Annotated in this window: 24 protein-coding genes and 3 pseudogenes (2 of these 27 only partly in view); 8 read left to right on the top strand and 19 right to left on the bottom strand. The window is 76.1% G+C overall.

The window, feature by feature from the left end; translation table 11 throughout:
* The 15 genes and pseudogenes from ACZ52R_RS33820 to asnB form a co-directional block, all read right to left on the bottom strand.
* Window positions 1-1,985 carry the 5' portion of a penicillin acylase family protein gene (locus ACZ52R_RS33820; protein WP_465754731.1) on the bottom strand. It extends 553 nt beyond the left edge of the window, so only the first 1,985 of its 2,538 coding nucleotides appear in the window; the start codon lies at window positions 1,983-1,985; its stop codon lies beyond the left edge, outside the window.
* A gap of 107 nt (window positions 1,986-2,092) precedes the next feature.
* The gene (locus ACZ52R_RS33815; protein WP_465754730.1) at window positions 2,093-3,382 is read right to left on the bottom strand and encodes an ATP-grasp domain-containing protein; all 1,290 of its coding nucleotides are present in this window, start codon (window positions 3,380-3,382) and stop codon (window positions 2,093-2,095) included.
* A 2-nt stretch (window positions 3,383-3,384) separates the two neighbouring features.
* Window positions 3,385-4,587 carry an argininosuccinate synthase-related protein gene (locus ACZ52R_RS33810; RefSeq protein ID WP_465754729.1) on the bottom strand — a complete coding sequence of 401 codons (1,203 nt, stop codon included), beginning with the start codon at window positions 4,585-4,587 and terminating at the stop codon, window positions 3,385-3,387.
* Window positions 4,584-6,413, bottom strand: a complete 1,830-nt coding sequence (locus tag ACZ52R_RS33805) for a non-ribosomal peptide synthetase (protein WP_465754728.1) — start codon at window positions 6,411-6,413, stop codon at window positions 4,584-4,586. Before ACZ52R_RS33805 ends, ACZ52R_RS33810 begins: the two co-directional genes overlap by 4 nt.
* A 72-nt stretch (window positions 6,414-6,485) precedes the next feature.
* Window positions 6,486-9,602 (bottom strand): non-ribosomal peptide synthetase, encoded by a 3,117-nt coding sequence (locus ACZ52R_RS33800; protein ID WP_465754727.1) that lies wholly within the window; start codon window positions 9,600-9,602, stop codon window positions 6,486-6,488.
* Window positions 9,599-15,133 carry a type I polyketide synthase gene (locus ACZ52R_RS33795; protein ID WP_465754726.1) on the bottom strand — a complete coding sequence of 1,845 codons (5,535 nt, stop codon included), beginning with the start codon at window positions 15,131-15,133 and terminating at the stop codon, window positions 9,599-9,601. Before ACZ52R_RS33795 ends, ACZ52R_RS33800 begins: the two co-directional genes overlap by 4 nt.
* A gap of 95 nt (window positions 15,134-15,228) precedes the next feature.
* Window positions 15,229-15,585, bottom strand: a pseudogene (locus ACZ52R_RS33790) (acyl carrier protein); the annotation flags it as partial.
* A gap of 1,136 nt (window positions 15,586-16,721) precedes the next feature.
* Window positions 16,722-17,976 (bottom strand): annotated as a pseudogene (locus ACZ52R_RS33785) (amino acid adenylation domain-containing protein); the annotation flags it as partial.
* 108 nt (window positions 17,977-18,084) lie between these two features.
* A pseudogene (locus tag ACZ52R_RS33780) lies at window positions 18,085-23,742 on the bottom strand (MupA/Atu3671 family FMN-dependent luciferase-like monooxygenase); the annotation flags it as partial.
* 206 nt (window positions 23,743-23,948) lie between these two features.
* A complete protein-coding gene (locus ACZ52R_RS33775; RefSeq protein ID WP_465754725.1) occupies window positions 23,949-28,430 on the bottom strand; it encodes a type I polyketide synthase in 4,482 nt (1,493 codons plus the stop codon).
* A gap of 76 nt (window positions 28,431-28,506) precedes the next feature.
* The gene (locus ACZ52R_RS33770; RefSeq protein WP_360504450.1) at window positions 28,507-29,244 is read right to left on the bottom strand and encodes an aspartyl/asparaginyl beta-hydroxylase domain-containing protein; all 738 of its coding nucleotides are present in this window, start codon (window positions 29,242-29,244) and stop codon (window positions 28,507-28,509) included.
* Window positions 29,245-29,248: 4 nt separating this feature from the next.
* On the bottom strand, window positions 29,249-35,758 hold the full coding sequence (locus ACZ52R_RS33765) for an amino acid adenylation domain-containing protein (protein ID WP_465754724.1): 6,510 nt from the start codon (window positions 35,756-35,758) through the stop codon (window positions 29,249-29,251).
* The gene (locus ACZ52R_RS33760) at window positions 35,755-37,500 is read right to left on the bottom strand and encodes a non-ribosomal peptide synthetase (protein WP_465754723.1); all 1,746 of its coding nucleotides are present in this window, start codon (window positions 37,498-37,500) and stop codon (window positions 35,755-35,757) included. The genes ACZ52R_RS33765 and ACZ52R_RS33760 overlap by 4 nt, the downstream gene beginning before the upstream one ends.
* Window positions 37,497-38,240: an aspartate/glutamate racemase family protein gene (locus ACZ52R_RS33755; RefSeq protein ID WP_465622593.1), complete on the bottom strand. Its 744-nt coding sequence runs from the start codon at window positions 38,238-38,240 to the stop codon at window positions 37,497-37,499. The genes ACZ52R_RS33760 and ACZ52R_RS33755 overlap by 4 nt, the downstream gene beginning before the upstream one ends.
* On the bottom strand, window positions 38,237-40,120 hold the full coding sequence (gene asnB, locus ACZ52R_RS33750; RefSeq protein ID WP_465754722.1) for an asparagine synthase (glutamine-hydrolyzing): 1,884 nt from the start codon (window positions 40,118-40,120) through the stop codon (window positions 38,237-38,239). The genes ACZ52R_RS33755 and asnB overlap by 4 nt, the downstream gene beginning before the upstream one ends.
* Before the next feature lie 329 nt (window positions 40,121-40,449).
* Between asnB and ACZ52R_RS33745 the strand changes: the two genes are divergently transcribed.
* Window positions 40,450-41,223 (top strand): thioesterase II family protein, encoded by a 774-nt coding sequence (locus ACZ52R_RS33745; RefSeq protein ID WP_465754721.1) that lies wholly within the window; start codon window positions 40,450-40,452, stop codon window positions 41,221-41,223.
* Between the two features lie 74 nt (window positions 41,224-41,297).
* On the opposite strand, the gene ACZ52R_RS33740 is transcribed toward ACZ52R_RS33745, so the two are convergent.
* Both ACZ52R_RS33740 and ACZ52R_RS33735 read right to left on the bottom strand, forming a co-directional pair.
* On the bottom strand, window positions 41,298-48,248 hold the full coding sequence (locus ACZ52R_RS33740) for an amino acid adenylation domain-containing protein (protein WP_465754720.1): 6,951 nt from the start codon (window positions 48,246-48,248) through the stop codon (window positions 41,298-41,300).
* A gap of 136 nt (window positions 48,249-48,384) precedes the next feature.
* The gene (locus ACZ52R_RS33735; RefSeq protein WP_465622550.1) at window positions 48,385-48,861 is read right to left on the bottom strand and encodes a GNAT family N-acetyltransferase; all 477 of its coding nucleotides are present in this window, start codon (window positions 48,859-48,861) and stop codon (window positions 48,385-48,387) included.
* A 456-nt stretch (window positions 48,862-49,317) separates the two neighbouring features.
* Here ACZ52R_RS33735 and ACZ52R_RS33730 point away from each other — a divergent pair, with 456 nt between their 5' ends.
* From ACZ52R_RS33730 to ACZ52R_RS33705, 6 genes are all read left to right on the top strand, one after another.
* Complete coding sequence (locus ACZ52R_RS33730; RefSeq protein WP_360504436.1) at window positions 49,318-50,229, top strand: ABC transporter ATP-binding protein; 912 nt, start codon at window positions 49,318-49,320, stop codon at window positions 50,227-50,229.
* Between the two features lie 118 nt (window positions 50,230-50,347).
* Window positions 50,348-51,178, top strand: coding sequence for an ABC transporter permease (locus ACZ52R_RS33725; RefSeq protein ID WP_360504434.1), 831 nt, complete (start codon window positions 50,348-50,350; stop codon window positions 51,176-51,178).
* Window positions 51,179-51,251: 73 nt separating this feature from the next.
* Window positions 51,252-52,103 (top strand): dimethylargininase, encoded by an 852-nt coding sequence (ddaH, locus tag ACZ52R_RS33720; protein WP_360504432.1) that lies wholly within the window; start codon window positions 51,252-51,254, stop codon window positions 52,101-52,103.
* Window positions 52,104-52,138: 35 nt separating this feature from the next.
* Window positions 52,139-52,339 (top strand): MbtH family protein, encoded by a 201-nt coding sequence (locus ACZ52R_RS33715; protein ID WP_360504430.1) that lies wholly within the window; start codon window positions 52,139-52,141, stop codon window positions 52,337-52,339.
* Between the two features lie 130 nt (window positions 52,340-52,469).
* Window positions 52,470-53,561, top strand: coding sequence for a polyprenyl synthetase family protein (locus tag ACZ52R_RS33710; RefSeq protein WP_465754719.1), 1,092 nt, complete (start codon window positions 52,470-52,472; stop codon window positions 53,559-53,561).
* A gap of 42 nt (window positions 53,562-53,603) precedes the next feature.
* Entirely contained in the window at window positions 53,604-54,152 is a 549-nt protein-coding gene (locus ACZ52R_RS33705) for a YciI family protein (RefSeq protein WP_465622544.1), read from the top strand.
* A 55-nt stretch (window positions 54,153-54,207) separates the two neighbouring features.
* Here ACZ52R_RS33705 and ACZ52R_RS33700 read toward each other — a convergent pair whose 3' ends face one another.
* Complete coding sequence (locus tag ACZ52R_RS33700; RefSeq protein ID WP_465622542.1) at window positions 54,208-55,062, bottom strand: hypothetical protein; 855 nt, start codon at window positions 55,060-55,062, stop codon at window positions 54,208-54,210.
* A gap of 107 nt (window positions 55,063-55,169) precedes the next feature.
* Window positions 55,170-57,059 (bottom strand): serine/threonine-protein kinase, encoded by a 1,890-nt coding sequence (locus ACZ52R_RS33695; protein WP_465622541.1) that lies wholly within the window; start codon window positions 57,057-57,059, stop codon window positions 55,170-55,172.
* Between the two features lie 440 nt (window positions 57,060-57,499).
* On the opposite strand from ACZ52R_RS33695, the gene ACZ52R_RS33690 reads away from it, so the two are divergent.
* On the top strand, window positions 57,500-57,671 hold the 5' portion of the coding sequence (locus ACZ52R_RS33690) for a MarR family winged helix-turn-helix transcriptional regulator (protein WP_465622540.1). The gene runs 284 nt beyond the window's last position; the window shows 172 of its 456 coding nt (coding positions 1-172); the start codon lies at window positions 57,500-57,502; the stop codon falls past the right edge of the window.

The raw sequence follows: 57,671 nt of genomic DNA, 5'->3' as shown, positions 1-57,671 counted from the left end.
GGCACCTTGGCCTGGTCCCACCAGGGCTGGAAGGTGGTCTGCAGGTAGTCGTTCCAGAAGGTCCACCAGATCGGCCCGCCGGCGACGGAGGGCCGCATGGTGGTGTCCCAGTGGTCGAGGACGTCGAGCGCGGCCTGCTGGCGGGTGTCGAGCTCGGTGCCGGCCAGCGCCTCCTTGAGGTGCGGCAGGATGACGGTCGCGAGGTAGTCGGTCGTGTCGTTCTGCAGCGTGGTGAAGTCGGCGGCGGTCATCGCCGGGTGGCTCTCCAGGAACTGGTAGATCCGGTTGGCCCGGTAGCCGTTGTCGAAGGCGTTGAAGGAGGTGCCGATGTAGTACGGGTAGTCGGCCGACACCGGGCGCTGGTTGGCCGTCGCGATCACGTGGTTCGGCGGGTTGTGGGCCTGCGGGGTGGCGTCGAAGGGGATGGCGCCGACCACGTCGTACTCGCCGGTGCCGGGCAGCGGGAACCAGGGGTTGCCGCCCTTGGTGAGCGGGAAGTAGCCAGCCGCGACCACGCCGATGTCGCCGCCGCCGTCGGCGTAGGCGAAGTTCAGCGTGGGGGCGTGCCAGTCGGCCAGCGCGGTGCGGAACTCCCGGTAGTCGCGGGCCTTGTCGATGGCGAGCAGCACCGCCAGGTCGGGGGAGGGGACGTTGCCCATCCAGCTGACCGAGGTGGTCTGCCCGGCCCGGGTGATCACCGGCCCGTGCACCGTCAGGTCCACGGCGAGCTGCTCGGTGTCCCCGCCCCGGACCGGGATGGTGTACTCCACCCGCTGCATCGGGTGCCAGGCGTTGTTCCAGAAGTACTGGCCGGGGTGGTCGGCGCTGGTCTGCTCGCTGTAGAAGACGGTCGACTGGTTCTGGGCGTCCGTCAGGGACCAGGAGATGTCGGCGTTGCGGCCGATCAGCACCCCGGGCAGGCCGGCCATGCTGGCGCCGGTGGCGTTGGTCTCCGGAGAGGAGAGCGCGATCTGGTACCAGTACGAGGGCAGGGTCATCGGCAGGTGCGGGTCCCCGGCCAGCATCGCGTTGCCGCCGGCCGTCGCCGGGCCGTTCGCCACCCAGGCGTTGCTGTCCGGGAAGGTGTGCATCTGGGTGGCGGGCAGCGCGCGGATGGTGTCGAGCAGGGTCCGGGCCGCGGTGGCCTCCCCGGCGGGGTCGGGCGTGCCGGTGGGCGCGACGGGTGCGGTTCGCGGCTGCGAGCGGTTCGCGGCGGCCGGGGCCTCGGGCCCGGCGGCGTTGACGTTGGCGGGCAGCGGCGCGACGCCGAGGTCGCGGTACGGCCCGGGGTCGTACGGGCGCTGGTCGTTGGGCGCGTGGACCGGGAACCAGTCCATGGTGCGCTGCTCGCCGAGGGAGTCCCGGAAGATCGCGTAGTCCAGCGGGGTGCTGGTGAAGTCCATGCTCTGGGTGAGGACCTCCTGGATCACCAGGCTGTCCACCGGGGTCCAGTCGGCGGGGTAGACGCCGGTGAGGGAGAAGAGCGTCGGCCACTGCCCGTTGTGGCGCAGCTCGGAGATCCAGGCGTTGACGCCCCGGGTGTAGCTGGTGAGGGCGCGGCCCGCCGGGCTGTCCGGCGGGGTGGCGGCCCATTCGGCCTCCGCGGTGCGCAGCAGCCCCATCCGGAGTTCGAAGCGGTCGGATTCGAGGCCGGCCGGCCCGTTCAGCTCGGCCAGTCGGCCGCGGCCCGCGCGCCGTTCCAGGTCGAGCTGGGCGAGCCGGAACCGGGCGTGCAGGTAGCCCTGGGCCTGGAACAGGTCGTCGTCGGAGCCGGCCTTGACGGTGGGGACGCCGTTGTCGTCGAAGGCGACCGTGACGGGCGCCCTGAGTCCGGCCAGGTCGAGGGTCTCGGTGTGCGGGAGTTCGGCGCCCGCGGCGGAGTCCCACACTCCGGCCCCGGGGACGAGGGCGGTTCCGAGGGCGGGGACCGGCCCGATGCCCAGCGCGAGCAGCGCGAGGACCAGGCCGGAGACGACGGCTGCCACCGCCGCGTGGGTGGCTGTGCGTATTCGCCGCGGCACGTTGACTCCAGGGGTGCGAGGTCGGTCGGATGGTGCGGTGGGGGTGGGGCGGTTTCCGGGGCGGTGCGGCCTCAGGACCAGAAGGCGTCCATCCGGCGGTGGATGCCCTCGACGGTGGTCCGCAGTGCGGCGTGCCCGGCCGCGGAGCCGTAGACCGTCCCGATCAGCCACTCGGTGCCGGCTCGCCAGTCGGCTCGCCAGGCCGGGTCGATCCGGGTGTCCACCAGGTCCACGCCGGGGACGGCATGGAGGTCGTCGACCAGCTTGCGGTCGCCGGGGGCGAGCCCGTCGGCGGGCGGGGAGAGGAGGTACTGGAAGGCGACGGCCGGGCAGTCGGTGCTCGGGCCGAGCATCGGCGCGGGCGGGGTGAGGTCGCCCAGGGCCAGCCGCAGGGCGAGGACCAGCAGGTCCGTGCCGGCCGAGCGCTTGAGGACGTCCGGGACGTGCCCGCCCAGGCGTCCGTTGACCTCGATCAGCCGCGGCCCGTCGGGGGTGAACTTGATCTCGGTGTGGGTGACGCCCTCGCGGATGCCGAGGGCCCGCAGCGCGCTGCGCTCCAGGGCCACCACCTCCTCGGCCAGGCTGGCCGGGAGCAGCGCGGGCGCGAAGTAGCCGGTCTCCCGGAAGGGGTGGGCCGGCGGCAGTCTGCCGGTGACCGCGACGGTGTGGATCTCGCCGTCCCTGCTCGCGGACTCGATCGAGACGTAGTCCCCCCAGAACTCCCCCACCACGGTGGGGTCGCCGGGCAGGTACTCCTCCAGCACGAACACCGCCGGGGTGGCCGTGCCGTCGGTGAACTCGGCGTACCGCTCAGCCAGTTCGGCGGCGCTGCGGACCAGGCAGGTGTCCACGCTGCCGGCACCCGAGCGGGGCTTGAGGACGGCGGGCAGGCCGGTCGCGGCGAGCGCCGGGGCGAGGTCGGCGGCGGAGCGGACCGTCCGGCAGGCGGTGGACTGCACCCCGGCCGCGGCGAGCGCCGCGCGCTGCCGGAACTTGTCGACCAGCACCTCGACGGTGGCGCGGTCGTGGAACGGCACACCGCACCGCTCGGCCAGCGCGGCGGCCGTGCGGAGCAGGTGGTCGCTGAAGGTGATCACTCCGGAGACGCCGAACTCGGCTGCCCGGTCGCCCAGTTGCCCCTCGGTCAGGCCGGCGGTGTCCACCACGGTGGCCGACTTCGGCAGCTGGGCCAGGTCCGCGGCCGCCTTCGGGTCGCCGAGGTCGCCGAAGAAGACCACGGTGCAGACCCGCCGGGCGGCGGTGAGGACGCCGCGCGGGGTGGCCGAGCCGCGGCCGTAGACCACCAGCAGCACCGGCAGGGCCGAGGCCGAGGACTGGGGCTTGGTGTCGGAAGGTGCCACGGTCAGTGCTCCTGAGGCCGGATCGGGGTGAACGCCGCCCGCTCGGCGGCGACGGAGCGGTGCTCCCAGGCCTCCCGGTCGCGCAGGTAACGGGGCCGGTCGGCGACGATGGCCCGGGTCTCGGCCGAGCCGGCCGCGAGCCGCCAGCGCACCGAACCGGTGACCCGCGCCGAGCAGACGTCGATGAACGCCTCGGCGGCTTCGCGCAGTTCGCCGAACCAGCGGCCCTCCAGCGCCTCGCGCACCCACAGCTGCTCCTGGTGGATCTTCTCCCGCAGCAGCTCGGCCGAGAGGGTCGCGGTCTCCAGGTGGCGGCGGGTGCGCAGCAGCAGCCAGGCGGCGGGCATCTCGCGGATCTCCAGCACCTTCGGCCCGTGGTCGAGGTGTTCGAGTCCGCTGTAGCGGCCCAGCCCGTGGGCGCCGACCAGGTGGTTGAGGGTGTCGATCAGTTCGGTCAGCGGCAGGGTCCGGCCGTCGACGGCGACGGGCCGGCCGGCCTCGAAGGCGACCTCGACCGACTCCGGGGCCTCGGCGGGGCGCAGCGCGCTCCAGCGGTAGAGCTCCTCGGGCACGGCGTGGTCCTCGGGGTCGTCGAGGACCCCCGCCTCGAACTCCCGGCACCACAGGTTGGAGTCGCCGCTGACGAGCCGCCCGCTGAGCTGCTCCAGGCCGGCTTCCTTGAGTTCGCGCATCTTCTGCTCCCGGTCGACCGGGTCCAGGTCGTACGGGCTGCCGTAGCGGCCGGCGAAGCCGAGCAGGCCGATGGCTCCGTTGAGCCGGCGCAGGGTGTTCTGCGAGCGGTTGGCGGTGTGCAGCACCGTGGCGGCGCCGAGTTCCCGGGCTTTGCCGAGGGCGAGCTTGGCGATCAGCGGCCGGCTGAGCGTGGAGCTGACCGGGTGGGTGTCGAGGTAGACGGCGTGCGCGGTGATCGCCGGGCGGACGAAGTCCTCGGCGAACTCCCGTCGGCCGTCGAGCAGGTGGACCCGGATGCCGAGCCGGTCGGCGATCCGCTGCTTGTGCTCGCTGCTCTCGTCCTCGCCGAGGTCGACGCTGACGGCGTGGACGTTGCGGGCGCCGGCCCGGACCAGGCGGTGCAGCAGGTAGCTGCTGTCCAGCCCGCCGCTGAACAGGGTGACGACGGGGGCGGACGGGTCGCGGGCGATCGCGTCGAGCTCGCCGAAGGAACGGACGACCTGGGGCGTCATCGGGCGGACACCGCCACCCCGTGCTCGGCGAGGGCGGCGGTGAAGGCCGTCACGGTGGGCTCGTCGAAGGCGAGGTCCATCGGGACCTCGACGCCGAGCAGCGCCTCCAGCTTGCGCACCGCGCGCACCACCTTGAAGGAGTCCCCGCCGATGTCGAAGAAGTCGTCGTCCGGGCCGATCGCGGGCAGTCCGAGGACCTCGCACCACACCCCGGTGACCACGCCGGCCAGGTCGTCGCCGGCCGGGGCCTTGGCCTCGGCGGCGGCGCCGACGCTGGGCAGCACCTCCCCGGCGCGCTCGGTCAGCAGCGCGCGGTCCAGCTTGCCGTTGGCGGTCAGCGGCATCGCCGCCAGGGTCGCGAACGACGCCGGGACCATGTACGGGGGCAGCGCCGCGCGCAGCGCCTCGCGCACGGCGGCGGTGACGGCCTCGGGCTCGGCGTCCGCCTGCGGCACCAGGAAGCCGACCAGCCGGGCGTCGCTGCCGCGGCCGTGGGCGACCGCGGCGGCCTGCCGGACGCCGGGCACGCGCAGGGCGGCGGACTCGATCTCGCCCAGTTCGATCCGGTAGCCGCGGATCTTCACCTGGAGGTCGATCCGGCCCAGGAACTCCAGGCTGCCCACCGGGTGGGTGCGGACCAGGTCGCCCGAGCGGTAGAGCGGGCCGGTGCCGTCGCCGAGGTGGTCCGGGACGAAGCGCTCCGCGGTCAGCTCGGGGCGGTTGAGGTAGCCGAGGGCCAGGCCCGCGCCGCCGATGTAGAGCTCGCCGGGCTCGCCGTCCGGCACCGGCTTGCCGTCCTCGTCGAGGATCCACAGCGTGGTGTCCTCGATGGCCGGGCCGATGTAGACGGTGTCCAGGTCCGGGTCGCGCGGGGGCACCCAGGCGGTGCAGTAGATCGTGCACTCGCTCGGGCCGTAGAGGTTGGTGAGCGGGGCCGTGGACTGGGCGTGGAAGCGGCGGACCAGCTCGGGCGCGAGCGCCTCGCCGCCGGTGAGGACGCGGCGCAGGCCGTCGAAGCGCTCCTCGGGCCCGCGGGCCAGCAGGAACAGCTCCAGCAGGGAGACCACGCAGTAGAAGACGGTGATCTGCGCGGAACGGATGGTCTCGGCGAGGTAGTCGGCGTCGCGCTGGCGGCCGGGGGTGGCGATGACGACGGTGGTGCCGGTGATGAGTGGCCAGTACACCTCGATCAGGAACATGTCGAAGCTGCACGCCGTGTGGTGCAGCATCCGGTCGGACGGGCCGAGGCCGTGGCCGCGCTGCAGCGCCCGCAGCCGGGTGGTCACCGCGCGGTGCGGGATCAGCGAGGCCTTCGGGCGGCCGGTGGAGCCGGAGGTGTAGATGACCACCGCGGGCTGTTCGTCGAGGTCGGCGGCGGGTTCGAAGGCGGCGGCCGGTTCGGTGGCCGCGCACTCGGCGACGGTGACCACCTCGACGGCGAGGCCCTCGGGGAGGCGGGAGCGCAGTTCGGGGGTGGTGATGAGCAGCCGGGGCCGGCAGTCGCCCAGCATGTCGAGGGTGCGGGCGACCGGGTCGTTGACGTCGAAGGCGACCTGGGCGGCGCCGGCGAGGACGACGCCGGTCACGCCGATCACGAAGTCGGCCGAGCGCTCCAGGTAGACCGCGACCCGCTCGCCCGGGCGCACACCCCGCTCCCGCAGCAGCGAGGCCACCCGCACGGCCCGGTCCCTGACCTCGCCCGCCGGCAGCACCCGGTCGCCGTCGACGACGGCGGGGTGCTCCGGGGCGGCGTCCCACCGGGACAGCAGCAGGGTGTCGAGCCGGCGTGCGCCGTCGTCGAGAAGCGTGGCCGTAGTGCTAGCCATGGCGGTTCTTGTCCAATCAGTGGGGTCGGTGCAGGGGCGTCCCGGCCGGGGCCGGCCGGGACGCCGGGCGGTTCACTGGCCGGTGGTGCCGAGGACCGAGCCGAGGGCCGAGGTCAGCTCGCGGACCGTGGCCGCATCGAAGAGCAGCTCGATGTCGAGCTCGCAGCCGAGTTCCGCCTCCAGCCGGGAGAGCAGGCGCAGGGCGCGCAGCGAGTCGCCGCCCAGTTCGAAGAAGTCGTCGTCCGGACCGACCTCCGGCACTGCCAGGACTTCACGGAACAGCCGGGTCACCAGCGCCTCGTGATCCGCCGCCACGGCGGGCCGGCCGGTCGGCGCGGGCTCGGTGGTGGACTTCGCCGGGGTGGGCAGGGCGAGCAGGTCGGTCTTGCCCGCCGGGGTGAGCGGCAGCTCGGTGAGGACGGTGACCGCTTCGGGGACCATGTACGAGGGCAGCGAGCGGCGCAGCTCGGCCTGGAGCCCGAGGGCGTCGAACGGGGCTCCCCGTTCGGCGGGCACCACCCAGGCGACCAGGCGGTCCTCCCGTTCGGCGACCGCGGCGCCCGCCACCGCGGGCAGGGCGAGCAGCGCCTGCTCGATCTCGCCGGGCTCGATCCGGTATCCGCGCAGCTTGAGCTGGCGGTCCATCCGGCCGAGCAGCTCGATCCGGCCGTCGGGCAGGCGGCGGGCGTGGTCGCCGGTGCGGTACATCCGGCCGCCCGTGAACGGGTCGGTGACGAACCGTTCCGCCGTCAGCTCGGGCCGCCGCCAGTAGCCCTGGGCGACGCCGTCGCCGCCGATGCACAGTTCGCCGACGCAGCCGACCGGCAGCAGCCGGCCGTCCACGGTGTCCAGGACGTGCAGCACGGTGTTGGAGATCGGGCGGCCGACGGTGACCCGGGTGGTGTCGGCGGTGATCGGCTCGACGCTGGAGTACACGGTGGTCTCCGTCGGCCCGTACATGTTCCACACCGAGGAGCCGCGTTCGGCCAGTGGTGCGGCCAGGTCCGCCGGGAAGGCCTCGCCGCAGCTGTAGAGCCGGGGCCGCCCGGCGCCCTGCCAGCCGGACTCCAGCAGCGCCCGGTAGCGGGAGGGGGTGGCCTGCACCGCGGTGATGCCGTGCTCCACGGTGTAGCGGTCGAGCTCCCGGCGGCTCAGCCCGAGGGTCTGGCCGCCGACGTGGACCGTCCCGCCGACCGCGAGCGGCACCAGCAGTTCGGCGAGCGAGGTGTCGAAGCTGAGCGTGGTGAGGGCGAGGAAGCGGGTGTCGCCGTCCAGGCCCGGGTGACGGCGGGCCAGGCTGTCCACCAGGTTCGCCAGCGCCCGGTGGCCGACGGCGACGCCCTTGGGGCGGCCGGTGGAGCCCGAGGTGAAGATCAGGTAGGCGAGTCCTTCCGGATCGGCGCCCGGGAGATCGTCGGCGGCCGGGGAGGGCGAGAGGTCCACGGCGGCGAGGTCGACGACGGTGCCGTCCCAGCCGGCCAGTGCGGGCACTCCGGTCGCGTCGACGAGCACCACGGCCGGCGCGGCGTCCTCCAGGACGAGGCCGATCCGCTCCACCGGGTGGGTCGGGTCGAGCGGGACGAACGCGGCCCCGGCCCGGGCGACCGCCAGCGTTGCGGTCACCAGGTCCACGCAGCGGCCCAGGCAGATGCCCACCCGGTCCCCCGGCCGCACCCCGTGGTCGGCCAGCCACCGGGCGAGGGCGTCCGCCCGCAGGTCCAACTCCCGGTAGCTGTACCGGGTCTGCGGGTCGATCACGGCCGGATGGTCGGGCCGGCTGCGGACCGCCTCGTCGATCAGCCCGGCGAGCAGGGTCGGCGGCTCGCTGCGGTCGACCTCGGTTCCGTTCCAGGTGTCCAGCTGCCGGGCGCGGGTCTCCTCGGTGACGTCCAGCAGCTCCCCGACGGTACGGCCGGGTCCGGTGGCGAACCGGGTCAGCACGGCGACGACGTGGTCGAGCAGCGCCCGCGCCTCCTCCGGGGTGATCCGGCCGGCGTCCACCACCGCCTGCAGCTGCATTTCCGCGGCGGCCCGGACGACCAGGGTGACCGGGTAGTTGGTCCGGGTCTCGTAGCGGACGTCGCTGACCGTGACCGCGCCGTGGGAGAGCACCGCCTCCGTCCGGTCCGGGTAGTTCTCGACCACCACGACGGTGTCGAACAGCGGCACGCCGGGGGCCGTCTCGGCCCAGCGCTGGATGTCGGTCAGCGGGGTGTGCTGGTGGTCCAGCACGGGGTGACGCGTGGCGGCGTGGCCGGCCAGCCAGGCGTCGCCCGGCAGGTCCCGGTCGATCCGCACCCGCACCGGGACGGTGTTGATGAACATCCCGAGCATCTGCTCGGCGCGGTCGAGGCCGACCGGGCGTCCGGAGACGGTCACGCCGACCACCACGTCGTCCCGGCCGGAGTGACGGGCGACCGTTCCCGCCCAGGCCGCCTCGACCAGGCCGCTGAGCGTGGTGGCGTTGGCGGCGGCCAGGCGCCGGAGCGCGGTGAGGGTCTCGGCGGGCAGTTCCGCCCGGACGGTCCGGAACTCGCCGGACGGCTTGGCGCCCGGGTGCATCCCGGGCAGGGTCAGCGCCGCCGGCTCGCGATAGCCCGCCAGGTAGCCGGTCCAGAACTCCCGGTCGCGCTCCGGCTCCTGACGGCCCAGCCAGGCGATGTACTCGCGGAAGGCGGGCGGCGCGGGCAGCTCGGCCGTGTCGCCGGACAGCCCGGCGGTGACCTCGGCCAGCAGCAGGGCGGCGGACCAGCCGTCCAGCAGCAGGTGGTGGTACGTCCACACCACCAGGTGCTCGCCGGGCAGGCGCAGCACCAGCAGCCGCATCAGCGGCGGCCGGGTCAGGTCGAAGCGCTCGCGGGCCCGCTGCTCCAACTCCTCGGCGACGGCCGCCGCGCGGGCCGCGTCGTCCAGGCCGGTCAGGTCGCGGAACTCGATCGGCAGGTCCGCCTTCGGCAGCACCACCTGGTGCGGGGTGCGGATCCGCTCCCGGACGAAGGCCGTGCGCAGCACCGGGTGCCGGGCGATCGCCCGCTGCCAGGCGGCGCCCAGTACGGCGACGTCCAGCTCGCCGTGCACCCGGAAGGTGGTCAGCTCGACGTAGAGGCCGTGCTCGGGGGAGGTGGTGCTGTGGTAGAGCATCCCCTCCTGGGTGGGCGAGAGGGGGTAGATGTCCTCGATGTCGTTCACTTGGTGTCCTCTCCTGACCGGAACAGGGCGAATACCCGGGCCAGGTCGTCTTCGCTGAGATCCGCGTCCGAGAAGGCCTCGCGCGGCCCCGGTGCGGGGGCCGGGTCGGATCCGGCGGGAGCGGTGGGCGGGGCGGGGGTGTCGGGCGCGGGCGCGGCGGCCGGTTCGCGGTCCGTGCGGAGCCGGGCGGCGAGCTGCCCGACGGTGGGGTGGGCGAAGAGGTCGCCGGGGGAGACGGCCAGCCCGAGCCGCTGGAGCTCACCGGTGATCTGGACGATCAGCAGGGAGTCGCCGCCGAGCTCGAACAGGCTGTCGTCCGGGCCGATGTCGGGCACCCCGAGCAGTCGGGACCAGACCGCGGCGATCCGCTCCTCCAGCTCCTCGGGCGCGGTCGGCCCGGGCTCCGGCGGCGCGGTGGCCGCCGGGGCGGTGCGGGTGGCGCCCGGGGCGGTCGCGGTGGTGGCGCGGGGGCTGACCAGCACGTGCGGGAGGTGACGGTTGGCCAGGATCCGGTCGAAGGCCAGCAGGCCCTCGCGGGTCGGGATGCCGCCCCGCTCGGCGGCGGCACCGGCGGCACCGGCGGCACCGGCGGTACCGGCGGTACCGGCCGTCACACCTGTGCCGTCCGGGCCGGGCGCCGGGGCCGGGCGCAACACGAAGCCCTCGACGATCACGCTCGGCGTGCCGTCCGGCCCGGCGACGGTGACGTCGACGACCAGGGTGCCGCCCGCCCCGGCCGCCCCGGGGCGGCGGACCACCCGGACCACCGCGTCGGGGCCGAGCGGGCCGAGCACCACCAGCCGCCGGTAGGCCACCGGCAGGTGGCTGCCGGTCCGGGCGGTGACCGCCCCGGTGGCGGTGTCCAGCAGCGCGGGGTGCAGCGGGTGTGCGGCCAGGTCGCCGTGGAAGCGCTCGGGCAGGCGCAGCCGCAGCATCGCCTCGGGCGCGTCCCCGTCGGAGCCCTCGCGGACCTCCAGCAGGCTCTCCCAACGCGGTCCGGTGCGTAGCCCGCTGGCCCCGGCGGGCTCCCGGCCGGCGGCCGGGGCGACGGGGGCGCAGCGGCCCGCGAGCGCGTCGAGGTCGAGGCGCTCGGGGGAGCCGCCGCGGTACGGCGCGATCCGGCCCTGGGCGTGCGGCCTGGACGGCGCGGCGCTGGAGCGGACCTCCCACAGGTGCCCGCCCTCGGGCGCCGGACGCAGCCGCAGGGTGACCTGCGGCGGCTGGTCGGCGGGCAGCCGCAGCGGGTGGGTGAAGACCGCGTCCAGTTCGACCGGACCGTCCCCGAGCGTCAACCGGTGCCCGGCGACGGCGAGTTCGAGTAGTGCGGTGCCGGGCAGCACCGGGACGTCGCCGATCCGGTGCTCCGCGGCCGGCCACTCGGTCTGCTCCGCGCGGCGCAGCCGCAGCTCCACCGTGCCGTCCGGCTCGGTGCGGCGGGCGTCGAACAGGGCGTCGTCCAGTGCCTCGCCGCCGTCGAGCCAGTCCCGCAGGCCGGAGCGGACCGCCATGCCGGTCTGCGACCAGCGGTCCCAGCCGATCGACACGGCCGCCGGGCTGCCGGTGGCGAAGCTGTCCAGGAAGGCGTTGGCCCCGGTGTAGTCGGCCTGGCCGACCGCGCCGGTGACCGTGAGCGCCGAGGAGCAGAGCACCAGCAGCGGCCGGTCCCGGGCCGTCAGCCGCTCCAGCAGGACGGTGCCGAGGACCTTGGGGGCGAGCACCCGGGCCATCTCCTCGGGCCCGCGCAGGGCGGCCACACCGCCACCGGGCACCCCGGCGGCGTGCACCACCCCGGCGAGGGGGCCGTACGCGGCCCGGACGGCGTCGAGGGCGGTGGCCAGCGCGGCCTCGTCGGTGACGTCGGCCTGGACGAGGCAGAGCCGGGCGCCGTGGGCGGTCAGCCCGGCGAGCGCCTCGGCCAGCTCCGGCGGGCAGTTCCGCGCCGGAGCGGAGCCCGCGGGCCGCACGCTGTGCCAGCCGTCGCCGTCGGGGACGGCGCGGCGGGTCAGCAGCACGAGGGTCCGCGCGGGGTCCTCGGCGAGCCGGCCGGCCACGGCCAGGCCGATCCCGCCGAGACCGCCGGTGACCAGCCACGGGCCCGCGGGCAGCGCGAGCTGCGGGGCGTCCGGGTCGGTGAGCACGGGCCGGTCCGGGGCGGGCACCAGGTGGGCCCGGCCGCGGACCGCGGTGAGCGGCGCGGGCGCGAGCTCGGAGCACAGCCGGGCCACCACCGTGTCGGCGGCCAGGGCGAGTTCGGCGGGCTCCCGGGTGGGGCAGTCCAGGTCGAGCGCCTCGGCGGTGAGGCCGGGCACCTCCTGCGGCAGCACCCGGACGGCGCCGAGCCCGGCGGCGGCCTGCGGGGTGCGGGCGGGCTGCCCGTTGACCCCGTGGGCGGCGTCGGTGACCAGCAGCATCCGCAGCGGCCGGCCCGGGAAGGCCTCGCCCAGGGCGCGGGCCAGCTGGACCGGGACGGTCAGCGCGCGCAGGGCTCCCTCGGTGGCCCGGCCGGGGGTGGCCCGCTCCAGCGGCGGCTCGTCCAGGGCCCAGCAGGAGACCACGGCGTCCGGCGGGGTGCCGCGCCCGGCCAGGGCGGCGGCCAGCGCGGAGTGCGCGGCGGCGTCGGCGGGGTCGAGGGTGAGCGCGTTCGTCTCCTCGGCGGCCGCTCCGTCGGCGGTCCGGACCACGGTGACGGCGGCGCCGGCCGCGGTGAGCCGCTCGGCGACCGGCCCGGCGAGCCCGGCGTCGTCGGCGAGCAGCAGCACCGAGGCCGGGACGGGCCCGGTGCCGACCGGCGGGAGGGCGGGGGTCCAGGACAGGACGTGCAGCCAGGAGTCCACCCCCTCGGCGGCCGGGACCGGCGCCGGGGTGGCGGGCCCGGCGGGGGCAGCGGGCGGCGCGCTGTCCTCGGCCGGTTCGAACCAGTGCCGGACCGGCTCGAACGGGTAGCCCGGCAGCGAGGCGTGCCGACGCCCGGCCCGCTCGCCGAGGGCCGACCAGTCGAGCTCGGCGCCGCGCTCCCACAGCCGGCCCAGCGCGGTGAGCCGGGCGGGCGGCGGTGTCCCGTCGGTGGCCGCGTCCAGGGTGGGCAGGGCCGACCGGTCGGTGCCCAGGGTCCGCACGGCGAAGCCGGTCAGGCCCCGGCCGGGGCCGAGCTCCAGCAGCGGGCCGTCGCCCGGCAGGGCGGCGAGCGCGTCGGCGAAGCGTACGGTGTGGCGCAGCTGGCGCGCCCAGTACTCCGGAGAGACGGCCTCCTCGGCGGTCAGTTCACGCCCGGTCAGGCCGGAGACCACGGGCAGGGCCGGGGCCTGCGCCGGGACACCCGCCACCAGCCGGGCGAACTCGGCCAGCAGCGGCTCGGCGTCCCGGGTGTGGAAGGCGTGCCGGACGGCCAGCGGCCGGGCGGAGACGCCGCGCGCGGCCAGGTGTTCGGCCAGCCGGGCCACCGCCCCGGGGGTGCCGGCCGCGACGCAGCGGTCGGGGGCGTTGACGGCGGCGAGCTCCGGGCCCTCGGGGTCGTCCAGCAGCGCGCGCAGCTCCGCCTCGGGCAGCGGGACGCTCAGCATCGCGCCGGGCGCCATGGTGCCCATGAGCCGGCCGCGCTCGGCCACCAGCCGGGCGGCGCCGGGCAGTTCGAAGACCCCGGCGGCGCAGGCGGTCGCGAACTCGCCGACGCTGTGGCCGGCCAGCGCGACCGGCCGCAGGCCGAGCGCCGTCCACCACGCGGTGAGCGCGTACTCCACCGCGAACAGGGCCGGCTGGGCGACCTCGGTCCGGTCGAACAGGTCCGCGTGGGCCGGGTCGAGCAGCAGCGCGCGCAGCGGCGCGGCCGTCCACGGGCGCAGGGCGTCCAGGCCGCGGTCGAGCGCGGTGCGGAAGACCGGTTCGGCGCGGTACGGCTCCGCGGCCATGCCGGGGCGGCCGGCGCCCTGGCCGGGGTACAGGAAGGCGACCTCCCGGCCGTCGCCGGCGGCCCGGACCGGGCGGGAGCGCAGCTGCTCCCCGGGTCCGGTCAGGACGGTGCGCCGCCACGGGTGGTGCCTGCGCCGGGTCTGCAGGGTGAACGCGGCGTCGGCGGCCGCGGGCGCGGCCGGTCCGGCCAGTGCCGCGTCGAGCCGCTCGGTGGCCCGGTCGAGCGCCGCCTCGGTGCGGGCGGACACCGGCAGCAGCTCCCACCCGCCGGCCGGCCCGGCGGGCGCGGCGGGCAGCGGGGGAGCGTCCTGGAGGACCAGGTGGGCGTTGGTGCCGCCGATGCCGAAGGAGCTGACCCCGGCGACCCGGGTGCCGTCCGCGCCGGTCCACGGCTCGGCCTCGGTGAGCACCCGGAACAGGCGGGGGTCCAGCTCGGGGCTGGGGCTCTCGAAGTGGACGGTCGGCAGCAGGGTGCGGTGCTGCAGCGCGAGCACCGTCTTGATCAGCCCGGCCATCCCGGCGCAGGTGTCCAGGTGGCCGACGTTGGACTTGACCGCGCCGAGCACCCGGCGGGAGTCCGGCGCGTCGCCGAACACCCGGGCCAGTGCGGCGAGTTCGATCCGGTCGCCGAGGGACGTCGCGGTGCCGTGCGCCTCGACGCAGGAGACCTCGCCGGGCGAGACCCCGGCCACCGACTGGGCCGCGGTGATCACCCGGACCTGGCCGTCCAGGCTCGGCGCGGTGAAGCCGACCTTGCGGTTGCCGTCGTTGTTGACCGCCGAGCCGAGCAGGACGGCCCGGACGGTGTCGCCGTCGGCGACCGCGTCGGCCAGCCGCTTGAGCACCACCACGCCGACGCCGCTGCCGAAGACCGTGCCGGTCGCCGTGGCGTCGAAGGGGCGGCAGTGCCCGTCGGCGGAGAGGATCCCGCCCTCGGCGTGCAGGTAGCCGAGCCCCTGGCCGACCCCGGCGGAGACCGCCCCGGCCAGCGCCACGTCGCACTCGCCGCTCAGCAGCGCCTCGGCCGCCAGGTGCACGGCGACCAGGGCGGAGGAGCAGGCGCTCTGCACGCTCAGGCTGGGGCCGGTCAGGCCGAGCCGGTAGGAGGTCTGGGTGGCGAGGTAGTCCTTGTCGCCCGCGGCCAGCCACTGGACCTCGGCCCGGTCCGCCAAGTGTGCGGCGCGGGGCAGCAGTTGGTGGGTCAGGTAGGAGTTGAAGCCGGCCGAGGCGTAGACCCCGACGCCGCCCTCGACCCCGTCGGTCGGCTGCCCGGCGTCCTCCAGTGCGGTGACCGCGCACTGCAGGAACAGTCGGTGCTGGGGGTCCATCAGCTCGGCGTCCCGGGGCGGGATGCCGAAGTACTCGGCGTCGAACTCCGCCAGGCCCTCCAGGACGCCGCCGGCGCCCACGAACCGCGGGTCGGCCAGCCGTTCGGCCGGGACGCCCAGGGCGGCCAGCTCCTCGGGGGTACGGAAGGTGATGTTCTCCCGGCCCGCGACCAGGTCGGCCCAGAAGGTCCCGGCGTCGGGGGCGCCGGGGAACCGGCAGGCAAGGCCGGTGACGGCGATCGCGTCCGGCAGGTCCGGCACTGCGGTGGCCGGCCCCTCGGGGGCGTGGGTGGACATCGGACTGTTCTCCTCACAGGTGGTCATCGACGCGGCTCGGTGGGTCGGCGGTCGGGCCGGGCAGGGGCGCCCGGCCCGACCGCCGACCGTCCGGGTCAGCCGGTCGGTGCGGTGCCGGGGCCGCCTCGGCGGGCGGCGCGGCGCCGTTCGTGGTGCTGCCGGCGGTCGCTGCCGGCGGTCTGGGCACTGCTCTCCGGGGCCGGCGAGGGTTCCGCAGCCGCGACCGGAGCCGCGACCGGGGCGGGGGCGACGGCTGGGTCCGGCCGGTCCAGCAGCTCGGCGAGGTGCCGGATGGTCGGCCGGTCGAACATCTCGACCACCGACAGCTCCCGGCCGAAGTCCTCGGCGATCCGCCGCTGGACCCGGACCAGGTGGATGGAGTTGGCGCCGGCCTCGAAGAAGTTGGTGTCGAGGTCGACCTCCGCCCCGTCCATCACCTCCCGCCACAGTGCGGTGAGCCGCTCCACCGCTCCGGGCCCGGTGGGCTGGGCCACCGCGCGCGGCGCCGGAACCGGTGCCGCGGGTGCCGCCGGGGCGGCCGGGGTGCCCGGTCGGGCCGGTGCGCCCACCGTGACGGCCGGGGCGCCGAGCCGGGCGAGCGCCGCCCGGTCGACCTTGCCGTTGGCGGACAGCGGCAGCGCCTCCACCGCCCGGACCAGCTGCGGCACCATGTAGCCGGGCAGCCGCTCGGCGAGGGCCTCCCGCAGCCCGAGCGTCCAGTCGGCGCCGGAGTCCGGCTGCTCGGCCGCCGCACCGGGCGGACGGCCGCCGACCAGGGTGTGCAGCACGCTCTGGCCGTCCTCCAGCAGCAGCGCTCCGCGCAGCGGCTCGGGGAACACGTCGCCGATCGGGCAGAGTGCCACCGTGCAGTCGCCGGCCCGGTGGCGCAACAGCTGCGCCATTGCCCCGGCCTCCAACAGGCAGAACCGGTCGGCGAGTTCGCCGTACACCGGGGCGATCGCGGTATTCCTGGCGACCAGGAAGAGGGCGAAGCCGGCCCGTTCGAGCAGCGGCCGGTTGGCCTCGCTGTAGAGCGCCGGGTCCAGCGCCCGCTCCGCGCCCGGCGCGCCGTCGAGGGGGACCAGGGCCGGTCCGGCCGGGTCGACGTAGTAGGTGCCGGCCGCCAGGCCCGCCACCCCGCCGGGGGCGACGGCCAGGTAGGTCTGCACCGGGTACAGGCCGCCGGCCGACCCGTAGGCGTACCGGGGCACGCCGTCCTCGTCCTGGCGGGCGAGCACGGTCAGCAGCGCGTCCAGGTCGGTCCGGTTCACCGGGACGTCGGCGAAGCCGGTGGCGGCGCCGCGCAGGGCGGCGGCCCGGCGCAGCTCCAGGGTGTCGGCCGGCAGCGCGAACGGCAGCACCTCACGGCCCGCCAGGTCGGCCCGGCGGCCGGGCTGGCGCAGGCGCGCCTCCAGCCGGCGGACCCGCTCGGCGTCCAGTGCCGGGGCTGCCGCCGGGGCCGGGGCGGTGGTCGCCGGGGCGGCCGACAGCGGACGGGCGGCCTCGCGGACCACGTAGACCGCGAGCCGGGCACCGAGCCCGTCGCCCTCGACCAGTGCCGCGGCCTCCCGCACGCCGTCCATCCGGACCAGGGCGGACTCGATCTCGCCCAGCTCGATCCGCATGCCGCGCACCTTGACCTGGGAGTCCTCGCGGCCGAGGAACTCCAGGTCGCCGTCGGGCAGCAGTCGGGCCAGGTCGCCGGTGCGGTAGAGCCGCTCGCCGGTGACCGGGTGGGCCGGGAAGGCCCGGGCGGTGATCTCCGGGGCGTTGCGGTAGCCGACGGCCAGGCCCACGCCGGTGATGAACAGGGCGCCGGCCACCCCGACCGGACGCGGCCGGAAGGCCTCGTCCAGGACGACCATGCCCTGGTTCCGCATCGGGCGGCCGTACGGGATGCTCGGGCGGCCCGGCTCGACCTCGCCGACCGGGTGGAGCACCGACCAGATCGACGCCTCGGTGGCGCCGCCCAGGCTGATCACCTCGGCCTTGGGCGCGAGCGTGCGGACGTTGCCGGGCATGCCGACCGGGATCCAGTCGCCGCTGAGCATGACCAGGCGCAGCGACTCCAGGTCGGCGGCCGGGTTGCCGTCGGCGTACGCCAGCAGCATCTCCATCAGCGCGGGGACGGAGTTCCAGACCGTGACCCGGTGCTCGGCGACCAGCCGGGACCAGCGCGAGGGGTCGCGCTCCTCGCCGGGCCCGACCAGCACCAGGGCGGCGCCGGCGGCGAGGGTGCCGAAGACGTCGTACACCGAGAGGTCGAAGCCGAGCGAGGAGATCCCGAGGACCCGGTCGGACGGCGTGACCCGGAAGCGGTCGTTGACGTCCACCACGGTGTTCAACGCCCCCCGGTGGTCGATCATCACGCCCTTGGGGTCGCCGGTGGAGCCCGAGGTGTAGATGACGTACGCGAGGTCCGCCGGGGTGGTCGGGACCGGAGCCGGCGGGGTGTCGGCCGGGGTGTCCAGGGCCTGTTCGAAGCTCAGCAGGGTCACTCCGGCGGGCACGGCGTCCTCGGGGGCCCAGGACTCCCGGGCGAGCAGCGCGGTGGCGCCGGCGTGTTCGAGCGAGCGGGCGACCCGGGCGGCCGGGAGGCCGGCGTCCAGCGGCAGGTAGGCGCCGCCGGCCCGGACCACGCCGATCGCGGCGGCAACCTGCTCCCAGCCCCGGTCGGCGCGCACGCCGACCAGCTCGCCGGGGCGCACCCCGGCCGCGCGCAGCGCGTGGGCGACGGCCGCCGAGGCCCGCTCCAGTTCGCCGTAGGTCACCGTGCCGGTGGCCGAGACCACGGCGGTGCGGTCGGGCGCGGTCCTGGCCCGGTCGAGGAAGGGCTCGTGCAGCAGCCCGTCGGGCCGCGGGCCGTCGGTGGCGTTGAGCGCCCGGTAGGCGTCGAGCTGGGCGGCGGGCAGGACGACCAGGTGCGGGTCCGTCCAGGCGCCGGGCTGTTCGGCGAGCGCGGTGAGCAGGCCGGTGTAGGCCTCGAACATGGCGTCGAGCACGCCCTCGGGGAAGAGCTCCTCGACGGCGTCCCAGGTCAGCCGCAGCCGGCCCTCGTCCTCGGAGATCTGGTGGTCCAGCCAGACCTGCGGGGTCTGGGTGATGGTGTGGGCGACCTCGGCGCCCAGCTCGCGGAGCACCTGGCTGCCGCCCACGCCGTCGGCGCCGAGCTCACTGGTGAAGACGACCGGCATGGCCGCCTCGGCGACCCCGCGCCGGCGGGCGAGTTCGCCGCCGACCCGGACGCCGCTGACCAGCTGGTGGTCGAGGTCCTCCCAGAGCCGGTCCTGCAGCCGGCGGGCCCGGTCGGCGAAGGAGCCGGCGGTGGCGCCGTCCACCTCGAAGAGGCTGAGCGCGGTGAAGTCGCCGACCATGGCGGCCAGGTCGGGGTGGTCGCCGACCCGGTTGAACAGGGTGAGGTTGAGGGTGAAGCGGTCGGCCGTCGACCAGGTGCCGATCACGGTGGCGTAGGCGGCCAGCGCGAGCGCCGACGGGGTGACCCGGCCGGCGGCGGCCCGGCTCTTCAGCCGCTCCCACAGCTCGGCGGGCAGGTGCGCCTCGCGGCGGCGGAACCTGGTCTCGGCCAGCTCCTCGGGGCGCCGCGCCAGCGGCAGCGCGGGGGCGGGCGGCAGGGTGTCCAGGCGGCCGTGCCAGTAGTCGAGGTCGCGCTGCAGGGCCGGGCCCCGGCGGCGGTCCTGCTCGGCCAGCACGTAGTCGCGGAAGGAGAGTTCGAACGGGCTCGGGTCGAGCGTGCCCTGGTAGACGGCGAGCAGTTCGCGCAGCAGGATCTGCACGCTGCCGCCATCGGCGATCAGGGTGTCGATGCTCAGGTGCAGCCGGACATCGGCACCCGCGGTGCGGCTGGCGCGCAGCTCGAACAGCGGCCAGGCGTCGGCCGGCAGCACCTGGTGCGACATCCGGGCGCGGGTCCCGGTGAGGTGCTCGGCCCGGTCCCGCTCCGGCAGCTCGCGCAGGTCGTCGACGGTCAGCTCGTACGCGGGCACCTCGGGCAGGACGCGCTGGGTGCCGTCCTCGCCGAAGACCAGGCGCAGGGCGTCGTGCCGCAGCACCATCGACCGCCAGGCGTCCTGGAGGCGCAGCGGGTCGACGTCGGCGACGTCCACCTCCAGGTAGAGGTGGCAGGCGACGTCGCCGCCGACGGCGCCGCTGCGGCCGATCCAGTAGGCGCGCTGGACGTCGGTGAGCGGGAAGGGCTCGTGCCGGCGGGCCGGGTCGGGGAGCAGCGCGGTCCGCTCGGCGGGCGCCTCGGCGGCCCCGTCCGTGCCCAGCGCGTCCACGGCCCGGGCCAGCGCGGCCACGGTCGGCGAGTCGAACAGGGTGCGCAGCGGCAGCTGCACGTTCAGCCCGTCGCGGATGCCGGCGACCATCCGGGCGGCCAGCAGCGAGTGACCGCCGAGCTCGAAGAAGTCCTCCCCGGTGCCGACCTCGTCGAGGCCGAGGGCCTCGCGCCAGATCGCGGCGATCCGCTCCTCGGTGGGCGTGGCCGGCGGGGTGCGGTCGCGGCCGGCGGCGGGCACGGACTCGGGCGCGGGCAGCGCCGCCCGGTCGACCTTGCCGTTGCCGGTGAGCGGCAGCGCGTCGAGCGCGATGAAGCGGGACGGGATGAGGAAGCCGGGCAGTTGCCCGGCCAGGGCGGCCCGCAGCTCGGCCGGGGCCGGCGGCGCGGCCGGGTCCGCGGGCACCAGGTAGGCGGCCAGCGCGGCCCGGGAGGTGCCCAGGCCGTAGGCGGTCACCACGCACTGGCGGATCCCGGGCAGCGCGGTGAGCGCGGCCTCCACCTCGCCGGTCTCGATCCGGAAGCCGCGGATCTTGACCTGGTGGTCGTTGCGCGACAGGTACTGGATCCGGCCGTCGGGGCGGGTGCGGACCAGGTCGCCGGTGCGGTACAGCCGCCCCGTTCCGGCGCCGGCCGCCTCGGGGTCGGTGACGAACCGTTCGTCGGTCAGCTCGGGGCGGTCGAGGTAGCCGGCCGTCACGCCCGCGCCGCCGATCAGGAGTTCGCCGGGCACGCCGACGGGCACCCGGCGCCCGTACGGGTCGAGGACCCGGACGGTGGTGCCGGCGATCGGGCGGCCGACGGTGACCAGGCCCTCCTGCGGGTCGACCTCGTCGGTGGTGGACCAGACGGTGGTCTCGGTCGGCCCGTACATGTTGAGGATCCGGCCGTCGAGGTGCCCGGCCAGGCGGCGCACCAGGTCGGCGTCGAGGGCCTCGCCGCCGAGCAGCAGCCGGCGCAGGCCGCGCAGCGCCTCCGGGTCGGCCTCGTCCAGCAGGGTGCGGGCCCGCGAGGGGGTGCACTGCAGGTGGGTGACGCCGTGGGCGCGGATCAGCGCGGTCAGCTCGCTGTCGGCCGGGCCGGTGGCGGCGGGTGCGGTGGCCGCGGTGCGGCGCAGCTCCGCCAGCCGGGGCAGGGCGGCCAGCGCGACGTCGGTGTCGACGCCGAAGTCGACCAGGCAGCCGATCTCGTCGACCCCGATCTCGGCCAGCCGGTGCACCAGCGGCAGGCACTCCTCGGCGGTACCGATCAGCGAGCCGTGGCCGAGGTAGCGGGCGCAGGCGTGGTCGAGCAGCGCCTCCTGGTCCTCCGCGGTGAAGTCGCTGCTGCGGACGTCCATGCCGAGGCTGCGGGCCAGGTTCTCGATCAGGCCGACCGAGCTGCGCAGGTAGTCCCGGAACGGCTGCCAGGCGTGCGCCCGGACGTCGGCCGGGTCGGCGCCGAGGTAGCTGTGCAGCATCAGGGTGACGTGCGGCTCGCCGGCGTGGCCGGCCTCCCGCCAGGCCTCGCGGTACAGGGCGATCTTCTCGGCGAGGTCCTCGGTGCTCTGGCCCAGCAGGTGGGTGAGCAGCCGGGCGCCGACCCGGCCGGCCGTGCGGCAGGTCTCGGGGTTGCCGGAGGAGGTGAGCCAGTACGGCAGTTCGGCCTGGACCGGGCGGGGCAGCACCTCGACGTCGACGGTGCGGCCGCCGGGCCCCTCGAAGGGGAGTCGCTCGCCGCGCCACAGCCGCCGGACCTGCTCGATGCCGCTGACGGTGAGCGCCTGGCGGTCCTGGTAGGCGTCCTTGGCGAGGACGAAGTCGTCGGCGTGCCAGCCCGAGGCGAAGGAGAGGCCGACCCGGCCGCCGGACAGGTTGTCGACGACCGACCACTCCTCGGCCACCCGCACGGGGTGGTGCAGCGGCAGCACCACGCTGCCGGCCCGGATGCCGATCCGCTCGGTCGCCCGGGCGATCGCGGCGGCCAGCACCGAGGGGGCCGGGAACGGCCCGCCGAAGGCGTGGAAGTGCCGCTCGGGGAGCCAGACCGCGGAGAAGCCGTTGGTGTCGGCGAAGCGGGCGCCGTCCAGCAGCAGCCGGTACTGCTCGGGGCCGGGCTCGGCCCCGGCGGTGCCGCTGGCGAAGTAGAACAGGCTGAACTCGGGGACGGCCCGGTCGGCCCGGGGCGCCGGGGCGGTGGTCGGGGCGGGCAGCGCCGCCCCGGGGTCGGGGTTGACCACGACCCGGTGGCCCCGGCTGAGGGTCCAGAGCAGTTCCAGGACGGAGATGTCGAAGGAGACGCTGGTGACGGCCAGCCAGGTTGACGGCTCGGCGGCGGCGGTGCCGTCGGTGGCCTCGGCGCCGTCGGTGGCCTCGGCGCCGTCGGTGCCGTCCGCGCTGTCCGTGCCGTCCGCGTCCTCGGCGAGCACGCGGTCCATCGCCGCCAGGAAGGCGGTGAGGTTGCGGCGCAGGACCACGACGCCCTTGGGGCGGCCGGTCGAGCCGGAGGTGTGGATGACGTAGGCGGGCGCGTCCGGGTCCACCGGCGCGGGTTCGGCGGACGCGTTCCCGGCCGGGGCGGGGGCGTCCAGGTCGAGCAGCGGGGCACCGGCCGGCGCCGCGTCCCGGGTCGCGGCGTGCACCAGCACGGCGGTGGGCCGGGCGTCCTCGACCACGTGGGCCAGCCGGGCGGCCGGGTAGTCGGGGTCCAGCGGCAGGTAGGCGGCGCCGGCCCGGAGCACGGCGAGCATGGCGGCCGGCAGGTCGGTGCCGCGGCGCAGGCACAGGCCGACCCGGTCGCCGGGGCGCACCCCGGCGGCGCGCAGCCGGACGAGCAGCTCGTCGACCCGGGCGTCCAGGGCGGCGTAGGTCAGGGCCTGGTCCGGGCGGCCGCCGGGCAGCACGGCCTCGGCGCCGGGGCGGGTGCGGACGGCCTCGGCGAAGGCCGTCACGATGTCCACGGCGTCCTCGGGCAGCGGCCCGCCGTCCCCGGCGGCGGCCAGCAGGGCCTGCTCCACGGGGGTGAGCGCGAGCAGTTCGGACAGCCGCAGGCCGGGGTCGGCGGCGCCGCCGGCGAGCACCCGCCGCAGCGCCTCGGTCAGCTCGCGCACGGTGTCGTCGTCGAACAGGTCCCGGCTGAACTCGCAGACGCCGGCGGTGAGTCCGCCGTCCCGGGCGAGTTCCAGACTGAGGTCGGTGCGGCACAGCCCGTTGTCCAGGTCGACGAGCTCGACGCCGACCCCGGGCAGGTCGATGTCCGGGGCGGGGACGTTCCGGTAGCCGAACTGCACCTGGTAGAGCGGGGCGTGGCTGAGGTCGCGGTCCGGGCGCAGCTCGCGGACCAGGCGCTCGAAGGGCACCTGGGCGTGGGCGAGCGCGCCGAGGGCGGTCTCCCGGACCCGGTCGAGCAGCTCGCCGAAGGTCGGGTCGCCGGAGAGGTCCGAGCGCAGCACCAGGCTGTTGACGAACATGCCGACCAGGCCGACGAGTTCGGGCCGGTCGCGGCCCGCGGTGGGCACGCCGACCAGCACGTCCTGCCGGCCGGAGTGGCGCATCAGGACGGCCTGCCAGGCCGCCAGGGTGACCATGAACGGGGTGGCCCGGGCGGTGCGCGCGGCCTGCTCCACGGCCTCGGTGGTGGCGGCGTCCAGGGTGAAGTGCACCCGGCCGCCCCGGTGGCTGGGCACGGCCGGCCGGGGCCGGTCGGTGGCCAGTTCCAGGACGTGCGGGGCGCCGTCCAGGCGCTCGCGCCAGTAGGCGAGCGGCTCGGCCAGCGCGCCGTCGGTGAGTTCGGCGCGCTGCCACTGCGCCCAGTCGGCGTACTGCACCGTGAGCGGCCCGGGCACCGGGCCGCCTTCGCGGAAGGCCCGGTAGCGGGCGCAGAGTTCCTCCACCAGCACCGAGCGGGACCAGGCGTCGCCGACCAGGTGGTGGTTGACCACGACCAGCAGGGCGCGCTCCGGCGCGGAGCGGATCAGCAGGGCGCGCAGCAGCGGGCCGTGCTCCGGGTCGAACGGCAGGGCCGCCTCCCGCTCGGCGAGTTCGCGCTCCCGCTGCTCGCTCCAGTCGGCCTCGCCGTCCTGCGGCTCGACCACCCGCAGGACCGGGCCGGTGTGCTCCAGCACCCGCTGCACCGGGCCGTCGGCACCGTCGGCGACGACGGTGCGCAGCGCCTCGTGCCGCTCCACCAGGCCGGTCAGCGCGGCCTCCAGGGCGGCGACGTCCAGCGCGCCGGTGAGGCGCAGTCCGACGTACTCGTTGAACACCCCGAGGCCGGGGGTGAGCTGCTCCACGAACCAGAGCCGCTCCTGGCCGAAGGACAGCGGCGCGGGCACCGAGCGGTCGCGCGGCGGCAGCGTCGGCGCGGCGCCGGGACCGGCGGGACCGGCGGCGGTGGGGCCGGTGGCGGTGGGGCCGGTGGCGGTGACCGGGGCCGTGCCGGCGCGGCCCCGGGCGCGCGCCTCGAAGGCGGCGCGCTGCTCGGGGGTGAGCCGGGCGAGGCGGTCCTCGCGGCCCTTGGGGTTGCGGCCTGCGGGGTTGGTCACTGCTGCTCCAGTTCGGCGATGATGCGGTCTTCGATCTCGACGGCGAGGTCGGCGATGCGGCCGCCCTCGAAGAAGACCCGGGCGGGGACGTCGACCTCGAACTCGGCCCGCAGCCGGGCCGCGACCTGGGCGGCCAGCAGCGAGTGGCCGCCGAGCTCCAGGAAGTCGTCCTCCACCCCGACCCGGTCGAGGCCGAGCAGTTCGGCGTAGATCTCGGCCAGGCGCTCCTCGGTCGCGGTGGCCGGGGCGGTGTACGGGGTGGCGAGCTCGGGGCGGGGCAGGGCGGCCGTCCGGGGCAGGTCGGCGGCCGGGGCGGCGGAGGTCCGCAGGGTGCCGTCGGTGATCCCGGCGCCGACCCGGGCCACCACGGCCCGGCCGGCCGGGCCGTCGAGCAGGGCGGCGAAGGCGCGGGCGCCCTGCTCGGGGGTGAGCGCGCCGGCCAGCATCTCGGCCTGGAAGGCCCGCAGGGCCTCGGGGACCTCGGCCTGGTCGGCCATGCCGACCTGGGCCCACATGTCCCAGTCGACGGCCACCGCGAACCGCTCGCCGCGCGCGGCCTCGGCCTCCGCGACGGCGGCCAGGTAGGCGTTGGCGGCCGCGTAGTCGCACTGGCCGTAGGTCGGGATCAGGGTGGCGAGCGAGGAGCAGAGCACCAGCACCTCGGCCTCGCCGGGCCGCAGCGCGGCCAGCAGGTGGCGCAGGCCCGCGGTCTTCGGGGCGAGCACCGTGCGCATGCTGTCGTCGGAGCGCAGCTCCACCGAGCCGCCGCCGGGCACACCGGCCGCGTGGATCACGCCGTCGATCCGTCCGAAGGCGGACCGGGCCTGCTCCAGCGCCCGGTCGAGCGCCTCGGCGTCGGTGACGTCGGCGCGCACGGTCAGCACCTCGGCGCCGGCCGCGCGCAGTCCGGCCAGGGCGGTCTCGGCGGTCTCGCCGCCGGCCCCGCGGCCGAGCAGGACGAGCCGGGCGACGCCGGCGCCGGCCAGGTAGCGGGCCAGGGTCAGGCCGATCCCGCCGAGGCCGCCGGTGATCAGCCAGGTGCTGTCGGCGCGCACCCGGGCCGGGGCGGCGGGGACGGGCCGCTCGGCGCGCTCGACGGTGCGGGCGAGCAGGGCGCCGTCGCGCAGGGCCAGCAGCGGGGCCGGGCCGGTGAGCACGGCGCGCACCACCGCGGTGGCGGACGCCTCGTCGAGGACGGTCCCGGCGGCGAGGTCGACCTGGGTGCAGCGCAGGTTGCGGTACTCCTCGCCGAACACCTGGACCGGGCCGCTGAGCAGGGCCGCGGCGGGCCGGGGCCGCTCGCCGGGGGCGGCCGGGAAGGCGCCGGCGGTGACCACGCCGAGGCGCACCTCGTGCACCACGCTCTCGGCGGACATCGCCCGGGCGAGGTGGACCAGGCCGAAGTAGCCGTCGGTCTCGTCCGCGGTCTCGTCCAGTCCCCAGCCGTACAGGACGGCGGTGGGCGTGCGGACCAGGGCGCGCAGGTCGGCGAGCAGCTTGGCGTACTGGGCCGGGTCGGCCGGGTCGAGCTCGTAGACGCCCCGGCGCACCCGGCGGTAGCCGGCGCCGGGCTGGACGGTGGTGACGATCTGGCCGCGCGCGGTCAGCAGGTCGACCAGCGGCTGGGCGGTGCCGGCCCGGTCCAGCAGGACCAGCCAGGTCTGGCGGCGCCCGCTCAGCGGGTCTGCCTCGGCCGTCGGCCCGGCCGGCGGGTGCCAGCCGATGGTGGCGTGTACCGCGTCGGGGTCCGAGGCGGGCAGCGCGGTGGCGGGCGCCCGGCCGGGGATGGCGGGCTCGATCCAGTGCGGCAGCCGCTCGAAGGGGTAGCCGGGCAGGTCGGCGGGGCGGGCGGCGTCGAGCGGCTCCCAGTCGACCGGGGCGCCGTGCGTCCACAGGCTGCCGAGGGCGAGCACGGCGCTGCCGGGCTCGTCCTCCGGGCCGCGGCGGCCTCGGGTGGGCAGCGGCGGCTGGGCGAGCCGCGCCGCGGCGGTGCCCTCGGCGGCGGAGCGGGCCAGGTCGGTCAGGACGCTGCCGGGGCCGGTCTCCACCAGCACCATCCGCTCGTCGAGCGCGGCCAGGCGGGTGAGCCCGTCGTGGAAGCGGACCGGGGAGAGCATCTGGCGGGTCCAGTACGTGGGGTCGGTGGCCTGCTCCGGGGTGATCCAGTCGCCGGTGAGGTTGGAGAGGAACGGCACGGTGGGTTCGCGCAGCGTCACCTTGGCCAGCTCGGCGGCGAACTGTTCGGCGGCCGGGGCGCACAGGGCGCTGTGGAAGGCCCGGTCCACCGGCAGCGCGAGGGCGCGCAGGCCGCGCTCGCCGAGTTCGGCGGCGGCGCGCCCGGCGGCCTCGGGAGTGCCGGACAGCACGGTGGCGGCCGGACCGTTGACGGCGGCGAGGTCCAGGCCGTGCCGGGCGGCGAGTTCGGCGGCGGCCGCCTCGTCCAGCGGGACGGCCAGCATCGCGCCGGGCGCGGTGGCCTCCATCAGCCGGCCGCGGGCGGCGACCAGGGCGAGCGCCTCGGGCAGGTCGAGGACGCCGGAGAGCAGCGCGGCGGTGTACTCGCCCAGGCTGTGGCCGAGCAGGGCGGCCGGGCGCACGCCCCAGTGCCGCCACAGCGCGGCCATGGCGTGGCCGACCGCGAGGACGGCGGGCTGGGTGACGGAGCTGCGGCGCAGCTGCTCGGCGTCTCCGTCGCGGAGCAGCTCGACCAGGTCGAGGCCCAGGTGCGGGCGCAGCAGGTCGGCGGCCTCGTCCAGGGCGGTGCGGAACACCGGGTGCGCCGCGTGCAGGCCGAGGGCCATGCCCGGGTACTGGGCGCCCTGGCCGGGCAGCAGGAAGGCGACGGGCGCGGCGCCCTGGCCGGCGCGGGCCCGGACGGACTCCCGGCGGCCGCCCCCGCGCAGCGCGGCGATCGCGCCGGCGGTGTCCCGGGCGACCACGACCCGGCGCTGGACCAGTCGGCGGCGGCCGGTGCGCAGGGTACGGGCGACGTCCGCGAGCGGGCGGTCCGGGTGGGCGGCGAGGTCCTCGGCGAGTCGCTCGGCGGCGGCGTCCAGGGCGGTGCCGGTGCGGGCGGACAGCGGCAGGGCCACCGGGACGGCGGTCGGCTCGGCGGCCTCCCGGGCGGCCGCCGCGGGGGCCTGCTCCAGGATCAGGTGGGCGTTGGTGCCGCCGATGCCGAAGGCGCTGACGGCGGCCCGGCGCGGACCCTCGGCGACCGGCCAGTCGGTGAGGTCGGCGGGGACGAAGAACGGGCTGTCGGCCAGGCCGAGTCCGGGGTTGACGGACTCGGCGTGCAGGCTGGCCGGGATCCGGCCGCTGCGGACGGCCAGGATGGTCTTGATCAGGCCGGTGATGCCCGCGGCGGTGTCCAGGTGGCCGAGGTTGGACTTGACCGAGCCGAGGCCGCACCAGCCGGTGGCCGAGCGCAGCTCGGCGTCCTGCTCGGCGCGGAAGGCGGCGGTGAGCGCCTCGACCTCGATCGGGTCGCCGATCGGGGTGCCGGTGCCGTGTGCCTCGACGTAGCCGATGGTGTCCGGGGCGACGCCCGCGACGGACAGCGCCTCGCGGATCACCGCGGTCTGCCCGGCCACCCCGGGGGCGGTGTAACCGGCCTTGTTGGCACCGTCGTTGTTGACGGCCGAGCCGAGGATGACGGCGTGCACCCGGTCGCCGTCGGCGAGCGCGTCGGCGAGGCGCTTGAGCACCACGACGCCCGCGCCGTTGCCGAAGACCGTGCCGGCGGCCTCGGCGCCGAAGGGCCGGCAGTGCCCGTCCGGGGACTCGATGCCGCCGGGCACCGGCAGGTAGCCGGAGCGGTTCGGCACGGTGACGGTGACGCCGCCGGCCAGGGCGAGGTCGCACTCCTCGGAGAGCAGGCTCTGCACCGCGAGGTGCACCGCCACCAGCGAGGTCGAGCAGGCGGTCTGCACGCTGACCGCCGGGCCGCGCAGGTTGAGCTTGTACGCGGCCCGGGCGGCCAGTTGGTCGGGCTGGTTGCCCTGGAAGAGCATCGGCACGCCGAGCGAGTCCCGCAGGTCGGTGCGCGGCAGCAGGTTGTGGATCAGGTAGGTGCTCAGCAGCGATCCGGCGTAGACCGCGACCGGCCCGGGCGCCCGGTCGGGGTCGCAGCCCGCGTCCTCCAGCGCCGCCCAGGCGCACTCCAGGAAGATCCGCTGCTGGGGGTCGATGACCGAGGCCTCCAGCGCGTTGTAGCCGAACAGCTGGGAGTCGAAGCCGGCGACGTCCGACAGCACGCCCTTGGCGGCCACGTACCCGGGCTTGCCCGACTGGTCGTCCGGCACCCCGTCGGCCCGCAGCTCCTCCGGACCGAAGCGGCTGATCGCCTCGGTGCCGGCGGCCAGCAGCTCCCACAGCGCGTCGACGGAATCGGCTCCGGGGAAGCGGCCCGCGAGGCCGACGACGGCGACCCGGCCGTCGGTCTCGGCCGGGTCGGGAAGGACCGGCTGTGCGTTCAAGGTGTTCTCCGTGGTGTGGTGGGCTCCGCGCGCGGCGGGGCGGGCAGGACCGGGGACGACCGGGTACGACCGGGGCTCAGACCGCCATCAGGTAGCGCTGGAAGCGGGGCATGAGGATCTCCAGGGCCCGGACCTCGACGGGCGTCAGCTCGGGGTGCCAGACGTCCCAGAGCAGGACGGCACGCTGCTGGGTGCCCTTGTTCCACGCCTCGTGGATGAAGCTGTCGTCGAAGAGGATCACCTTGCCCTCCTCCCAGCCGCGCTCGTCGTCGGCGACCTTGATGGCGCAGCCGGGCGGGACGATCAGCGGCAGGTGCGCGGTGAGCAGCAGGTTCACGCCGCCGGTGTGCGGGGTGATGTGCACGCCGGGGTTGAGGATGGTGAACATGCCGTCGCGCGGCCCGTGCGGGGTCGCGGACACGGCCGCGTGGGTCTCGGGGCAGCGCTCCCGGACCTCGTCGCGCCACTGCCCGTTGCGGTACAGCTGGTAGGTGTCCCAGCCCTGCCAGCCGAGCTCCTTGGTGTACAGGTCCTCGTACGGGGCGAAGCGGGCCTGCTCCTCGCGCAGCGCCAGGAACTCCGCCTTGATCGCCTGGTACGACTCCTCCACCCGTGCCACCCAGGGCAGTTCGGCGGTGTCGTGCCAGGGCAGGGCGCTGATCCCGGGGAAGAACAGCCGGGTCGGCTCCTGGTCCTCGTGCAGGTACTCGGGGGCCTGCTCCCCGGTGAGGATGCGCAGGCACTCCTCGACCCGCTCCAGCCCCTCGGTGCCGAGGGCGCCGTGCAGTTCCGTCATCACGCTCTGGACGTCCATGGATTCAGTCCCTCCCTGTCGGTGTGTACCGGTCGGCGGCGTCCGCCCCCTCGGCCCGGTCCCGGGCCTCGCGGCGGGCCCTGGCCCGGGCGCGGACGGCGTTCTGCCGACGCTCGCCGCGCGGTTCGGCGGTGGCGGCCGGGGTCCGGCCGTCCGCGGTGCCGGTGCCGTCGGTGAGGCCGGCCGCGAACTCGGCGATGGTCGGCCGGCCGAAGACGTCGACCAGCCGGACCGGCCGGTCCAGCCGGCGGGCCAGCTCCAGCTGGAGCCGGGCGGCCAGCAGCGAGTCGCCGCCGGCTTCGAAGAAGTTGGTGTGCCGGCCCACCGGGCCGCCGCCCAGCAGCTGTTGCCAGGCGTCGGCGACGAGCTGTTCGACGCCGGCCAGCGGGGTGGCGTCGGCGGGCCGCGCGGCGGCCTCGGGGAGCGGCAGCCGGGCCCGGTCCCGCTTGTTGGTGCGGGTCCTGGGCAGCGCGGCCAGCAGCATCACGGTGTCCGGCACCACCGCGGCGGGCAGCCGTTCGGCCAGGTGCGCCCGCAGGTCGGCGCCGGTGACCCCGGGGGCGGCGACCGCGTAGCCCACCAGCCGTCGGGCCGAGCCCTCGCCGTGCGCGGCGGCGGCGGCCTCGCGCACCCCGGGGTGCAGCTCCAGCAGGGCCTCGATCTCCTCCAGCTCGATCCGGTTGCCGCGGATCTTCAGCTGGCTGCCGATCCGGCCGGTGAACGCCAGTTCGCCGTCCGGCAGTCGGCGGCCGAGGTCCCCGGTGCGGTACAGCCGGCCGCCGTCCTCCCAGGGGTCGGCGACGTAGGCCCGCTCGCTCTCCTCGGGCCGGCGGTGGTAGGAGCCGGCCAGCAGGTCGCTGCGCAGGTGGATCTCGCCGACCACCCCGACCGGGCAGAGCCGGCCGCGGTGGTCCAGGACGACGGCCTCGCGGCCCGGGATGGGCAGGCCGATCGGCACCCCGTTGGGGAACTCCTCGCCCGGGGCCAGCTCCCGGTGGGTCGCCAGCACGCACTCGGTGGGCCCGTACAGGTTGTGCAGCCGGGGCCGGTCGGGGCGGTGCGCCCAGGCGGCGGCCAGGGCCACCGGGAGCACCTCGCCGGCCATCAGCACGTGCTCCAGGTCGGGCAGCTGCGTGCCGGTGGCGTCCAGTGCCTCGGTGACCAGCTGGAAGAAGGCCGGGACGGTCTGGATCTGGGTGATCCGCTCGGCCCGCAGCCACTCGGCCACCGCCAGCGGGTCGCGGCGCAGCCCGTCCGGCGGCAGGCAGAGCACCGCCCCCGAGCAGAGCGCGGCGAACACCTCGGTGTACGCGGCGTCGTACGTGAACGGCGCCCACTGGGCGATCCGGCTGTCCGGGCGGATGCCGAAGCGCTCGCGCTGCCAGTCGGCGAACTGGGCGAGCGCCGCGTGCGGCAGGGCGATGCCCTTGGGGGTGCCGGTGGAACCGGAGGTGTAGACCAGGCAGAGCGGGTCGCCGGGGTCCGCGGGGGAGGCGGCCGGGGCGGGGCCGGCGGGGGTCGCGGCGTCCGGCGGGCACGGGTCGAGGGTCTCGACCGGGACGCCGGCGAAGCCCCCGTCCTCCGCGCGCAGCCCGGGGTGGCGGGCCAGGGCCGCCTCGGCGGCCAGCAGGCAGACCGGTTCGGCGTCGGCCAGCAGGGTCGTCAGCCGGGCGTCCGGGTCGGCCGGGTCGAGCACCGCGAAGGCGGCGCCGGTCTTGGCGACGCCGAGGATCGCGGCGGTCTGCACCGGGCCGGCGGGCAGCAGCACCGAGACGAACCGGCCGGGTCCGGCGCCGTGCGCCAGCAGCCGGGTCGCGACGGCGTCGCTCCAGGCGTCCAGCTGCCGGTAGTCCACCGTCAGGCCGTAGGCGCGGATCGCGGGCGCGTCCGGGTGGGCGGCCGCCCGGGCCCGGAACAGCTCGGTCACCGACCGGGCGTGCCCGGCGCGCACCCGGCCGGCCGGGCGGGCCGGTACGGGGGAGGGCAGGGCCGGGTCGGCGAGCTCGACCGCGTCCAGCGGGGCGTCGGGCGCGGCCAGCGCGGCTCGCAGTAGGGCGTCGAGGTGCCGGGCGAACCGGGCGGCGAAGTCCGGGCCGAAGCGGTCCGCGGCGTACTCCAGGCCGCCGTCGATCCGGTCGGGGTGCTCGTCCAGGGCCAGCGTGAGGTCGTACTTGGCGGTGCCGGTGGGCAGTTGCCGCAGCACGCCGGTGGCCTCGCCCAGCCGGAGTCCGGCCGGCGGCGCGTCCTGGAACACCAGCGAGGCCTGCGCCAGGGTGGGCCGGCCCGGTTCGCGGGGCAGGCCGAGGCCGGCCACCAGCCGGTCGAAGGCGACCAGCGGACGGCCCAGGTCGGCCGCCAGCGCCCGCCCGGTGCGGGCTACCAGTTCGGCGAAGGACGGTACGCCGGACAGGTCCACCCGCACCGGCAGGGTGTTCACCAGGGAGCCGACCAGCGGCTCCAGTTCGGGCCGGTCCCGGTTGGCCACCGGGACGCCGACGACCACGTCGTCGCTGCCCGCGTAGCGGCCCAGCAGGGCCGCGTACACCGAGAGCAGCACGGTGAACGGCGTGGTGCGCAGGCGCGCCGCGCCCTCGCGCAGTGCGGCCGTCAGCTCCGGTGCCAGCGCGACCGGCAGGGTCTCGCCGGAGCCGACCGGCCGGGTCAGGGCGGGTACGTCGGTGGGCAGGTCCAGCACCCCGGGGTGCCCGTCGAGCCGCTCCAGCCAGTAGTCCAGCTGCGCCTGACGGTCCGTCACGGCCTGCGCGGCGGCGAGGCCGGCCGCGTGGTCGGCGAAGCCCGGCTCCAGCGCGGCCGGCGGCTCGGCCAGGCCGAGGCGCGCGGCGTAGAGCGCGGCCAGCTCGCGCACGGCCACCCCGATGGACCAGCCGTCCACGGCGAGGTGGTGCGCGGTGCACAGCAGCACCGAGCGCTCGGGGCCGATGCGGACCAGGGTGAGCCGCAGCAGCGGCCCGGCGGCCAGGTCGAAGGGCCGGACCGCCTCGGCGCGGGCGAGCGCGGGCACCTCCCCGGGCGTCGCGTCCAGCACCGCGAGGGCCGGTACGGCGGTCGGCGCGAGCAGCAGGACCGGGCCCTCCTCCCGCAGTTCGCAGCGGGCGGCCAGCACCGGGTGGCGCGCCACCAGGTCGGCGAAGGCGCCCTGCAGGGCGTCCCGGTCCACCGGGCCGGTCAGCTCCAGCGCGGCCGGCAGGTGGTAGGCGGGCGAGTCCGGGTCGAGCCGGTGCAGCAGCCACAGCTGGCGCTGCTGGTCGGTCATCGGGACGGTGTCGGGCGCGGACCCGGCGGTGCGGGCGGCCGGGCCGGGGGTGGCCGGCCGGGTGCGGGCCAGCGCGGCCGGCGTGGGGTCGGTGTAGAACTCGGCGAGCGAGGGCGCGCCGCCGAACCGGGCCCGGACCCGGCCGAGCAGCCGGGTGGCGGCGATGGAGTTGCCGCCCGCGGCGAAGAAGTCGTCGGTGGTGCCGACCCGTTCGGCGGGCAGGCCCAGCACCTCGGCCCAGAGCGCGACGGCGGCCCGCTCGGCCTCGCTGACCGGCTCGGTCCGCCGCGCGGCGGCGAACTCGCCGACCCGGCGCAGCAGTTCGGGCCGGTCGACCTTGCCGCTGGTGTTCAGCGGCAGTGCGGGCAGCACGGCGATCGTGCCGGGCACGGCGGCCGCGGGCAGCCGCTCGCGCAGGTGACGGCGCAGCGACTCGGGCAGGGCGTCGTCCCCGGGCAGCGCGTCGTCCTCGGGCTGGGCGTCGTCCTCGGGCAGGGCGTCGTCCCCGGGCAGGGCGTCGTCCTCGGCGCGGGCGGTGACGAAGGCGACCAGTCGGGGGCCGGCCGGCTGCTGCCGGTCCACCACCACGGCCGCCTGGCGGACCGCGGGGTGGGCGCCCAGCAGGGCCTCCACCTCGCCGACCTCGATCCGGTGACCGAGGATCTTGACCTGCTGGTCGGCCCGGCCGAGTACCAGGATCCGGCCGTCCGCGAGGTGCCGGGCCAGGTCGCCGGTGCGGTAGACGGTGCCGCCGGCCGGGTCGACCGGGTCGGGCACGAAGGCGGCGGCGGTGAGCTCGGGGCGGTTGCGGTACCCGGCGCTCACGCCGGCCCCGCCGATCACCAGTTCGCCGACGGCGCCGCGCGGCACCGGCCGCAGCCGCCGGTCGAGGACGTAGCAGACCGTGTCGGCGACCGGGCGGCCGACCGTGACGGGCTCGCCGGAGCGCACCCGTCCGACGGTGGACCAGATGGTGGTCTCAGTGGGCCCGTACAGGTTCCACAGCTCCGCGCAGCGGGTCAGCAGCCGTTCGGCGAGGTCGCCGTCCAGGGCCTCGCCGCCGCACAGCGCCCGCAGTTCGGGCCGGCCCGGCCAGCCGCCGTCCAGCAGTCCGCGCCAGAGCGAGGGGGTGGCCTGCATCGCGGTGGCGCCGCTGCTCTCCAGCAGGGCGCCGAGCGCCTCGGCGTCCCGGACGCTCGCGCGCGGGGCGACCACGACCCGGCCACCGGCCAGCAGCGGGGCGAACAGCTCCAGGACCGAGATGTCGAAGGTGATCGAGGTGACGGCGAGCAGGGTGTCCTCGGGGCCGAGGCCCGGCTCGGCGGAGACCACGCTGTGCAGCAGGTTGGCCACGCAGCCGTGCGGCACCGCGACGCCCTTGGGCAGCCCGGTGGAGCCCGAGGTGTACATCAGGTACGCGAGGTCCTCGGGCGCGGGGCCGGGCGTCGGGGCGGTGGTCGGCTCCGCACCCTCGGCCAGCAGCGCGGCCGGGTCGGCGGCGGGCAGGCCCGGGAGGCCGTCGCCGACCAGCAGCCGGGCGCCGCTGTCGGTGAGCACGTGCTCGGCACGCGCGGCGGGCATGGCCTCGTCGAGGGGGACGAGGACGGCGCCGGCCCGCCAGATGCCGACGATCAGCGGCACCAGTGCGGCGGCACGGTCCACCCGCAGGGCCACCCGGTCGCCGGGCAGCACGCCGTGCCGGGTGGTCAGCCGGTGGGCGACCCGGTCGGCGGCCGCGTCGGCGCCGGCCCGGGTGTAGGCGGTGCCGGGGGACTCGACGGCCGGTGCGGCGCCGTCCCGCCGGGCGAGCCCGGCCAGCGCCTCGGGGACGGTGGCCCAGCCGCGTGCGCCGTCGGGCGCCCGGTTGAAGTCGGTCAGGACCTGGTGGCGGCGGTGCTCGGAGAGCACCGGCAGCTCGGTCAGCGGCCGGTCCGGGTCGTCCACGGCGGCTTCCAGCAGGCACAGCAGCGAGTCCGCGAAGTCGGCGGCCGTCTCGGGGGCGAGCAGCGCGGTGCGGTACTCCAGGGTGGCGTCCAGCGCGCCCGAGGGGCGTGGCCGGAGGAAGAAGGTCAGGTCGTACTTGGCGGTGCCGCTGTGCGAGGGCGCGGGGGTGGTCCGGACGCCGGGCAGCTCCAGGGTGGTGGTGGGGCCGCTGTGGAAGGAGTACATCAGCTGGAACAGCGGGGTCCGCCCGCCGGCGGCGCGGCCGAGGCGCTCCACCACCAGGTCGAACGGGGTGTCCCGGTGCCGGAGGTCGGCCTTCAGCTGCCGGCGGGTGCGGGCCAGGGCCTGCCGGAAGCCGGGCTCGCCGCCGAGGTCGCCGCGGTGGGCCACGATGTTGAGCAGCGGGCCGACCACGCCGGCCAGGGCGGTCCGGTTGCGGGTCGCCACCGGCATGCCGACCACCAGGTCGTGCTGGCCGGTCCAGCGGGCGGCGGTGGCGCAGAAGGCGGTGAGCAGCACCGTGGACAGGCTGGCGAGTTCGGCCCGGCCGAAGGCGCTGAGCCGGGCCGCCAGTTCGGCGGGGACGGTGAAGTGGTGCAGCGCCCCGGCGACCGGGTCGCCGCCCCGGCCGGGGTCGGTGGGCAGGTCGGCGGTGGGCAGTTCCCCGGCGAGCCGGGACGTCCAGTGGTCGAGCCCGCCGCCGTCGCCCGCCCCGGCGCGCTGCCAGGCGGCGTAGTCGCCGAAGTCGGGGCCGCCGGCCGGGGCCTCAGCGGTGCCGGGAGCGGTGGCGTAGCGGGCGGCGAGGGACTCCAGGAAGACGCCGAAGCCCCAGGCGTCGACCACGATGTGATGGGCGGTGAACAGCAGCAGCGAGCGGTCCTCGCCCAGCCGGAACAGGTGGGTCCGCATGAGCGGGGGCCGGTCGAGGTCGAAGGGCACGGCCACGGCGCGGGCGACCAGCTCGGCGAGCCGCTGCGCGCGGTCGGGCTCGGGCACGTCGGCCAGGTCGACGGTCTCGACGGTGGGCCGGACCTGCTCGGCGAACAGCTGCCAGGGCTCGCCGGCGGCGTCGGCCACGACGGAGCAGCGCATCATCTCGTGCCGCCGTGCGGTCTCGGCGAGCGCCCGCTCCAGGGCGGCCGGGTCCACCGGGCCGCTGACGTGGAAGGCGGCGCTCTCGTTGTGCAGGGCGGTGCCGGGCAGGACCTGCTCGGCCCGCCAGATGGAGCGCTGGGCGTAGGAGAGCGGGGCGCGGCCGCGGTCGGCGCGCAGCGGCAGGGAGGTGTCTCGGCTCATCGGGGCTCACCGTCCGCGGCGGCCCCGGCGCGGCCGGCGGCGACGGCCGCGGCCAGCCCGGCGACGGTCGGGGCGCCGACGTACACCCGCAGCGGCACCTCGACGCCGAAGCGGGTGCGCAGCCCGTCCAGCAGCCGGGCGATGCCCAGCGAGTCCCCGCCGAGCAGGGCGAAGTCGTCGTGCCGGCCGACGGCGGGCACGTGCAGCAGTTCGCGCCAGAGCTCGGCGATCCCGGCCTCCAGGCCCTCCAGCGGCTGTTCGCCGGTGTGGCCGGCCCGGGCGGCGGCGGGGCTGGGCAGCGCCCGCCGGTCGGCCTTGCCGCTGAGGGTGCGCGGGATGGCGGCGAGCCGCAGGTAGAGGGCGGGCCGGGCGGCGGCGGGCAGGGTCTCGGCGGCGTAGCCGCGCAGTTCCTCGTCGGTGACGTCCGGGGCGACCAGGTAGGCGCACAGCACGGGCTCGCCGTCGGTCTCCTCGACGAGCGCGGCGCAGACGTCGGCGACGCCGGCGTGGCGGCGCAGCCCGTCCTCGATCTCGCCGAGTTCGACCCGGGCGCCGTGCACCTTGACCTGCTGGTCGCGGCGGCCGAGGACCTCCAGGGCGCCGTCGGCGCGCAGCCGGCCGAGGTCGCCGGTGCGGTAGCGGTCCGGCCCGGCGAAGCCGCCGGGGGTGTCGCCCAGGTAGCCGCGCAGCGGGAACGGGGTGCGGATCTCGATCTCGCCGATCGCCTCCGTGACGGGGCGTCCGGCGACCAGCACGCTGACCTCGACGCCGGGCATCGGGCGGCCGGCCGGGACGGTCTCGGCCTCGGCGTCCTCGGCGGTGAGCCGGCGGAAGACCTTGGTCATGGTGGTCTCGGACGGGCCGTAGAGGTTGACCAGCTCCTTGTCGGCCCCGAACAGGCCGCGCCACCAGGCGATGTCGGCGGGGCGGACCGGCTCGCCGGCCAACAGGGCGGCGCGCAGCCGGGGCAGCGAGCCGGTGTCGAGCCCGGCGGCGCGCAGGGTGCGGAACACGGTGGGGACGCAGTGCAGCAGGTCGATCCGCTGCTCGGTCAGCCAGTGGCCGAGGGCCGCGCCGACCGGGATCGGGCCGGGCGCCGGGACGACGGCGGTGCCGCCGGCGCAGAGCGGGACGAGGGCGTCGCGCAGGAAGGCGTCGAAGCCGGGGGAGGTGAGCATGGAGACCCGGGTGCCGGGCGCGACACCGAACTCGGCGATCTCCCAGTCCAGGAAGTGGGCGACGGCCTCGAAGCTGCCCCGGATGCCCTTGGGGCGGCCGGTGGTGCCCGAGGTGAAGTACACGTACCCGGCGTCGGGGCCGCCGAGGCCGCGCCAGTGGTCGGCCGTCCACGGCAGGCCGGTGACGGACTCGGCCTCCAGCAGGGGCGGTTCGTCCGCTCCGGCGGCGGCCAGGGCGGCGCGGCCGGCGGCGTCGGCGAGCACGGTGCCCGGCCGCAGGTCCGCCAGCAGGGCGGTCCAGCGCGCGGCGGGCTGGCGGGTGTCGACCGGGGCGAACGCGCGGCCGGTGGCGGCGCAGGCGAGGACCGCGGCGACCACCGGGACGGGGTCGGCGCAGGCCACCAGGACGGGGCCGGTGCCCTCGGCGAGCCGGGCCCGCAGACCGGTGGCCAGCTCGGCCAGGTCGCGGTGGCTCCAGTCCCGGCCGGCGGTGGCGAGGGCGGGTTCGGCGGCTCGGCGCTCGACCTGGTCGGCCCAGCGGTCGAGGATGCTCGTGTGGCTCACAACTCTCCGTTCATGATCCGGCGGGCCACGACCGTCAGCGGGTCGAGGGAGGGCAGTTCCCCGCCCAGGCCGGCGTCCTCGATCGCCCTGGTGACCAGGTGCAGTTCGGTGCAGGCGGCGACGAAGGCCCGCACGCCGTAGCGGGGCAGGGTCTCGCGCAGGAAGTCGATGGTGCGGGCGGGGTCCTCGCCGCGCTTGAGGCGGTGGATCTGCTCGTGCAGCGCGTCCTGGTCCGCCGGGCGCAGCGCGACCAGCCGTTCGGCGGCGCGGGCGCCGGCCGGGCCGGAGGTGAGCAGGCCGGCCCGGGCGGTGCCGGAGGAACAGAGCAGCAGGTGCGGTTCGGTGGCCGCCGCCAGTTCCTCGTGCACCACGTCGACCAGGGAGACGCAGCGCGCCGCGAGGTCGGCGGGCAGGTCGCCGAGCACGTGGTGGGCGGTGATGCAGGCGATCACCGTGCGCTCCGCGCCGGCCGCCTGCAGGCCGCGCAGCGAGGTCTCCACGGCGCGCCGCAGCACGTCGAGTTCGCCGCTGCCGATGGCCTCGGTGCGGTCCACCACGGCGGGGTCGGACCACAGCAGCAGCCGGGGGGTGTCCTGTTCGGGGTGGAGCCGGCAGGCCCGGTAGACGGTGCGCAGCAGTTCGGTGGAGGCCAGCGGCCCCATGCCGCCCAGCACCCCGATCAGCGGGTGGTCCGGGCGGGCGCCCGGGGCGGCGGACGGTGCGGCGGCGGTGAGGGTCATCCCAGGCACGGCAGGTCGAACTCCTCGACGAAGAGGGCGAAGGTCGCGACGAGCATCAGGTAGTCGGTGTCCAGGTGGGCGTGCACCTGGTGGCCGTCGGTGCGCTGGCGCGCGGTCAGGGCGGCGACGGTGTCCGGGTCGAAGTAGCCCTGGCGGCGGACGGTCGCGGGGGAGATCAGCTCCTCGAACCAGTCGGCGCCGGTACTGAGCAGGTGGCTGCTGGTCTGGCCGCGGAAGCCGTACTTCTGCCGGCCGAGCACCTCGACGGGAACGAGCCCCTCGGCGGCCCGGCGCAGGACGGCCTTCTCCCGGCCGTGGGCGAGCATCAGCTCCGGCGGCACCGTGGTGGCGTGGTCGACCACGGCGTTCGCGAGGAAGGGGAAGCGCAGTTCGACGCCGTTGGCCAGGGCCATCCGGTCGCCGTGGTCGCCGAGCAGGTGGTCGGCGAGCCGCAGCCGGTAGTCGAGGTAGGAGCGCTGGTGCAGCGGGTGGCGCCCGGCCAGCCGGTCGGGATCGACCAGGCGCTGGCTGGTGACGGAGAACTCGTCCAGCGCGTGGGCCAGGTCCTCGGCGTACAGTTCGCGGCGGAACTCCTGGGCGGGCAGCTGGTCCTGTTCGTAGGCGAGGTCGACGCCCCACATCCGGTGCCGGAACTCCCGCTCCAGGGAGGCGTCCAGGCCGGTGAGCCGGCTGCCGCCGAGGCCGGTGGCGTCGAAGCGGTAGCCGGGGTAGCCGCCGAACAGCTCGTCGGCGCCCTCGCCGCTGAGCGCGCCGACCGTCCCGGCGGCGCGCACGGCCTCGGACAGCGCGAGCGAGCAGACGTTGTACGACTCGCGGACGGGGGCCTCGGCGTGCCGCACCATGGCGGCGATCCGCTCGGCGACCTGGTGCTCGCCGACCGGCACCTCGTGGTGGTCGGTGCCGAGCTTGCCGGCGACCAGCCGCTGGTGCGGGCCCTCGTCGAAGTCCCGGCCGGGGAAGGTGACCGAGAAGCTGGGCCAGGCGTGGCCGGGCCGGGCCCGGGACATCAGGGCGCCGATCAGGCTGGAGTCGAGGCCGCCGCTGAGGTACATGCCGATCGGCACGTCGGCGAGCAGCCGGCTGCGCACCGCGGTGTCGAGCAGTGCGACGGTGCTGTCGGCGTACCGGTCCAGCTCCCGGTCGAGGTCCGCGGGGCCGACCGGGGCGAGGTCGGTGGCGAGCGGGAAGTCGAGGTCCCAGTACTGCTCGGTGCGCACCCCGGCGTGGTCGGCGATCAGCCGCTCCCCGGGGCGCAGCGCGCTGATGCCCTCGAACATGGTGCGCGGGCTGACCAGCCCGGGCAGGGTCAGCACCTGGTCGAGGCCGCGCAGGTCGACCCGGGCGCGGACGGCGGGGTGGCGCAGGATCGCCTTGACCTCGGAGGCGAAGATCAGCAGGCCGTCGGTGACGGTGTAGAAGAGCGGGACGATCCCGGCGCGGTCCCGGGCGAGCAGCAGCCGCCGCGCGGCGGCGTCGTGCAGGGCGAAGCCGAACTGGCCGTCCAGGTGGGCGGTCAGCTCCTTGCCGTACTCCCGGTAGAGGTGGACCAGCACCTCGGTGTCGTTCTCGGTGCGGAAGCGGTGGCCGCGGCGGCCCAGCGCGGTGCGCAGCTCGCGGTGGTTGTAGATCTCGCCGTTGCAGACCGAGACGAGCGTGCCGTCCTCGGTGCGGTGCGGCTGGTTGCCGTGGGCGAGGTCGTTCAGGGCGAGCCGGCGGAAGCCGAGGCCGATGCCGTCCGCGAGGTGGTGGCCGTCGTCGTCGGGCCCGCGGTGCACCAGACCGGCCGTCATCGCGGCGACCGCCTCGACGTCGACCGGGCGACCGCCGCCCAGGACGAATACGCCGGTTATTCCGCACATTGCGTCCGCCCTCTCCGGTGGATGTTCACGCGTGCCGTTGGAAATACTTCGGAAATATCCGCAAGAAGCCCGGACGGATAGCACCGTAACAGAGTCGGATGGCCCGGGAAAGGGTGGGATTTCCTCAAGGAATTGGCCGTTTTCGGGCACGGCAAAGCCCCGCCGCGGCCCGGCCGAGAATATCCGGGAAATGGCGAATGATGGGCTGGACCCAGCTGAAAATCAGCGCATAAAGTCTTCCCGGGAGCCTGGTCGACAGGCTTCTCTCATTGACCGGGAACGAAAGCGAATAATTGATGACCGGATGGCCCGCCGTATTGCCCGACGAGGTGACCCGATGGACGCCGTGGCACCGTGACGCCGAACCGGACGGGGGGTCCGGGCCCGTACGCGTCTACTGCCTGCCGCACGCCGGCGGCTCCGCCAGCGCCTACCTGCCCTGGGCCCGGGACACCGGCCAACCGGACCTGACGATCGTTCCGGTGGAGATCCCCGGCCGGGGCACCCGGCTCGCCGAGCCGCCGATGACCGCCATGGACGAGGTCGTCGACGGCCTGCTCGCCGTCCTGGCGAGCCGCCCGGCCGACGAGCCGTTCATCCTCCTCGGCCACAGCATGGGCTCGCGGATCGGCTACGAGACGACCCGCCGGCTCGCCGCCGAGGGGCGGCCGCTGCCGCTGTCCCTGGTGGTCTCCGGCGGCCGGGCGCCCGGCACGCCGGACGTGGCCCGGCTGCACGACCTCACCGATGACGACCTCCTGGAGCGCCTCGTCGACCTCGGCGGCACCCCCGCCGAGGTCCTGGAGTTCGAGGACCTGATGCGGATGGTCCTGCCGGTGCTCCGGGCGGACGTCACGCTGCTGGCCGAGTACAACGAGCGGATCCGGCCCACCGTGCTGCCCTGCCCGGTGCTGGCGCTCGGCGGCTCGGACGACCTGATGGCCGGCCCGGAGTGGATCACCGGCTGGCGCTGCACCACGGCGGCGCGCTTCCGCCACCGCATCCTGCCGGGCGACCACTTCTTCCTGCACCGGCAGCGGGGCGAGGTGCTCGCCGAACTCGCGGCCGAGGCCCGGGCGGGCCTGGAGGCCCCGAGCGCCTGACCCCGGCTGTCCGGCCCCGTGGTGCGGGGCCGGACAGCGGGCGACGGTCCGTCCGCGGTGCGCCGGACGGACCGTCATCGCCGGCCCTGGTCGGCCCGGCGGAGGGCGGCGGCGACGACCCGGGCGATCTCGTCGATCGGTCCGGCTTTGGTGAGGTCCAGGTGCCGGGCGGCGACCGGGTGCTCCACCACCGGCCCGGTGGTGTGGGCCGACCACGTGGCCACCGTCCCGTCCGACCGGTGGTCGGCCGTCGCGGTGAAGGCGAGCAGCGGGGCGTCGAGCACCCCCGGTGCCCAGCCGGTCATCAACTGGGCGTGGTAGCGGCAGGAGTCGAGGAGCACCGCCAGCTGGTCCTCGTCGCGCGGCGCGGTCTCGCGGAGCGCGACGGCCAGCCGGTCGAGCAGCTCCGACGGCTTCGGCCGCCACTGGCCCGACCGGACGGCGGCCACCTCGGCGTCGGACGCGCCGATCGCCGTCAGCAGCTCGGCCACCACGACGGAGTCGGTGACCTCGCCGGATTCCGCCGTCGCCGGATGGCTGTCCAGCAGCGCGACCAGGTCGACCTCCTCGCCCGCCTCGCGCAGCAGGACGCCGATCTGGTGGGCGACCAGCCCTCCGAAGGACCAGCCGAGCAGACGGTAGGGGCCGTGCGGCTGGACGGCCCGGATCCGGGCCAGGTACTCCCGCGCCAGCCCGTCCAGGGTCGCGGGCCGCTGCCCGCCGCCGACCGGGCCGATGCCCTGGAAGGCGTGCACCGGCTGGGCCGGGTCGAGGCCGCGCAGCAGACCGAGGAAGCCCAGGCCGTGGCCGGTCACCGGGTGGACGCAGAACAGCGGCGCCCGGGTGCCGGCGCTGCGCAGCGCCAGCAGCGGCTCGAAGGCCGCGTCGGCGGCCTCCGGCCGACGCTCCGCCAGCCACTGTGCGAGCCGGGCCGGGGTCGGTGCCTCGAACATCGCCCGCACGGGCAGCTCCACACCGAGCTCCGTCTGGATCCGCTCGACCAGCCGGATCAGCAGCAGCGAGTGGCCGCCGCGCAGGAAGAAGTCGTCGTCCGGCCCGACCTCGGTCACGCCGAGCTCCTCGGCGAAGAGCGCGACCAGTGCGCGCTCGGCCGGTGTCCGCGGTTCCCGGGCCCGGCTCTCCTCGACCTCGCCGAGCTCGATCCGTCCGCCGCGCGCCCTCACCTGGCCGTCGGCCCGGCCGAGGTACTCCACCGCGCCGTCACGGCGGCGGCGGGCCAGGTCGCCGGTGCGGTACATCCGGCTGCCCGGCGCTCCGTGCGGGTCGGCGACGAAGCGCTCGGCGGTGAGCGCCGGGCGGCCGAGGTAGCCGTACGCGAGCTGCTCGCCGGACACGTAGAGCTCACCGGGCACGCCCGCCGGGACGGGGTTCAGGGCGGCGTCCAGGACGTGGGCGCCGGTGTTCCGGACCGGCCGCCCGATCGGCACCGGGCGGGGCTGCTCGTCGGCCGGCCCGCACTCCCAGGCCGTCACCTCGACGGCCGCCTCGGCGGGGCCGTACAGGTGGTCCAGCCGGACGCCCGGGAGCACCTGCCGGAACCGGCGTACGGTGGCCGCCGACAGCGCCTCGCCGCCGGCCACCACCAGGCGCAGCCCGGTGCAGTCGGCGGCCGCCGGGTCCTGCAGGAAGGCGTCCAGCACGGACGGCACGAACCGGGCGACGGTCACGTTCTGGCGTCGGATCAGCTCCGCCAGGCAGGCCGGGTCGCGGTGGCCGTCGGGCTCGGCCAGCACCAGGGTGGCGCCGGTCATCAGCGGCCAGCAGAGTTCCGGGACCGGGATGTCGTAGCCGACCGAGGTCTCCTGCAGCACCGCGTCGCCGGATGCCAGCCGGTACTCCTCCTGGCCCCACTCCAGCCGGTTGACGACGGCCCGGTGCGGGACGAGCACGCCCTCGGGGTGTCCGGTCGAGCCGGAGGTGTAGATGACGTACGCCGGGTCCTCGGGACCGGGGGCGGTCAGGGTGGCGCCCTCGGGCGCCGGCAGGTCCTCCGGCGACAGGCACGGCACGCCCTCGGCGGGGCTCAGGGCCGCGAACTGCTCCGGGGCGGCGACCACGGCGGCCGGCCGGGCGTCCGCCAGCACGAGGGCGAGCCGGTCGGCCGGGGCGCCGGGGTCGAGCGGCAGGTAGGCGCCGCCGGCCCGGTGGACGGCGCACAGCGTCACCACCAGCTCCACCGAGCGGGGCACGGCCACCGCGACCCGGCTGCCCGGGCGGACGCCCGCGGCGGCGAGCCGCAGGGCCATCGCCTCGATCCGGCGGTCCAGTTCGGCGGGGCCGAGCGTCCGGCCCGCGAAGACCAGCGCCGGGGTGCCGGACGGCGCGGCGAGCCCCTCCCGCACGAGTGCGGCCAGCGTGGTCGGCGCCAGGTCCCGGCGCTCGCCGAGGGACTCCGCCAGCAGCCGGGCCCGCTCGCCCTCCGAGGCCAGCGGGAGCCGTCCGATCGGCTGCTCGGGGTCGGCCGCCACCGCGCCGAGCAGCCGGACCAGGTGGCCGGCGATCGCCTCGACGGTGGCCCGGTCGAACAGGTCGGTGCGGTACTCGATGGCGCCGATCAGCTCGTCGTGCGGTTCGGCCGGTGTGCTCAGGGTGAGGGTGAGGTCGAACTTGGCCGGTGCCGGGCCGGCGGTGAGCAACTCGGTCTCCAGGCCGGGGATGTCCACGGCGGGACCGCTCTGGTCCATCACCAGGGCGACCTGGAAGAGCGGGTGGCGGCCGGGGGAACGCTCCGGGTTGACCAGTTCGACGATCCGCTCGAACGGCAGGTCCTGGTGGGCGTAGGCGGCCAGGTCGGCGTCCCGGACGCGGAGCAGCAGCTCACGGAAGCCCGGGTCGCCGCCGGTGTCGGTGCGCAGCACCAGGGTGTTGACGAAGAAGCCGACCAGGTCGTCCAGGGCCTCGTCGGTGCGGCCGGCGATCGGGGTGCCGACGGGGATGTCGGTGCCGGCGCCGAGGCGGGTGAGCAGCGCCGCCAGACCGGCCTGGACGGCCATGAAGAGGCTGGCGCCGTGTTCCCGGGCGAGGTCCGCCAGGGCCCGGTGGTCCGGGCCGGCCAGCCGCAGCGGGACGCGGCCGGCCGGCGCGCCGGTCTCGGCGGTGCGGCGCCGGTCCACCGGCAGCGCGATCTCCTCGGGCAGGGCGTCCAGGGCCCTGCTCCAGTACTGCCACTGAAGGGCGGCCGGGCTGCCCGGGTCCTGGTCGTCCCCGAGCAGCTCGCGCTGCCACCGGGTGTAGTCGGCGTACTGGACGGGCAGGTCGGTCCACTCGGGTGCGCGGCCGGCCGCCCGGGCCCGGTAGGCGGTGCCCAGGTCGCGGGCGAGCGGGCCCAGCGACCAGCCGTCGCAAGCGATGTGGTGGACCGTCAGCAGCAGGACGTGCCGGTCGGGCGCGAGAGCGAGCAGGTCGGCGCGCAGCGGCGGCTCGGCGGCGAGGCCGAAGGGCCGGGCGGCGGCGGTGCGCAGGGCCTCGGCCAGGCCGTCCCCGGTCACCGGCGCGGAGCCGGCCGCGGTGGCGTCGGCCGGGTCGGGGCGGCGCAGCAGCGGGGGGAGCCGGTCCGGGTCGAGGACCAGCTGCCGGGGGCCGTCCGCGTCGGCGGGGAAGACGGTGCGCAGCGCCTCGTGGCGGACGGCGCAGTCGTGCAGCGCGGCGGCGAGCGCGTCGGCGTCCAGGGCGCCGGTGAGGCGCAGGGCGAGCGGGATGTGGTACGCGTCGCTCAGCGGGTCCAGCTGCTGGAGGAACCAGAGCCGGCGCTGGGCGTGCGAGAGCGGGATCCGCTCGGGGCGGGCGGCGGCGGTCAGCACCGGGCGACATCGGCCGGTCTCCACCAGGCGGGCCAGTCCCGCGGCGGTGGGGCTCTCGAAGACCGCCCGGATGGGCAGTTCGGCGCCCAGCGCGGTGCGCACCCGGCTGACCAGCCGGGTGGCGAGCAGGGAGTGGCCGCCGAGCGCGAAGAAGTCGTCGTCGGGGCCGACCTCGGCGACGCCGAGCACCTCGGCGAGCAGCACGCAGAGCGCGGCCTCCCGGGCGTCCCGGGGGGCTCGGGACGGGCCGGTGGCGGCCCGCAGCCCGGGCTCGGGCAGCGCTGAACCGTCCAGCTTGCCGCTGGAGTTGAGCGGCAGCCGGTCGAGCACGGCGTACGCCGCCGGGATCATGTAGTCGGGCAGCCGGCCGGCCAGCAGCTCGCGCACCTCGGCGAGGTCGGGGGCGCTGCCGTCCTCGGTCACCAGGTAGGCGGCCAGGTAGCGCTCCTCGGCGCTGTCGCCGCGGGCCAGGACGGCGGCCTGCAGGACGGCGGGGTGGCGCAGCAGCACCGCCTCGACCTCGCCGGGCTCGATCCGGAAGCCGCGGATCTTGACCTGCCCGTCGGCCCGGCCGAGGTACTCCACCTGGCCGTCGCGGCGCATCCGGGCGAGGTCGCCGGTGCGGTACATCCGGGCACCGGGCGGCCCGTACGGGTCCGCGACGAAGCGCTCGGCGGTGAGGCCGGGGCGGCGCAGGTAGCCGCGGGCCAGGTGCGGCCCGGACAGGTACAGCTCGCCGGGCACGCCGAGCGGGACGGGGCGGAGCTGCTCGTCCAGCACCTGGGCCCGGGTGTTGTCGAGCGGGCGGCCGATGACCGGGGTGTCGCTGTCCGTCAGGTTGCAGGCCAGCGCGTCGACGGTGCACTCGGTCGGGCCGTAGTAGTTGAACACCTCGACGTCCGGCAGGGCGGAAAGCTCGGTCCACAGGGCCGGGCCCACCGCCTCGCCGCCGAGCATCAGCACGGTCGGGCGGTGCTGCTCGGCGGCGAACAGGCCGGCCGCGGTGAGCGCCGGGACGTACGTCGGGGTGAGGTCGAGGAAGTCCAGGCGCTCGCGGCGGACGTAGTCGACCAGGGCCCGCGGGTCGAGCCGGACCTCGTCGCTCAGCAGGTGCAGCGGGTGGCCCTCCAGCAGCCAGAACAGCGGCTCCCAGGCCGTGTCGAAGGTGATCGAGGCGACCAGGCCGAGCTGGAGGCGCCGGCCCCCGGGGCCGCCGGACGGCCGGACCATCCGGGTGCGGTGGTGCTGCATCAGGCTGCTGAGGCCGCCGTGCGGGATCACCACGCCCTTGGGGACGCCGGTCGACCCGGAGGTGTGGATGACGTAGGCGGGGTCGAGCGGGCCGGTGGGACCGGTCCGGTCGGCGTCGGTCAGGTCGCCGCCGGGGTGGGCGGCGACGGCGGACCGGACCGCGGGCTCGTCCAGGACCAGCACGGGTGCGGTGTCCGGCAGCCGGGCGGCGTCCGCGGCGGTGGCGAGCACGCAGACCGGGGCGGCGTCGGCGATGATCCCGGCGAGCCGCTCGCGCGGCGCGGCGGGGCTGACCGGGATGTAGGCGGCACCGGACTTGAGCACGGCGAGCAGCGCGATCAGCAGGTCGGTGGTGCGCGGCAGCGCCAGCACGACGTACCGCTCGGGACCGGCCCCGCGCCGGACGAGCTCCCGGGCGAGCCGGTTGGCCCGCTCGTTGACCTCGGCGAAGGTGAGCCGGCCGTCCTCGGCGACGAGGGCGGTGACCTCGCCGTCCAGGGCGGCGCGCTGCTCGAAGGCGGCGTGGTAGGTGGCGGTGGCGGCGGGCAGGGCCGGCCCGGCGGCGCGGTCGAGGACGTCCCGCCGCTCGTCGGCGGAGAGCAGGTCGTACCCGCCGATCGGCCGGTCCGGGTCGGCGGCGGCCGCGGCGAGCAGCCGGCCGAGGCGGGCGGTCAGGGCCTCGGCGCCGTCCCGGGTGAACAGGTCGGTGCTGTACTCGACGAAGCAGCCGAGCCCGGCCGGGGCGCCGTCGGCGTCGTGCAGCTCACGGATGTTGAAGGACAGGTCGAACTTGGCGCCGCCCGGGCCCGCCTCGGCGATCTCGGTGTGGATGCCGGGCAGTGTGAGGGCCGCCTCGGGGGTGTTCTGGAAGGCCAGCATCACCTGGAACAGCGGGTGCCAGGCCAGAGAGCGGCGCGGGTTGAGCGCGGTGATCAGCCGCTCGAACGGGAACTCCTGGTGGGCGAAGCCCTGGAGGTCGGTGCGCCGGACCCGCTTGAGCAGTTGGCGGAAGGTCGGGTCGCCGGAGGTGTCCAGACGCAGGACCAGCGGGTTGACGAAGTACCCGACGACCTCGTCGTAGCGTTCGTCGGTGCGGCCCGCGATCGGGCTGGCGATCGGGATGTCCGTCCCGGCCCCGGAGCGGGTCAGCACCACGGCCAGCGCGGCCTGGAGCACCATGAACATGCTGACCCGGCAGGAACGGGAGAGCGCCAGCAGCTCGCGGTGCAGCTCGGCCGGGAGGTTCCAGGGGAAGTACTCGCCCCGGTGCGACATCGCGGCGGGCCTGGGGTGGTCCGTGGGCAGTTCCAGGAAGTCCGGCAGGCCGGCCAGGGCATCGCGCCAGTAGGCGAGTTGGCGTCCGCCACTGCTCTGCGGGTCGTCCAGGTCACCGAGGTCAGCGTGCTGGCGCACGGCGAACTCGGTGTACGTGGCGGGCAGTGGGGACCAGAGGGGGGCCCGGTTCTGCGTCCGGGCCAGGTAAGCGGTGCTCAGGTCGCGGGCCAGCGGGGCCAGCGACCAGCCGTCGCCGGCGATGTGGTGCAGCACCATCAGCACCACGTGCTCCTGCGGACCGAGCACGAACAGCCGTACACGCAGCGGGATTTCCGTCCGCAGGTCGAAGACGTGCCCGGACTCGGCGTCGATCAGGGCGGGCAGCTCCGCCTCGCTGGCGGGCACCACGGTGAGTATCGACGGCACCTCCGCCGTCGGCAGCACGTGCTGGCGCGGTATGCCGTCCCGGTCGGGGAGGACAGTGCGCAGTGCCGGGTGCCGCCCCACCACGTCCGCCAGCGCGGACCGGAGGGCCTCGGGGTCGACCGGGCCGGTCAGCCGCATCGCCACCGGAACGTTGTACGAGGCGTCGCCGCCCTGGAGACGGTCGTTGAACCAGAGCGCCAACTGCGCGTACGAGAGCGGTGTTTCCGCCGGCAGGCTGTGTTCGCCCAGCACGGGGCATCCCTCCAGGTGAACCCGCCCGCCGGCCTGGTGGGCGGGGCGGGCCGGATGGTGGTTTTCCGGTGGCTCTTGGCCGTTGGGGGCCGCCGACGTCCCTCGGCGGGGTACTACCGCTCGGTGCGGGAGGGCGTCACGCGGTCCAGCGGTAGGTCATGTCGGGCTCGTTCTCCTCGTTGCGGCTGCCGTCGTCGGTGTCCACCACGACGAAGCCGTGCCGCTCGTAGAAGGCGCGGGCCTCGGTGTTCTTCTGGAAGACGTGCAGCGAAAGCTCCTGCGGACCGGCCGACTTGACGGCTTCCAGCAGCAGCGTGCCGATGCCGCGACGGCGCGCGTCGGGGCGCAGGTAGAGGTGGTCGAGCAGGTTGCCGTCGAGCGAGGCGAAGCCCAGGAGGGCCCGGGTGCGGGCATCCTCGGCCAGCCAGACCCGCGAACCCGGCAGCACCACGTGGGTGATCCAGCTCAGGGTGGCCTCGTCGCTGTGCAGGCGGGGGAGATACGGCATGGTCGCGGCGCGCGAGGCCAGGAAGACCTCGGTGACGGCCCCGGCGTCCTCGGCTTCCGCGGTCCGCAGGTGGACGTTCCCGGTGAACGGTTCGTCGGATTGCATCCACATCTCCTCGATCAGGCAACAGGCAGTGCTGCCGCAGGGGGACCACCGAGGAAGGAGCATGCGAACGACACCGCTGCGCACCGATGTCGAAAATCGGGTGTGCAGCGGGTGATTGAGTCGAATCTCCCCCCGGATGAGCCACGTGAAAACGGATCCGGCGGCGTTGATCTTCCGTCAACATACACACCGGGTCATGGACATGGGAACCCTCTCGAGCGGGTTCCTGACAAGCCCGATTCTGCGGTTAGATGAGTGTGCGCCAGGTGTTCGATCGGATGTGAACCGGCCACGCCCCGGAGGCCGTTGTTCAGAATCGGGTCGACCCGAAATGCGCTCCGGCCCGCCCGGAACGGGCCCGAATTCCCGGGGCCGGAGGATGCCGGCCCACCGGGGCGGCGACTCGCGCGACTGCCCCGGTCACTTCCCAGAGCCTTCCCGAAAGGAGCGGCCCGCGTGGACACCCCTGCCGTCCGAATCAGCAGTGCGGTCAAGACCTTCGGCGCCACCACGGCGGTGGGCGGCCTGGACCTGGAGGTGCCGGCCGGCATGTTCCTGGGCCTGCTCGGGCCCAACGGCGCCGGCAAGTCCACCACCATGCGGATGCTCACCGGACAGACCCGGGCGGACTCGGGCACGGTGGAGGTCTTCGGGCACCGGATGCCGGACGACTCCCGCCGGGCCCGCTCCCTGGTCGGCGTCGTGCCGCAGCACGACAACATCGACCCCGAACTGACGGTCCGGCAGAACCTCGACGTCTTCGTCCGCTTCACGGCCCTGCCGCGCGCCGGGTATCGTGACGCCGTCGACCGCGCCCTGGCCGCGGTCCGCCTCACCGACCGCGCCGACACCCGGGCCGACGCGCTCTCCGGCGGCATGCGCCGCCGGGTCCTGCTCGCCCGGGGCATCGTCAACAACCCGCGGCTGCTGCTCATGGACGAGCCCACCGTCGGCCTCGACCCGCAGATCCGCCAGGACCTGTGGGATGTCATCGACGGGATGCGCGAGAGCGGCACCACCGTGGTGATGTCGACGCACTACATCGAGGAGGCCGAGCGGCTCGCCGACGAGGTCGCCGTGGTGTTCGGCGGCCGGCTGATCGCCCGGGGCACCCCCGCGGAACTGCTGCGCGCGCACGCGGGCGCCCAGGCCGCCGAGTACCGGGGCGACGCGGCCCGGCGCGAACTGGTCGAGGCCGAAGCCGCCCGGGCCGGGCTGCCCAGCCGCCGCACCGGGCCGGCCGTCTCCGTCCTGCGGGCCGAGACCATCTCCGCGCACCTGCACGAGCGCCTCGGGCCGCCGGACGTGCTGCGCCCGACCTCCCTGGAGGACGTCTTCGTCGCCCTGACCGGCGAACTGTTCGGCTGACAACCGCCCCCGCCGCCGCGCCCCGCCGGCCGGCCGCCCCCGACGGGCCCGGCCGGCGGGGCGCGCACCGGCCACCGGCGGGGGCCGGCCCGCCGACCCCCAGAGAAGAGGACACCCGATGACCACGGCGACGCCCACGCCCCGAACCCGGGAACAGGCCGGCCCCGCCGCCGAACCCGGCCGCCCGCCGGCCCTGTGGCCGACCATGCGCGCGGTCTGGCTGCGCGAACTGCTGCTCTTCCGCCGCTACTGGCCCGCCGTCACCTTCGGCTCGCTGATCGAGCCGCTGGTCTACATGACCGGCTTCGGTCTTGGCTTCAGCCGGCTGATCGACTCCGTCCAGGGCCACCCGTACCCGCAGTTCGTCGGCGTCGGCATGGTCGTCACCTCGGTGCTCTTCGCCTCGGCCTTCGCCGGGATGTTCGAGAGCTTCAACCGCCGCAAGTACCAGAAGATCTACGACGCCGTCCTCTGCCAGCCCGTCGACGTCTGGGAACTGGTCACCGCCGAGGCCTCCTGGATCGCCGTCAAGTCCTCCGTGTACGGCACCACGCCGCTGCTGGTCACCCTCGCCATCGGCCTCCCGCCGACGCCGGAACTGCTGCTCGTACCGCTGGTGGCGCTCGTCTCCGGCTTCGCCTTCGCCCTGCTCGGCATGTGGGTGTCCTGCCTGGTGCCGGCCATCGACTGGCTGCGGCTCGTGGTCTCCGGCGTGCTGACCCCGCTGGTGATGGCCGCCGGCGTGTTCTTCCCGCTGGACGGCCTGCCCGGCTGGGTCCACGCCGTCGCCGCCGTCAACCCGATCTACCACTGCATGCAGACGGTCCGGCACGCCGCCTTCGGGACGCTCGGGGCGGCCGACGCGCTGCACGGGGCCGTGCTGGCCGGCTTCGCCGCCCTCGCCTGGTACCTGGCCGTCCGCGGGATGCGCCGGCGGCTCATCGACTGAAACGGGGACACCCCCGACCGACCCGGACCCGGCCTTCCCCCGGGCACCGCGCAGACCAAGGAGAACCACGTCCATGACGGACACCGCCCGACCGGGCCCGCGCGAGCGGCCGCCGGTCCGCACCGCGAGCCCGCGACGCTTCCTGATGTGCCGGCCCAGCCACTTCGGCGTCAGCTACTCCATCAACCCCTGGATGCACCCGGAGAAGCCGGTCGACGGCGAGCGCGCGCTCGCCCAGTGGACCGGGCTGCGCGACCTCTACCGCGAACTCGGCCACACCGTCGAGGAGATCGACCCGCTGCCCGGCCTGCCCGACATGGTCTTCGCGGCCAACGGCGCCACCGTGATCGACGGGAAGGTCCTGGGCGCGCGCTTCCGCCACGCCGAGCGCACGGCCGAGGGCCCGGCCTACCTCTCCTGGTTCCGCGACCAGGGCTACTCCGACCTCCTGTGGCCCGAGCACATCAACGAGGGCGAGGGCGACTACCTGCTGGCCGGCCGCCGCCTGCTGGCCGGCACCGGCTTCCGCACCGACCAGCGGTCGCACGCCGAGGCCCAGGAGTTCTTCGGCGTCCCGGTGACGAGCCTGACCCTGGTCGACCCGGAGTTCTACCACCTGGACACGGCCCTCGCCGTCCTCTCCGACGACGAGGTCATGTACTACCCGGCGGCCTTCACCCCGGGCAGCCGCGCGGTGCTGCGCGAACTCTTCCCGGACGCCATCCTGGCCACCGACGAGGACGCCGCCGTCTTCGGCCTCAACGCGCTCTCCGACGGCCGCCACGTCCTGCTGCCCGAATCGGCCACCCACCTGATCGGCGAACTGCGCCTGCGCGGCTTCGAGCCGATCGGCGTGGACCTCACCGAACTCCTCAAGGCCGGCGGCAGCGTCAAGTGCTGCACCCTGGAACTGCGCGGCCGGTGACCGCGCCGTCCCCACCCATCAGAGAGGACGACCCGATGACGAACCCCTTCGACGACCCCGACGCCGACTACCTGGTCCTGGTCAACGACGAGGGCCGGCACTCCCTGTGGCCGGCCTTCGCCCCGGCCCCCGCCGGCTGGCAGCAGACCTTCGGCCCGGCCGGGCGGCAGGACTGCGTCGACCACATCGAGACCACCTGGACCGACATCCGGCCCAGGAGCCTGGCCCAGGCCTAGGGGGCGGCGGTGGGGGGCACCGGTGGGGCAGCATGGTGCCCGACCACTGCCGGGTGCGTGGTGCCTGCGCGTCCGCGCGGGCACGCACCGCCGCCTGACCCGCATCGCCGCCTGAACGGAAGACACCTTCGTGACCGGTACCGCCGCCGTCCCCGCCGAGCAGATCAGGGCCCGCCTCGCCGGGTACGAGCGCCGGTTCAACGCGCTGTCCGAGCAGTACTTCCAGGACCTGGCCGCCGCCTTCGACGCTCCGTCGTTCAGCCGGTTCACCCCGGGCTGTCTGGCTCTGCTGCGGGACCTGTCGTTGCGCGGCGGCAAGCGGATGCGGGTGGCCCTGCTCTTCGAGGCCGCCCGCCTGGTCACCGCCGAGCCCGTGGAGGGGTTGGACGACGCCGCGCTGAGCATCGAACTGCTCCAGACCCACGGGCTGGTCCACGACGACATCATCGACGACAGCCCCACCCGCCGGGGCGGGCCCTCCACCTACTACGCCTACCGGGGGCAGTTCCCCGACCGGCCGCAGGCCGCGCTCGGGCTCGCCCTCCTCGCCGGCGACCTCGCACTCGCCCTGTCCCTGCAGGTCCTCCTCGACTCCCGGGCCCCGCTGCCGGTGCGACAGGCCATGGTCGAGGTGCAGACGCGCGCGGCCTCGGCCACCTTCGTCGGCCAGATCATCGACCTGGAGCGGGACTTCACCGCGGACCCGGACGAGGACATGCTGCACGACGTGGCCGACTACAAGACCGCCCGCTACTCGGTCCTCGCCCCGATGCAGATGGGGCTGCTCGCCGCAGGCGTCCAGCCCGCCCTCCACGACAAGGAACTGCGGCGCTACGCCCGGCTGGTGGGGATCTGCGGCCAGATGCGCGACGACTACCTGGACCTCTTCGGCGACGCGGGGACCATGGGCAAGCCCACCGGAGCGGACATCCGGGAGGGGCGGCGCAACTACACCGTCCGCGCCGTCCTGGCAGCGGCCACCGACGCCGAACGGGCCCTGGTGGAGTCCGCACTCGGCGACGGAGCCTGCCCCGAGGACACCATCGCCGCCATCCGTGACATCGCCCACCGCCACGGCATCCCCGACCGGATGCGGGCGGACATGCGGCGCCACGCGCACGCGGCCGCCACGGAAGCCGCCGGATGGCGTCCCCGGTGGCGGGAGGAGTCCGTCGCGTTCTTCGAGTACCTGCCGAGGTGGAGCGTCGAGCGAGTGCGGTGAAACCCGCTCGACCCGGTGACCCCTTCTACGCGATCCTCGGGCATGGAGTTTCTCTGCTACCACCGCGACCGGCCCGGTTCCCCGCCGCTGCGCGACGAACTGCTGGAAGAGCACTGGTCGTACATGGACCGGTACGCCAAGGAGATGATCGCCCGGGGCCCGACCCTCGCCGCCGACGGCACGCCCACCGGAAGCGTGCACATCGTCGACCTGCCGGATCCCACCGCCGCCCGCGCGTTCGCCTTCGACGAGCCGAACTACCAGGCCGGCGCCTATCGGGACGTGCTGCTGCGACGGTGGCGCAACATGCTGGGACGCACCATGTGGGACTTTCCCGGCGGTCGGACAGGTGGCAACCGGTACCTGGTGCTCGGCCTCGGCACGGGGCAGGCCGCCGACCTCGCGGTGCCGCCCGACCGGGACGGGCTGATCGCCTACGGGCCCCTGCTGTCCGACGACGGCGCCATCTGGCTGGGCACGGCGGTGCTGCTCCGGGCGCCGGACCCGGACGCGGCGCGCGCCATCCTGACCCCGGGGCGGTACGCCGACATCGAGGTGCACAACTGGCAGTTCGGCGGGCCCCCGTCATAGCCGAGGACGCCCGGCCGACGTCGACCGGCGAAGCCCCGAGGGCTCGGGGCAGGGCTCAGGGGCAGTGGTAGCTGAAGGAGGCGGCGGCGGTGCGGGGGGTCGGGGTGAGGAGTTCCAGGGTGGCGGTGGCCTGGAGTGAGCCCTGGCCCTCGAAGCTCCAGTGCAGCACCAGGTCGGTGTGGTGCGCGCCGGAGCGGACGTCCTGGACGATCTCGTCCGAGGCGGTGCCGTCGCTGCGCAGCCAGCGGTAGCGCAGGGCGCCGGAGCCGCCGTTGGACTCCACCACGGCGGTGGCCACTGCGGTGCCCGCGCAGCCGGGGCTCGCCGGGTCGACGGTCACGGTGACGCCGGTGACGGCCAGCGCCGGGCCGCGCAGGTGGCGCCAGAAGAGGAAGGCCGCGAGGGCCAGGAGGGCGACGACCAGCGGTGCCAGCCACCGCCACACCCGGCGGGCGCGCCGCGGCGGCCCGGCCTCCGGCGTCGCGCGGCCGTGCCACGCGGCGGCGGCCCGCGGGGGGACGCCGGGACCGAAGCGGCGCAACTCCCCTGGGGCGAGGGGCCGTTCCTGCGGTGCGGCGGAGACGGCTGGCTCTGCTTCGGCGTCCTGGACCTCGGCCGGGGTGGTGCTCTCTCCGGCCCGCGCGGGGTCGGTGAGGGTGATGGTTTCCCCGCTCGGCGGCGTGCTGCGCCAGACGCGGGGGTCGAGGAAGGTCGCGTTCGCCGCCTCTTCCTCGTCCTCGGCCTCGGCCCGCGCTTCGGCCTCCCGGGGCAGCCGCACGGTCGTCTCGCCCGCGTCCGGGCCCGTGCCGACTCCGACGTCCGCACCGCTGCCGGTGGCCGGGCGCGCGCCGAGAGCGATGGTGTGTTCCGCGCCCGGGTCGGGGGCGGAGTCGGGGCGGGGCTCAGGCATGACTTCTCCGGGACGGGGACGGGGACGGGCGCGGGGCAGGGGCGACGACGGAAGACGGAAGGCGGAAGGCAGGGGAGGGGGCCCGTACGGGCGGCGGTGAAGGGACGTCAGCGGGGCGGGTTGCAGAGGAAGGCGGCCGTCTCGGCGGATGTCTGGCCCGGCTTGGCCGCCGCCGGCGTGGTGGTGACGCGCACGCCCCAGGTGGGGAAGGTGTCGGCCGAGCCGAAGTCGTGCGCGCGGGTGATGGTGGCGGTGCCGTTCTGGACCGCCACGGTGTCGGTCGCGACGGTGACCGCGCGGCCGCCCGAGCTGTGGTACCAGCTGAGCGTCAGCGTCCCGCTGCCGGCGCCGTGGGCCGTCACCGTGACCGTCGCGGTCAGGCTCCAACGGCCGCTGCAGGTCAGGGAGTTCAGGCTGACAGAGTCGACCGCCAGGGTGGCGGGGGCGACCGTCGGAGTCGGAGTCGGGCTCGGGTTCGGCGGGGCGGTGACGGGGGTCGGCGCGGCCGTGGTGGGGGCCGGTACGGCGGGGGTGGACGGTGTCGGCGGGAGGCCGGGGGCGGGCGGGGCCGGCGTGGCCGGTGCTGTGGGCGCCTTGACGGTGGGCGCGGCGGTCGGCGCCGCGGTCGGGGTGCCGCTGGGCGTGCCCGGGGTGGCCGTGGGCGAAGCCGTCGGGCTCGCCGTGTCGCTGTCGCTGTCGCTCGGGGCGGGGGAGGCGCCGTCCGTCGGCTGCTGCGGGCCGAGGCTGGTGGTCGCCTGGGGGGAGGCGGCGCCGACGACCGTCCGGGCACCGCCGTCGGTGGCCCCCGCGACCGCCAGGCCGGCCAGCGTGGCCAGGGTGAGGGCGCCGGCCGCGACCCCGGTGAGGGCCTTGCCACGGTTGCGCAGGAGCACGCCGGGGCGGGCCGGGACCCGGCGCAGCACGCCCTGGGCCCGGGCGGCGCCGGGTACGGAGCCGGAACCCTGGGGGCCGAGCGCGGTCCGGGAACCCAGGGAGGTCTGGGAGCCCAGGGAGGTGTGGGCCAGCGAGGTGACGCCGCCGGCCGCGCCGGCGCCGGGCAGCAGCGCCGCGAGCAGGGCGAGCAGGGCGAGGAGGTCGAGGCGGCCCCGTTCCTCCCAGTCCGGCCCGTAACCGGTCGTCGCCACCGCCTCCAGCTCGCGGACGAACGCGGCGGCGCTGTCGGGGCGGGCCCCGGGATCCTTGGCCAGACCCGCCAGGATCAGCGGCCGGACGAGGTCGGGCGCCTGGTCGGCGGGGATCGGTGCCTCGGCGTGCTGGACGGCGAGTTCGGCGATCGTGGCGCCGTCGAAGGGGCGGGCACCGGTGAGGCACTCGAAGAACGTGACGGTGGCGGCGTAGACGTCCCCGGCCGGGGACGCCGGACGGCCCGCCCACTGCTCGGGCGGCATGTAGGCGGGGGTGCCGGAGACGTCGCGCTCGTCGCCGCTGGGCACCGCGATGCCGAAGTCGACCAGCTTCGAGGTGCCGGCCGCGTCGACGAGCACGTTGGCGGGCTTGTAGTCGCGGTGCACCACACCGGCCTCGTGGGCGGCGGCCAGGCCCAGCAGGGAGCCCTTCAGCACCACCAGGGCCGCCTGCGCGGTGGTGGCGCCCTCCGCCCGCAGCAGGTCGCGCAGGGCGATGCCGTCCACCAGCTCCATCACGATGGCCGAGCCCTGCGCCCCCTCCACGTACTCGTAGAGCCGGGTGATGTGCGGGGAGTCGATCCGGGCGAGGACCTCGGCCTCGGCGCGCAGCGCGGGCGTGCCGACGCGGTCGTGGAGGTACTTGATCGCGACCGGGGTGCCGGTCTCCCGGTGGTGGGCGAGCACGACGCGGCCGCTGGCGCCGGCGCCGAGCTCGCGTCCGTGGAGGTAGTCCGGGAGTTCCCAGGCGCGCGCGTCCTCGGGCGCCGGTGGAAGGAGGGCGGGCGCGGGAGCGGCGGGCTGCGTGCCGCTCCCGCCGGGTCTGTCGCCCTGCTGCGTCCGGTCGTCCATCGTCCCGTGCTCCCGTCCCTGTCGTGCCCGCCGTCCCCCGGCCGTCGGCCGTGCCTGTCGGCGCGGCACCCTACGGCATGCCGACCGACATGGAGGACGCGCCCCGTGGACACCGGGTTCCGGGCCTCCGGGGGCGGGTGGTCGTGGCCCAGGTGATTCGCACGGCGTGCCAACCGTTCGGCCGTCTTCACGGTGACGACCGCCCGCCGAGCGCGCACGACGGCACCGCCCGGAGAGGTTCAGTCGATGATGTGGCGCAGGTAGGCCTCGGGGTGTTCCAGGTGGCGGCGCCAGTGGTCGACCAGCGCGAGGTCCTGCCGGCGGGTGCGGCGCACCCCGTGGTCGCCGAGTTCCGCCGCCTGCGGCAGCGGATGCCACTCTGCGAGCCCGGCCGGCGGGGGTACGGGAAAAGCGTGTGCGAAGCACGTTATTCTGGAGGGGTGAAGCACGAGACAGGACACGACATCGCCGACGCCCTCGGGCTGCTCCTACGGCGCAGCACCCGGGCCCGCCTCTACACCCGCCTGACCGAGGGGCTGGGGGAGGCCGTCGACGACCTCACCTACCCGGTCCTCAGCGGCCTGGCCCGCACCGGCCCGTACAGCGCCGCCG

It is taken from the genome of Kitasatospora sp. NPDC034023, from assembly GCF_055575795.1.
This window is presented reverse-complemented; position numbering and strand designations above follow the sequence as displayed.

What these genes read in the sequence shown, in the direction of transcription:
- ACZ52R_RS33810 (WP_465754729.1), bottom strand. Translation starts at nt 4,587, where the DNA reads ATGACGCCCCAGGTCGTCCGTTCCTTCGGCGAGCTCGACGCGATCGCC.
- ACZ52R_RS33805 (WP_465754728.1), bottom strand. Translation starts at nt 6,413, where the DNA reads ATGGCTAGCACTACGGCCACGCTTCTCGACGACGGCGCACGCCGGCTC.
- ACZ52R_RS33795 (WP_465754726.1), bottom strand. Translation starts at nt 15,133, where the DNA reads ATGTCCACCCACGCCCCCGAGGGGCCGGCCACCGCAGTGCCGGACCTG.
- ACZ52R_RS33770 (WP_360504450.1), bottom strand. Translation starts at nt 29,244, where the DNA reads ATGGACGTCCAGAGCGTGATGACGGAACTGCACGGCGCCCTCGGCACC.
- ACZ52R_RS33765 (WP_465754724.1), bottom strand. Translation starts at nt 35,758, where the DNA reads ATGAGCCGAGACACCTCCCTGCCGCTGCGCGCCGACCGCGGCCGCGCC.
- ACZ52R_RS33755 (WP_465622593.1), bottom strand. Translation starts at nt 38,240, where the DNA reads ATGACCCTCACCGCCGCCGCACCGTCCGCCGCCCCGGGCGCCCGCCCG.
- asnB (WP_465754722.1), bottom strand. Translation starts at nt 40,120, where the DNA reads ATGTGCGGAATAACCGGCGTATTCGTCCTGGGCGGCGGTCGCCCGGTC.
- ACZ52R_RS33735 (WP_465622550.1), bottom strand. Translation starts at nt 48,861, where the DNA reads ATGCAATCCGACGAACCGTTCACCGGGAACGTCCACCTGCGGACCGCG.
- ACZ52R_RS33725 (WP_360504434.1), top strand. Translation starts at nt 50,348, where the DNA reads ATGACCACGGCGACGCCCACGCCCCGAACCCGGGAACAGGCCGGCCCC.
- ddaH (WP_360504432.1), top strand. Translation starts at nt 51,252, where the DNA reads ATGACGGACACCGCCCGACCGGGCCCGCGCGAGCGGCCGCCGGTCCGC.
- ACZ52R_RS33715 (WP_360504430.1), top strand. Translation starts at nt 52,139, where the DNA reads ATGACGAACCCCTTCGACGACCCCGACGCCGACTACCTGGTCCTGGTC.
- ACZ52R_RS33705 (WP_465622544.1), top strand. Translation starts at nt 53,604, where the DNA reads ATGGAGTTTCTCTGCTACCACCGCGACCGGCCCGGTTCCCCGCCGCTG.
- ACZ52R_RS33700 (WP_465622542.1), bottom strand. Translation starts at nt 55,062, where the DNA reads ATGCCTGAGCCCCGCCCCGACTCCGCCCCCGACCCGGGCGCGGAACAC.
- ACZ52R_RS33695 (WP_465622541.1), bottom strand. Translation starts at nt 57,059, where the DNA reads ATGGACGACCGGACGCAGCAGGGCGACAGACCCGGCGGGAGCGGCACG.